Raw genomic sequence first — 56,584 nt, forward strand, 5'->3', positions numbered from 1 at the left:
GGCCACCAGGTCCATCACTTCGACATGTTTTGTCATGGGCGGGCCTCCTGCGACGGCTTCACTTCACCTCTCCCGCTTGCGGGGGAGGTCGACACGCTCGGCAGCAGCCGAGCGTGTCGGGTGGGGGAAATCTTTCGCCAACGTCGGCGCTCGCTGGTACGGACCGGATAGATTCCCGACATTTTAGACCGGGATGATTCCCGACAGGTTTCAGAATGCGCCGGAGGGAGGACCCTTCGATGCCATTTAGAGAGACCGGTCGGATGGAAGAGCGTATTCGGATGTTTTTGGAGTACGAGAGCGGGAACTGGAGCGTATCGGAGGTGTGCCGGCGCTACGGGATTTGCCGCGACACGTTTTACGAATGGCGCAAGCGGAAAGAGAGCGGCGATCCGGCCTGGTTTCAGGACCGCTCGCATGCGCCCTTGCAGTGTTGGCAGACCACGAACGGTGCGATTGCAGAGAAGGTGATCGCGGCGCGGCGGCGATTTCCGTATCTGGGGCCGCGCAAGCTGTTGGCGGTGCTTGATCGGGATGCCCCCGAGATCGCCTGGCCTGCCGCCTCGACGATCGGGGACATTCTCAAGCGCGCAGGCTTGGTCTCGCCGGTGAAGCGGCGCCGTCGCCCGCTCGACCAGCGGCGGCCCTGCACGCCGGTGACGAGCGCCAATGATGAGTGGAGTACGGACTTCAAGGGCTGGTTTCGCACCCGCGACCAGCGGCGGATCGATCCCTTGACGGTAGCAGACAGTCACAGCCGTTTTCTGATCGAACTCCGCATTGTCGCCCCCACTATTGAGGGCGTTCGCCCCTGTTTTGAACGGGCTTTCCGTGAGCATGGCCTGCCGCTTGCGATCCGCTGCGACAATGGTTCGCCGTTCGGCTCGCGTGGCCCGGGCGGTCTCACCCGGCTGTCGGCCTGGTGGATGAAGCTCGGCATCACACCGCACTTCATCCATCCCGCCTCGCCGCAGGAGAATGGCCGACACGAGCGCATGCACCGCACGCTGAAGGCACAGACCTCGGTCCCGCCAGCCAGCAACGCACCCGAGCAGCAGGCCCGCTTTGACATGTTCCGAAAGCATTACAACGAGGAACGTCCGCACGAAGCGCTGGACCAACGGCCGCCGGCAGAGTTCTACAGCCGCTCCCCGCGCACCATGCCGCCGCGCGCGGAAGATCCCTGGTACGACGCCGATCATCAGGTCCGTCGCGTCCGCGGCAACGGCGAGATCAAATGGAAAGGCGAGTTTGTATTCATCGGTGAAGCGCTGGTGGATGAACTTGTTGGCGTTGCTGAGCTCCAGACCGGTGACCACATCGTGCGCTTCTGCGATCTGGACATCGGCCTCATCGATCGCCGCGGCCTGTTCACCCGGTTCGCTCCGCTTCGTGAGCGGCTCCGCGACCCGGGTGAACAGGCCGCTCAACCCAAACTGTCGGGGATCATGCCGGTCCAAAGTGTCGACAATCATGCCGGTTGAACCGCTGAGGCACCCCCACCCCTGCCCTCCCCCGCAAGCGGGAGAGGGGGCGCACTTTCGTTGCCGCAACAACTCGATCCATCTCATCTCATCATCCCTCTCACAGCTTCGCCAGATAGGGCTCCAGCTCGGCCAGGCTTTTCAGCGTATTGGCGGGCGCGTAGAGATCGACGTGCGGCAATGCGGCCTTGATGCCGGCGGCTTCGGGCGCATAGCCCTGCCATGCCATCATCGGATTGAGCCAGACGATGCGGCGGCAGCGCTTTGCCAAAGCCGCCATCTCGCGGCCCAGTAAGGCGGCGTCGCCGGTCTCGTAGCCGTCGGACACGATTATCACGCAGGAGCGCGAATGCAGCACGCGCGCGGCGTGCCAGCGATTGAAAGTCTGCAAGGACTCGCCGATTTTGGTGCCGCCGCCGGCGCCCTGCGCCATGATCGACAGACGATCGAGCGCGCGGCCCGCATCCTTTTCCTTCATCGCGTCGGAGACGTAAGCAAGCCGGGTGTGGAACAGGAACGCTTCGGCTTGCCGAAACTCATCCAGCACGCCGTGGATAAATCGCAGGAATACGCCGGTGTACATGCTCATCGAGCCGGAGGCGTCGAGCAGCACCACCAGACGCAGCGGCTTCTCCTTGCGCTGCCGCTTGACCAGGCTGATCGGCACCCCGCCATGGCTGATATTGCCGTGGATGGTCCGGCGCAAATCGAGCCGGTAGCCGCTCCGCCGCGCCAGGTCGCGGCGGGTCAGCCGGGTGCGCATGGTCTTGGCCAGTTGCGCCGCCACCGCATGCGCCTGCTCGATCTGATCGGGGTCCGCCATCTTGCGGAAATCGATTTCCGCAAGATTGTCGGCGCGCGAGGCGCCTTCCATGCGACCCTCGCCGCCGCGCTGCTCCGGCGCTTCGTCGGCCGATGGAATCTGGTCGGTGGCGGCTTCGCGTCCGGCGCGCTCGGACCTGTTGTCCTGCAGGCTCTTCAGCGACGGACTGTTGGCCGCCTTCGCCGCGCCCGTGGTCAGGGATCGCGATCGCACCCGCTTGCCGAGCCAGAACGCGTCGAACAGCCCGTCGAATTTCTCCCAGTCGGATTTTCGCGCCGAGAACAAATGCTTGAACGCGGTGCGCAACAGCGCCGGTTTTTCGGCATAGCCCGCCGCCATCAACACCGCGGCGTCGCGGCCTTCATGCAGGCCGACTGTGAAGGCGTTGTCGCGCAAGGTCCTCAGGAACGCCGCAAGCTTGCCGGCGACGAGGCGGGAGACCTCGTCGATCTCGTCATATCCGGGATCGGGACCGCAGCAGCTCATGCGACCTTCCCCAGCAGGCGTTCGGTGACCTCGCGCGTCACCCGCGACTTGTCCTCGTGGGTCTTGAGCAGGCACATCAGGGTCTCGTGAACCGTCTCGGGGACCTCGAGCAGGTCGCGGACGTCGAGCCCGACCAATGCCGCCGCCCAGTCCAGCGTCTCCGCGACCCCGGGGACCTTGCGCAGCTCCTCTTTCCGGATGTTCTCGACCATGCGCGCGATCTGCAGCGACAGTGACGCGCCGGCGCCCGATATCCGCGCCATGATGATGCGGGCCTCGCGATCGACATCGGGATAATCGACATAGTGATAGAGACAGCGACGGCGCAGAGCGTCGGACAGTTCGCGGGTGCCGTTCGAGGTCAGGACCACATGCGGGATCGTGGTGGCCCGGATCGTGCCGAGTTCGGGGATCGAGACCTGGAAGTCGGACAAGAGTTCGAGCAGGAACGCTTCGAACTCGTCGTCGGCGCGGTCGATCTCGTCGATCAGCAGCACCGGCGGCTTGTCGCGGCGGATCGCGGCCAAGAGCGGCCGTTCCAGCAGGTATTTTTCCGAGAAGATCTGATCCTCGATGGTATCGGCCTGCGCGCCGTGATGGGCCTGGATCGCCAGCAGCTGGCGCTGGTAATTCCATTCATAGAGCGCGGCCGATTGATCGAGCCCCTCGTAACACTGCAGCCGGATCAGCTCGGTCGCGTGCACCGTCGCCAGCGCTTTTGCCACCTCGGTCTTGCCGACGCCCGCTTCGCCTTCCAGCAGCAGCGGGCGCCGGAGCAACTGCATCAGCGAGATCGCGGTCGCAAGTTCGCCGTCGGCGATATAACCGCAAGCCGCCAACGCCTGCGCGATCTCCTCGCGATTGTTCATTGGTACTGCCTACCCGTCATTGCGAGGAGCGAAGCGACGAAGCAATCCATTCTTTCTTTCCTTTGAGGCATGGATTGCTTCGCTGCGCTCGCAATGACGGCGGGGTGTGCAAAGCGCTCCTCACCATGAGGTGCGTCCTCTCCCCTCCCCCCGCGAAGCGGTGGGGAGGGGTCGGGGGTGGGGGGTCTATCGGCTGGGACCGATGCTTCGGCGCATGCCGCGCCACCCCCCACCCCCGACCCCTCCCCGCCACGCGCGATGCGCGTGGAGGGAGGGGAGAAAAGGACCTCGTCCATTTCGTCATTGCGAGCGAAGCAATCCAGCTTTGCTGCGACGAAGGAAGCTGGATTGCTTCGTCGCTTCGCTCCTCGCAATGACGCATCGCTACGCGAACACTCCCAAATTCTTCGCCGCACGCCAGTTGCGCCAGTAGTCGTGCGGCATTTGGATGTGGGTGCTCCCCAGGAACGAGAAGGCGTCGTTGACGGCGTTGGAGAACGCAGGCACGCCGCCGACATTCGGGCTCTCGCCGACGCCCTTGGCGCCGATCGGGTGGTGCGGCGACGGCGTCACCGTGAAGTCGGTCTCCCAGTGCGGCGTCTCGACGGCGGTGGGCATGAAGAAATCCATGAACGAACCGGTCACCACATTGCCGGCGTCGTCGTAGCGGATCTCCTGGCCCATCGCGATCGCGAACGCTTCGGTCAGGCCGCCATGGACCTGGCCCTCGATGATCATCGGGTTGATGCGGGTGCCGCAATCGTCGAGCGCGTAGAACCGCCTGATCCTGGAGACCCCGGTATCGACGTCGATGTCCATCACGCAGATATAGGCGCCGAACGGATAGGTCATGTTGGGCGGATCGTAATAGCTCACCGCCTCCAGCCCCGGCTCCATGCCCGGCGGCACCGAATTGTAGGCCGCCCAGCAGATGTCCTTCATCGACATGGATTTCTCCGGCAGGCCCTTGACGCGGAAACCGTCGATATCCCATTCGAGATCGCCTTCGTGCACTTCAAGCTTGTAGGCGGCGATCATCTGCGCCTTGGCCTTGATCTTGCGCGCGGCCATGGCGATCGCGGCGCCCGCCACCGGCGTCGAACGCGACCCGTAGGTGCCGAGCCCGTAGGGCGCGGTATCGGTATTGCCCTCCTCGACCATGATGTCGTCGGCGGGAATGCCGATCTCGGTGGCGATGATCTGCGCCCAGGTGGTCTCGTGACCCTGGCCGGTGCTTTTCGTGCCCACCCGGGCAATGCCGGCGCCGGTCGGATGCAGGCGGATTTCGCAGGAATCGAACATCGCGATGCCCAGGATGTCGCAATTCTTCGACGGCCCGGCGCCCACGATCTCGGTGAAGAAGGACACGCCGAGGCCCATGATCTCGCGGGTCTCGCCGCGCTTGAACGCTTCGCGCTGCGCCGCCTGCTCCTTGCGCAGGCCGGCATAGTCGACCGTCTCCATCATCTTGCGCATCGCGGTGTGGTAGTCACCGGAATCGTATTCCCAGCCGAGCGCCGAGTGATATGGGAATTGCTCCGGCCTGATAAAATTCTTCAGCCGCAACTCGGCCGGGTCCATGCCGAGTTTCTGGGCGAGGATGTCCATGCCGCGCTCGATGCAGTAGGCCGCCTCCGTCACCCGGAACGAGCAGCGATAGGCGACGCCGCCCGGCGCCTTGTTGGTGTAGATGCCGTCGACCGACAGATGTGCGACCGGGAAGTCATAGGAGCCGGTGACAATGTTGAAGAACCCGGCCGGCCATTTCGACGGATCGGCGCAGGCGTCGAACGCGCCATGATCGGCCAGCACATGGACGCGCAAGCCGGTGACCTTGCCCTCTTTGGTCGAGGCGATCTCGGTCGTCATGTGGTAGTCGCGCGCAAAGGACGTCGCGGTGAGGTTCTCGATGCGATCCTCGACCCATTTGACCGGCTTGCCGGTGACGATCGAAGCCACCGCGGCGCAGATATAACCGGGATAGGCGCCGACCTTGTTGCCAAAACCGCCGCCGACATCGGGCGAGATCACATGGATCTTGTGTTCCGGGATCTTGGCGATCAGCGCCACCACGGTGCGGATCACATGCGGCGCCTGGAAGGTACCCCAGATCGTCAACTCGCCCTTGATCTTGTCGAATGAACACACGCACTGGCAGGTTTCCAGCGGCGACGGATGGGTGCGGTGATAGGAGATTATCTCCTTGATCGTCACGTCCGCCTTCCTGAACGCGGCGTCGGTGAGATCCTTGTCGCCAACGGTCCACTCGAAGATGTGGTTGTGATGCTTGCGCGGGCCGTGCGCGCCCGTGGTCTTGCCGGCGAGATCCTCGCGCAGCACCGGGGCGTCGGCGTCCATCGCCTTGAACGGATCGATCACCACCGGCAGGGGCTCGTATTCGACCACGACCTTGTTGATGCCGTCATCGGCGGCGTAGCGGTCGGTGGCGACGACGAAGGCGACTTCCTGGTTCTGGAACAGCACCTTGCCGTCGGCCAGCACCATCTGCACGTCGCCGGCCAGGGTCGGCATCCAGGCGAGGTTGACGGTTTTCAGCGTCTCTGCGGTGATGACCGCGAGCACGCCCGGCACCTTCAGCGCCTCTTCCGAATTGATCGACTTGACGCGCGCATGGGCATGCGGCGAGCGGACGAAATCGCCGTGCAGCATGCCCGGCAGTTTCAGATCGTCGACATAATTGCCCTTGCCCTGGGTGAAGCGGGCGTCCTCGACGCGCTTGCGTTTGCAGCCCATGCCTTCGAGCTTGGCTTCGCGTTGTTCCCGCGTGGGAGTCATGTCGTTCATTCCGCGGCCTCCTTGAATTCGACGCCATTGATCTTGTCGGCAGCGTACTGGATCGCCCTGACGATGTTCTGGTAGCCGGTGCAGCGGCAGATATTGCCTGAGATGCCCATCCGGATTTCTTCCTCCGACGGCGAAGGATTCTCCTTCAATAGCCGTTGCGCGCGCAAAATCATGCCGGGGGTGCAGAAGCCGCATTGCAGCCCGTGCATCGTCCGGAAACCTTCCTGCAACGCCGACAGCGAACCGTCGGCGTTGGCGACGCCCTCGATGGTGGTGATCTCGGAACCCTCTGCCTGCACCGCGAACAAGGTGCAGCTTTTCACCGACATGCCGTCGAGGTCGACGGTGCAGGCGCCGCAATGGGTGGTCTCGCAGCCGATATGGGTGCCGGTGAGCGACAGGTTCTCGCGGATGAAATGCACCAGCAGCGTGCGCGGTTCGACGAGGCCTTCGACCTCGGCGCCGTTCACCTTCATGGTCACATGGGTCTTTGCCATTTTTATTCCTCCCTCAACAATCGATTCAAATGTCGGCCTTCATCCTGAGGAGCGGCCTCTTGGCCGCGTCTCGAAGGATGGCGCCGGGTGACGACAGCGCCAGCCGCCATCCTTCGAGACGCGCGCGCGAAGGGCGCGCGCTCCTCAGGATGAGGTCTGGAGCCGTTGCCGACATGCAATCGTCCTTTTAGCTGGCGCGCGCAGCGGCGCGGGTCAGCGCCCGCGTCACCATGATGCCGCCGACATGCTTGCGGTATTCCACCGGCCCGCGCGCGTCCGCGGCCGGCGACATGATTGCTACTGCCGCCGCCGCGGCCTTTTTCAGTGTGGCCTCGTCGAGGCTGGTGCCGATGACGGCCTTGGCCGCATCCGTGGCCAGCAGCGGCGTTTCATGCAGGTTGGTGAGGCCGATCGCGCAACCGGCGACCTTGCCGCCTGACATCGTCAGCACGACGGCGGCCGCGGCGGTGGCGTAGTCGCCGATCTTGCGTTTCAATTTTTCATAGGCGTAACCGTGACCGGCCGCCGGCGCGGGAATGGAAATCGAGGTCAGGATCTCGCCGGGCTCGAGGGCCGTGAAATAGGCGCCCTGATAGAATTCGGAAGCCGCGATATCACGCGCGCCTGATGTCCCTTCGAGCCGATAGCTCGCGCCCAGCGTCATCATCAGCGCCGGCATGTCGTTGCCGGGATCGCCATTGGCGACATTGCCGCCGATCGTGCCCATGTAGCGCACCTGCGGATCGGCGATCAAAAGCGCGGTCTCGCGCAGGATCGGCAGCGATTTCGCGATCTCGTCCGAGGCGAGCAAATCGTGCTGGGTGGTCATCGCGCCGATCACGATGCGATTGCCGTCGCGGCGGATGCCTTTCAACCCGTCGATCCCGTGCAGATCGACCAGATGCTCCGGGGTGGCGAGCCGCAGCTTCATCATCGGTACCAGGCTGTGGCCGCCGGCCAGCGGGCGGGCTTCGTCGCCCAGGGTCGAGAGCAATTTGACCGCATCGGCCACAGTCGCGGGCCGGTGATAGCTGAATGGACCGGGAATCATCGCTTTCCTCCATTCGTCCGCACTTTTTCGCAGCGCGTAGAACGCGCTCGGTGCGGACGTCGGCGGCAGGCTGTTCCCGGAATTTTTCGCAAGCAAGGCGGCGACAGCATGAGGATCACGGGTGAAGTAAATTCGCACGAGATGCGGCTTCGCCCGCACGAAATGCGTCAGCCTTTGCGACCTAATCGACACAGCCAACCTTCACCTCGCCCCGCTTGCGGGGAGAGGTCGAAATTCTCGCATCGCGAGAATTTCGGGTGAGGGGGACTCACCGCGGGTATTTTCTGCCTGAGAATTTTGCCGAAGCAGCCCCTCACCCGGCGCGGAGCCTGTGCCCGGACGGCGTGAAACGCCGATCCGGGTGCGCCGACCTTTCCCCGCGCAAGCGGGGCGAGGTGAAGAAACTTCGCGCTCCGTGGACCAGGGCACCCAGCCTCACGCGTGATGATTGCGCCGGGCGGCGAGACCGAGCCGGGCCTTGACCTCGGCGATCTTGGCGCGGCTCACGGGCACGCGGTGCGGCGACGGGCCGTCGAGTTCGATCACCGCGCCGTCGCCCTCCTTGCGGACGAAGCTGACATGGGGAATCGCCACGATGTGGCTGCGGTGCACCCGGACGAACAGTCCGGGATCGAGCTGGGCTTCGGCCTCCGAGATCGACCACGGGCACAGCCGCTCGCGGGTGCCGTCGTGGACCCTGGTATAATGGGCATCGGCCCGGACGCTCCGCACGTCAGCCGAGTCGATGAAATGGGTGCCGTCGGCACCCTCGACCGGCAGCCGGGGCGCCGGCGCCGGACGGGGCGGCTGGCCGAGGCCGCCGAGCGGCGCCGATATCGTCCGCTGAAATGACGCGGCGGCCGGCCCCGGTTCGGGAGCCGAAACCGGCGCGGCGGCGGCCTGCGTCACCAGATCGACTGTGATCGCGGGCCCGCTCGCCGCCCGCCGGCGTGGATCCGGCACCAGCGACAACAGGAAGCCGGCCGCGATCACGAAGCAGAGCACCGCCACCACCACCGAGAGGATTTGCTGCGACGCGGCGAGTCCTTCGGCGTGGTGATGTGTCGTCGCCGACAGCGGCACGAAATGCATGCCGTACATCGCGGTGTAGTGCATGCCGGACACCGCGATGCCGAATGCGATCGAGCTTGCGATCAGCCGGATGCCGTCCTGCCGGGCCAGGAACGCGCGCAAGCCGCCATAGGCCGCGACGATCGCAATCAGAATCGACAGCAAAACCATCGGCGTGTCGTGCTCGATGGCGAAATGGCCGGCGAGGCCGTGAATGCCGACATAATGCATGCTGGCGATGCCCGCCCCCAGCAGCACCGCCGAAGAGATCACGCGCCGCTGCGACGGTTCGCCGATGCTCAGGAAAAACAGGGAAACGCCGACCACCAGCGCGCAGATCAGGAACGACACGATGGTGGGAAGAATGAGATAGACGGTATCGGCCGGGATCGGCGCCGCCTGCATGCCGACGAAATGCATGGTCCAGATGCCGACGGCGAGGAACGCCGCGGCGCCGGACAGCAGCACGCGATGGCTCGCGTCCGGCGCGCCGCGGATGCGGGCCGCGAGGCCGAAACCGGTGTAACCACCCAGGATCGCGATCACCACCGAGAACGCGACGAGATAGGGATCGTGTCCTTCGAACATGATCGTCTCGGCCGCCCGTCTCCACGGGCGCGCCTCCTCCCGCCGCCGAGTGTACAGGCGCGTCGGCGGAAATGACAATCGAGCGAACCAATTCCTCTTCGCACGCTTGCGGGAAGAGGGTTGGGGAAGGTGGGATCTCTCTACTCAACCCAATTGTCGGTCGACATCTTAGACCGGCATGATCCCCGACAGTTCGGGCATGCGGAGGCACCCCCACCCCGGCCCTCCCCCGCAAGCGGGAGAGGGGGAAGGCCGTCGGTTGCTTCGCGTGCGGAGTCTTCTTACCTCTCCCGCTTGCGGGGGAGGTCGGCGCGCTCGAAGAGCGCGACGGGTGGGGGAATTCTCTCCGTCGGCGCCGGTGCTGCTGCCTTCGCCTAGACGATCCCGGCCGCGACCTGGCCGCGCAGCCGTTCCAGACTGAGCAGCGTGTTGGCACAGGCTTCCGCGACCTCGACGCCCTTGGTGGCGAAGTGCTTGCGGAAGAATTCGACATGCGCGGCGGTCTCGTGGAACTGCTGCGGCGTCAGCACCGCTGAAAATACCGGCACCTCGGTGCGCAACTGCACATCCATCAACGCCTTGATCACGGTCTCCGCGATATATTCGTCGTCGACCACAAGCCCCGCCGCGACGATCGCGGTGTAGCGCCTGGTCTTGGCCAGCAGTTGCACGTGCAGCGGAATCTCGAACGCACCCGGCACCTCGAACACGTCGATATGCGCGCGCGCAATATTGCGCGCCTCGATTTCGTCGAGGAATGCGCTGCGGCATTCCTCGATCACCTCGGGATGCCATGCGGATTGCACGAAAGCGACCCGCTGTGGTTTTGTGAAGCGAGGATGTGCGGGGGCCGGCGGACGATCGACAGTTCCGGGAGAGCCTTCCGCTGCGGAAGCGTCTTTTGCATCGGCGGAGTCCTGCAACATCTGATTCATGGCTTTCCTCTTTCAGGACCAGAATCAGGGCATACGGAACGACGCGCCGCTCGGAATGCGGCTGTCGCAACCGTTCTCTTTCATCCGGACTTTAACCGTCGGCTTCGGGATCGCACCGAATCTGCTGACCCTTGCTCGCGGAGGAGCAAGGCGCTCGCGGGCTTGGGTTTCGTCACCCTAACCGCCGGTGGGGAATTTCACCCCGCCCTGAGAACATCGGCCGCCCGGGATGGACGACCTCGGGGAATTATGACGAATGGCGGCCGCCCCAGCAAGCGCCTGGGCATGGCGAATCAGCATGTCCCCATGCCGCCGGGGCGGCTCGAGGCAAAGTCGCGAGTTCGGAAAATTAACGATTGGGGCAAGCCGGGTCGCGCGCGCGGCGCGCGAAACCGGCGCGCCGGACTCGCATCCGGCGAATCCGATTCCGGTTTGTTCTCGTATTAATAATTATGGCGCGCGAAGAGCTGTGGACGAGCCGTGTATGGGCGCGGTTTGCCTGTGGATGGACTCCTGGTGCGGTTGCGCGGATTCCGCAAATCACATCACTTGATCCCGGCAGGCCCCGGGCTAACGGGGATTGCAGTTGGCAGCGACGTGTCATGTCAGCGCGTATCGGCTCGCTGCGTGCGTATCACCATCGTATCTGAATTTTGCAAAGGCAAGGTCGAGACGGCATGTCCCTGCTCGAAGGCATTATCGATTCACGGAACAATCCGCTTGCGGTGGTCGAGGATATCGCCGCCGATAACAACTGGTCGTTCGAACGCTCCGGCGAAGACGAGGTGACGATCGTCTCCAAGGGCGACTGGACCGATTACCAGCTCTCCTTCACCTGGATGACCGAGATCGAGGCGCTGCATCTGGCCTGCGCCTTCGACATGAAAATTCCGACCGCGCGCCGGCCCGAGGTGCAGCGGCTGATCGCCGCGATCAACGAGCAATTGTGGGTCGGGCATTTCGACATCTGGACCCATACCGGCATGATCATGTACCGGCAGGCGCTGGTGCTGCCGGGCGGCCTCACCGCGTCGACCGCGCAGTGCGAAAGCATGCTGGTCGGCGCCATCCACGCCTGCGAACGTTATTACCCGGCGTTCCAGTTCGTGGTCTGGGCCGGCAAGAGCGCCGCCGAAGCCATGAGTGCGGCGATGTTCGACACCGAGGGCGAGGCGTAAGTCCTCACTCGATCGTCATGCGCGGGCTTGACCCGCGCATCCATCGATCTTCAGTTGCGCATCCATCGATCTTCAACAGAGTCCTGTGAAGGCAGAGTCTTTGCGAAGGCAATGGATTGCCGGCTCAAGCCCGGCAATGACAATTTCTCGTCGTCCCGGCGAACGCCGGGACCCATACCGCGTGATGCCGAAGTTCAAGTAAAATGCTTGTGGCCTATCCTGCCTTTCAATAGAAACGCTGGGGCTTATGGGTCCCTGCTCCCGTGCGCAATTGCGCACTAGGCAGGGACGACGAGAGTATTTTGCAGTGGCATCATCGAGCACCACGAACTGCCTACAAGACATCCAAGGCACCATCGTCCTCGCCGGCGCGGGGAAGATGGGCGGTGCGATGCTGACGGGCTGGCTGGCGCAGGGACTCGACGCCAGGCGTGTTGTCGTGATCGAGCCGCAGCCCGCGAGCGAGATCAGCGCGCTCACGGCAAGAGGTATCCGTCTCAATCCGTCGCCGAAGGAAATCGGCGACACCGCGACACTCGTGGTCGCGCTGAAGCCGCAGACATTTCGCGAAGCCGGCGCGACGCTGAAATCCTTCGCCGCACCAACAACGTTGATCGTCTCGATCATGGCGGGCGCGACCATCGCCTCGATCGAAGTGGTCTGCGGCGGCAGCGTGGTGCGCGCGATGCCCAACACGCCGGCGGCGATCGGCCGCGGCATCACCGTGGCGGTGGCGGCGAAAAACGTCAGCGCCGCGCAGCGCGCGATCGCGGATGCGCTGTTGCGCGCCACCGGGTCGGTCGAATGGGTCGATGACGAGAAGTTGATGGACGCGGTGACCGCCGTCTCCGGTTCCGGGCCGGCCTATATCTTTCTGCTGGCCGAGGAACTGGCGCACGCCGGCGTCGAAGCGGGTCTGCCTCCTGACCTCGCCACCAAACTGGCGCGCGAAACCGTCGCCGGTTCCGGCGAATTGCTGCATCGCTCGGAATTGGCCTCCGCGACGCTGCGCCAGAACGTGACCTCGCCCGGCGGCACCACGGCGGCAGCGCTCGAAGTGCTGATGGGGCCGGACGGCATGCAGTCCCTGCTGACGCGCGCGGTCGCCGCCGCGACCCGGCGGTCGAAAGAACTGGCGAAGTAGGTTTTAGGACCCTCGCTCCGCTCCTCATCCTGAGGAGCTTGCGAAGCAAGCGTCTCGAAGGATGGACGCAACGCAGGTGCTCGCAGCCATCCTTCGAGACGCCCGCCTGCGGCGGGCTCCTCAGGATGAGGGCAACGCGAGCGGCTTCGCATTAACCCGCCCGGAGGCGCCTGGCAAAGCTTTCGAGATTGACCAGCCCACGGGCGTGACGGCCCTCGCCGATCCGCCGCGTGTCATCGAAGGCCTCGACCTCGAAACGGATGACGCGGCGTTCGACCGCGATCACCCGCGCGGTGGTCCGCACCCGCGCGCCGACCGGCGTCGCCGCGAGGTGACGGATGTCGACCTCGGTGCCGACGGTGATCCAGCCCGGCTCCAGACAAGCGTTGATGGCATCGCCGGACGCCATCTCCATTTCCAGGATCATCATCGGCGTCGCATAGACCATCGGCATATGCGCGACGAAATGCCCGACGGTGCGCTCGGGCGGCACCACCAGCGTACGCTCCGCACTCATCCCGACCTTGATGACGTCGCGTGCATCCATGGGGGTCCTTCCGTCATTCCGGGGCGGGCGCGCAGCGACCGAACCCGGAATCTCGAGATTCCGGGCTCGCGCTTCGCGCGCCCCGGAATGACAACACCAATTTGACGATTGCGAAGCTACTTCTTCGCCGCGGCGGCGCGCTCCACGAAGGTCTTGCCGCCCTTCATCTTGTGAGCCAGCGGCGCCTCGTTGATCTGGATCACGACCGCATCGGCCTCGACGCCGAGGTTCTTCACCAGCGCCTGCGTGATATCGCGCATCATGCCGGCCTTCTGGTCATCGGTGCGGCCGGCGGCCATGCTGATGGTAATCTCTGGCATTGTGGTCTCTCCCTTTTCTTTTGCAGCTTGCTACAGACCCAGTCCTCATCCTGAGGAGCGGCCCGAAGGGCCGCGTCTCGAAGGATGGCTATTGTCTCCATGGTTCGAGACGGCGCAAGGGCGCCTCCGCACCATGAGGCCTAATTCCACTTCACTCCGTGTCTATCGAGAATCTTCCGTACTTCATCGACCAGCGAAGCCTCGGGCACTTTCGTTTGGGCCTCGCCCTGCTTCTGCAGATATTCTTCGCGGTCCTTTTCGAGTTTCGCCAGTTCGGCGCCGAGGATCAAATCCTTCAACAGAATCTGCGGGCCAGCGGGATCGTCCTTCTCGTCCGAGCCCTGAATGATCACGCAAGGCGAATGGCGCCGGTCGGCATATTTGAGCTGGTTGCCCATGTTCTTGGGATTGCCGAGATAAAGCTCGGCGCGGACACCGGCGTTGCGCAACGCCGCGACCATGTTCTGATAGTCGGCGACGCGGTCGCGGTCGAACACGGTGACGACGACGGGGCCGAAGGCGACGGCTTGCGGCTTATCCTTGTTCAAATGTTCGAGAGCCGCCTGCAGCCGCGACACGCCGATCGAAAACCCGGTGGCCGGCACCGGCTCGCCGCGAAAGCGCGACACAAGCCCGTCGTAACGCCCGCCGCCGCCGACCGAGCCGAAGCGGACCGGACGGCCCTTTTCGTCTTTGGTTTCGAGCGTGAGTTCGACCTCGTAGACCGGGCCAGTGTAATATTCGAGGCCGCGCACAACGGAAGGATCGACGATGATTCGATTTCCATAGCCCGCGGCATCCACCAGACGAGCAATCTCAACCAACTCGTCCAGGCCCTCGATGGCACGCGCGGAATCCTGAAATGTTGTACGGAGCCAATCCGATATCTTGAGAGCGATACCGTATTCGCTCTCCTTCCTGTCCGGATCGTCGACAAGCCTTTTCAATACGTCTTGACTGCCCGCGTATGCAAAAGTCGGAGATTGCACATTTGTCCGCGCATTCATGAAGGCTTCGATCTTCGAGATCTGAGATTCTTCTAGTCCTGCTCCTTTGGTAAAATCTCCGCTTTCATCTTTGCGGCCTTCACCAAGTAACTCGTCCACCCCGCGCTCACCCAACCGATCCAGTTTATCGATCGCCCGGAGCACCGTCAGCCGTCGTCCCGCATTCTCCTCACCGCCAAGCCCGATGCTCTCCATCACCCCATCGAGCACCTTGCGGTTGTTCACCTTCACCACATAGCTGCCGCGCGGGATGCCCAGCGCTTCCATCGTATCCGCCGCCATCATGCACATCTCGGCATCGGCTGCGGGCGAAGCTGAGCCCACCGTATCGGCGTCGAACTGCATGAACTGCCTGAAGCGTCCCGGGCCCGGCTTCTCGTTGCGATAGACGTAGCCGGCGCGGTAGCTGCGGTACGGCTTCGGCAGTGAATCGAAATTTTCCGCGACGTAGCGCGCCAGCGGCGCGGTCAGATCGTAGCGCAGGCTGATCCACTGCTCGTCATCGTCCTGGAAGGAGAACACGCCCTCGTTGGGCCGGTCCTGGTCGGGCAGGAATTTGCCGAGCGCGTCGGTGAATTCCATCGCCGGGGTTTCCACCGGCTCAAACCCGTAGCGCTCATAGACCTCGCGGATTTTCTCGACCATCGCCCGGGTCGCGGCGATCTCGGCCGGCCCGCGATCGGCCAGCCCGCGCGGCAGGCGGGCGCGGAGTTTTTGGGCTTTTTTGGATTTTTCGGCCATGGGGCGCGTTGGTACCAGCGCAGGCGCGACGCGGCAACCGTGCTTGCGGCTGGACATTCCCTGGATGCTGCGCAGCACGCCGCGCTTGCGGCGTGGTGCGCTGCTGATTCGGGGTCCATTGGCGGCCGGAGCGGTTTTGGGTCCCGGCTCTGCGGGGCAGCGCGAAGAGCGCTGCACCGCGTCCGGGACACGAGAATCATCCCTACGCGATCTTGCGCACCCAGCCCTCGGCGTCCGCGACGTCGCCGCGCTGGATGCCGACGAGCTTCGCCTTCAGCGCGGCGGTGATCGGGCCGCCATCGCCGTCGCCGATCACGATATCGCCATTGGCGCTCTTGATCCGGCCGATCGCCGAGACCACCGCGGCGGTGCCGCAGGCGAAGGCTTCGCGCAGCTTGCCGCTCGCGGCGTCGGCGCGCCATTGCTCGATGCTGTAGCGCGCTTCGCGGACCGTGCGGCCTTCGCCGCGGGCGAGCGTGATGATCGAATCCCGGGTGATGCCCGGCAGGATCGTGCCGCTCAGCGGCGGCGTGGTCAGGGAGCCGTCGTCGAAGACGAAGAAGACGTTCATGCCGCCGAGTTCCTCGATCCAGCGATGCTCGGCCGCATCGAGGAACACGACCTGATCGCAGCCGTGTTCGATCGCCTCGGCCTGGGCGAGCAGGCTGGCGGCGTAATTGCCGCCGCATTTGACCGCGCCGGTGCCGCCCTCGGCCGCGCGCGTATAGCGGTCGCTGAGCCACACGGTGACGGCCTTGGCGCCGCCCTTGAAGTAGGCGCCGACGGAGCTGGCGATCAGGACGAAGAGATATTCGTAGGACGGCCGGACGCCGAGAAAAGCCTCGGTCGCGAACATGAAGGGGCGCAGATAGAGACTGCCTTCGTCGCCGGGAATCCAGGCCGAATCGATCTTTACCAGCTCATCGACAGCCTGCAGGAACACCGATTCCGGCAGTTCCGGCATGGCCAGACGCGCGGCAGAGGCCCGAAAGCGGCGCGCATTCTGTTCGGGCCGGAACAAGGCGATGCTGCCGTCGGCACGCGTATAGGCCTTCAGGCCTTCGAAAATTTCCTGGCCGTAGTGCAGCACGGCGGCGGCGGGGTCGAGAGAGATCGGTTCCCGGGCGCGCACCTGGGCGTCGTGCCAGCCGCGATCCTTGGTCCAGCGGATGGTCACCATGTGATCGGTGAAGACGCGCCCGAAGCCGGGATCCTTGAGCAGGTCCGCCCGGGCGTCGGCGCCAACGGGTTTTGATGTCGGGCTGCAGGAAAAGGCGATCTTCTGGTGGGCGTTCATCGGGGCAGGTCCCTGACTGTCGTCGTTGCGGCTAAGTCCGTTAAGCGTAGGACATGCTTTTGTGGAAGGCGGAAGTCCAGTATGTTTGCCGAACTGCCGCTCGACAATCTCAAGGGTAGACAAATTCGCGGCCGTCGCCGCCTTCTGGGCTTCTCAGGCCGCCGTCACCGCAGGCGATACGACCTATTGTTTCGCTGCGGCTGATGGTTTTGTAACATTGAACCCAAGATACGTCAATATGGCTGACATAATTTTCTCACGACCTTCGCCGGATACCGATTCGCGGGCAGCCGAGGCGCGGTCCCACGCCCCCGGGATGGCCGATTTGCGCTGGGATATCATCGAACTTTTGTTTTTCGCCTACCGGGATTTCGTCGGCGATGCCGATCATGAGCTGGAGGTTTTCGGATTCGGGCGGGCACATCACCGGGTGCTGCATTTCGTCCACCGCTATCCTGGCCTGAAGGTGGCCGACCTGCTGGACGTGCTGCGCATCACCAAGCAGTCGCTGGGACGGGTTCTCAAGCAATTGCTCGATGAAGGGTATATCGTGCAGAAGACCGGCAATAACGACCGGCGTCAGCGCCTGCTTTTCGCTACCGCCAAGGGCGAGGCGCTGGTTGCAAAGCTGGCCGGATTGCAGACCGATCGGATCAGCCGCGCGCTGCGGGACATCGCCCCGCCCGGCGCGGATACGGTCCGCCAGTTCCTGCGCGCCATGATTGATCAGGACGATCCCGACAAGGTGCTGGAAACGATCCTCAGGCCCGGCAACGCAACGGCAAAGGCAAAGGAGTAAACGTGCCCCTGGCTGCACCCGCGCGAACGCCGCCGCAACCGGCCGACGACGCCCCGCATCTGCTGCTGGTCGACGACGACCGCCGCATCCGCGATCTCCTGTCGCGCTTTCTCTGTAGCGAAGGCTACCGCGTCACCACCGCGATGAGCGCCAGCGACGCCCGCGCCAAGCTGCTCGGCCTGCACTTCGATCTCTTGATTCTCGACGTCATGATGCCCGGCGAAACCGGGTTCGATCTCGCCCGCTTCATCCGCGCCTCATCGTCGGTTCCGATCATCATGCTGACGGCGCGCCATGAAGCGGAAAGCCGGATCGAAGGCCTGCAGATCGGCGCCGACGATTATGTCGCCAAGCCGTTCGAACCGCGCGAACTGGTGCTGCGCATCGGCAATATCCTCAAGCGCTCCGCGCCGCCGCCGGTGGAGACGCTGGAGCAGGTCGCGTTCGGGCCTTACGTCTATCATCTGGAGCGGGGCGAACTGCGTCAGGGCGAAGAGGTGATCCACCTCACCGACCGCGAGCGCGAGATGCTGCGGATTCTCGCGCTGACGCGGGGCGACACCGTGCCGCGCAGTGCGCTGACCGGCAACGGCACCGTCAACGAGCGCGCCGTGGACGTGCAGATCAACCGTCTCAGGCGCAAGATCGAGCGCGATCCCGCCAATCCGCTGTTCCTGCAGGCGGTACGCGGCATCGGCTATCGCCTGGTCGCCTCCCCGTGAGCCATTCCGAGTGAACCCTGTCCGATGAGCACGCTCGACACCGGCCTCACGCTGATCCGCACCGCGTCGCGGCGCGTCTCCGCGGCCAATGGCTGGATGGGCAATGCGTTCAAGAGCTGGATGCCGACGGGGCTCTATGCCCGCGCGCTGCTGATCATGATCGTGCCGATGGTGATCCTGCAGTCGGTGGTGGCGTTCGTGTTCATGGAGCGGCACTGGAACACGGTGACGCGGCATTTGTCCGCCGCGGTCGTGCAGGACGTCGCCGCCCTGATGGATGTCTACAGGGGTTATCCGCAGGACAAGGACCGCGCGCAGCTGCGCGGCATCGGACAGCGGATGGGGCTGGTGGTGGATTTCCTGCCCGTCGGCGACATGCCGCCGCCCGGGCCAAAGCCGTTTTTCTCGTTGCTCGACCAGACCCTGTCGGTGGAGCTTGGCCGGCAGATCGGCAAACCGTTCTGGATCGATACCGTGGGCCGCTCCAGCCTGGTGGAAATCCGCATCCAGCTCGACGACGCCGTGATGCGGGTGTTCGCCCAGCGCAGCGCGGCCTATGCGTCGAATTCGGAGATCTTCCTGTTCTGGATGGTCGGCACCTCCTCGATCCTGCTGATCGTTGCGGTGCTGTTCCTTCGCAACCAGATCAAGCCGATCCTGCGGCTCGCCGATGCCGCCGAAAGCTTCGGCAAGGGCCGCGAGGCGCCGAACTTCCGCCCCCGCGGCGCGCGCGAAGTGCGCCGCGCCGCCGGGGCCTTCCTCGAGATGAAATCGCGCATCGAGCGCTCGATCGAGCAGCGCACCGCGATGCTGGCGGGGGTGTCGCACGATCTGCGCACCATCCTGACCCGCTTCAAGCTGGAGCTGGCGCTGATCGGCGACAGTCCCGAGGTCGACGGCATGCGCCGGGATGTCGACGAGATGTCGGGCATGCTGGAGGATTATCTGGCTTTCGCGCGCGGCGACAGCGGCGAGCAGGCGCAGCCGACCGACATGGCGCTGGCGCTGGAGGAGCTGCGCAGCGACGCCGAACGCAACGGCCATGCAGCGACGGTGGCGTTCCACGGACTGCCTGTTGTGACGGTGAAGCCGGCTTCGTTCAAGCGCTGCCTTGCCAACCTCGTCTCCAACGCCGCGCGCCACGCCAATGCGATCTCGATCACCGGCCACCGCGATCACCGTTATCTGACCGTGACGATCGACGACGACGGGCCGGGGATTCCCCACTCGATGCGCGAGGAAGTGTTCAAGCCGTTCCTGCGGCTCGACGATGCCCGCAACCAGGACGAAGGCGGCACCGGGCTTGGGCTCGCGATTGCGCGTGACATCGCCCGCTCGCATGGCGGCGACATCATGCTCGGCGACAGCCCGATGGGCGGCCTTCGCGCCACGGTACGGATCCCGGTCTGACGGGGATCCGCAGCGCCAGAGAGATGGGACGGGCCGGGTCTAGTAACGCGTGCGCAGCGGCCGTTGTTCGGCACCGTACGGCACCCAGCGGCAGGCAAAGGAAAGGTAGCCGCCGTACTGCGGGTCGACGGCGAGGAACTTCACCACCTTGCCGTAACGCGCACAATGATCGACCGCAAGCTGGCGGGCATCCGCCTGCTGGGCCACCGAATAGGCAATAATGCCGCCGGTATCGTTGCCCTTGAACGCTGGCACGGTATCGGCCCGCGCCGGCGCGCACGCCAGTATCCCGCACACGGCGACCAAGCTCGCCGCCCCAATCATTCGCATCGCAGACTCCATTTGGCTCGGGCGCACCATAATGCGCATCCGCCGGCATTAAAAGAACGCTCACGGTCCGGCGCGGAGTTATCGGCAAGGTGTTGCCGCGCTGCACTTGACCTCGTGCGGGCTTCGCGGCACCGTCTGGCCTCGGATCATCAGGCGGATTCCCATGCGCGACCTCTTCACCTCCTCGAAAAGACTCGGTCTTGGCGCCGCGCTCGGCGTGGTGTTGGGGCTGTTTGCCTTTGGTCAGGCGGCCGAGGCCGCCAATCCGCTGGAGCTGAATTTCGGACTGTTCGGCCCCCAATATGACGGGCGGGTCAAGCCGTGCGAGGCCGCCCTCGGCACCATTACCTCCCAGTTCCAGGAAAAAGAGAGCACCTTCTGGAATTCCGCGCTGCAGATCACCGCCTATGGCCGGATCACCGAAACCGCGTTCCGGCCCTGGCAGTCCGACAACATTCCGCGCCGCTATTGCAGCGCCGACGTCATGATGAGCGACGGCAAGCAGCGCACCGTGCACTACTCGATCATCGAGGATGGCGGCTTTGCCGGCATCGGCCAGGGCGTCGAATGGTGCGTGACCGGGCTCGATCGCAACTGGGCCTACAATCCGAACTGCCGGTCCGCCCGGCCCTGATTTCCAGGCTCTTTTCCCGACCTTGAACTTGACGAATTTGGGCTCCGAAGCCTTTTTCTTCTGTTTTTGTTCTTGAAATGTTCCCGCCGCCTGCTAGGCTTCCTGGCAATTATGGAGGGGACGTCGGCATGTTTCATTTTCGATCGGTTTGGATTGCGCGGTTTTTGATCTCGCTGGGCCTGTTCGCCGCCGCGGCGCTAACCGGCATCGCTGGAACGGCGTCGGCGCAGGATCGCCGGCAGAATGCGCCCGGCGATTTCGACTATTATGTGCTGTCGCTGTCGTGGTCGCCTTCCTTTTGCGAGGAGGCGTCGGAGCGCGGCAATGGCCGACGTTCGCAGGCCCAGTGCGGCGAGCGGCCGTTTTCCTTTGTGGTCCACGGCCTGTGGCCGCAATATGAGCACGGCTTTCCCGAATATTGCCAGCGGCCGCCGCCGCGGCTCGATCGCAATATCATGTCCTCGATGCTCGACCTGATGCCGGCGCCGGGACTGATCTTCAACGAATGGGACAAGCACGGCACCTGTTCGGGCATGGGCCCGCGGGCCTATTTCGAGACCATCCGGAAAGCGCGCGCCGCGGTGAAAATTCCGCCGGAATACCTCGAATTGTCGGAGCCGAAGACCGTCCCGCCGGCCGAGATCGAGGACGCCTTCATTAAGGCCAATCCCGGCCTGAGCGCTTCCGCGATCGCGGTGACCTGCGACCGGACGCGGCTCAGCGAAGTGCGGATCTGCATGAGCAAGGATCTCCAGTTCCAGCCCTGCGACGAGATCGACCGCCGCGCCTGCCGCCGCGACCAAGTGGTGATGCCGCCGATGCGGGGTGGCTGATTTCCCTCCATCGTCATGCCCGGCCCTGTGCCGGGCATCCACGTTTTCCTTCACCTTGTTCGCTAAAGGCGTGGATGGCCGGGACAAGCCCCGCCATGACGGCTAGAAGACGCAACATGTCTTCTCCAAACGGCCATAAGCTTTCCTGATGAACTACCGTCACGCCTTTCACGCCGGCGGCTTTGCCGACGTCATCAAGCACATCGTGCTGGTGCGAATCCTCAGTCATCTGCAGGACAAGCCGGCGGCGTTCCGCGTCATCGACACCCATGCCGGCGCCGGGGTCTACGATCTCGCCGGCGATGAAGCCCGCCGCGGCGGCGAATGGCTCACCGGGATCGCACGGGTGATGCAGGCGCGATTTTCGGAAACCACGTTACCGCTGCTTGCACCCTATCTCGACATCGTCAGGGCCTTCAATTCCCCACGCGAATTAAACGCCTATCCCGGATCGCCGCTGATCGCGCGCGCGCTGTTGCGGCCACAGGATCGCCTCACCGCGTGCGAAATCGAGCCGAAGGCGCGCAAGCGCCTGATCGACGCGCTGCGCCGCGACACCCAGGCCCGCGTGGTCGACCTCGACGGCTGGATGGCGTTGCCGGCTTTCGTGCCGCCGAACGAGCGCCGCGGCCTGGTTCTGATCGACCCGCCCTTCGAGGCGAAGGACGAGTTCGAACGAATGGCCGCTGGTTTTGAGGAAGCTTTCACGAAATGGCCGACCGGCAGCTATTTGCTCTGGTATCCGGTGAAAAGCCGCCGTGCCACCGACAGCCTGGCCCGCCACGTCGCCGAACTGGTGGGCGCCGGCGCGCCCCCCGGAAAATGCCTGCGTCTGGAATTCAGCGTCGCGCCGCAGGCCGCCGGCGAGGCCCTCGCCTCGGCGGGTCTGCTGATCGTCAATCCACCGTGGACGCTGATGGGCGAACTCCGGGCCATCCTGCCCGAACTGGAAAAGCCGCTCGGCCAGGGCGGCGCTGGCCGGTTCAGGCTGGAGACGCCCAAACCTTGACTGCGCAAAGTCACGACTGCGCGAACTTCAGCCGCCCAAACCCTGGCGACCCGAGTTGCCGCGAAAAGTCTGATTTGAGCGGTAGGCAATTTGCAAAGAACCGTATTATGCTCACCTCCATTAAGACCGGCTTTACGTTCCGCTTCCGCGAATGGTTGCGGCGGAGTGACAAGGCCCTCAAATATTTTAAATGGCGGATCGATATTGCGTGATCCGCTCCGATGGCCGAGTTATCCGGCGACGAATTTCCGGTCGGGCCGATACGCTGAAAGCGCGTAGCGGCGGTTCAGTACGGGCAGGAGTTTTCCCGATGGCCATGACTGGGACGGTCAAGTTCTTCAACGGCGAACGAGGCTATGGCTTCATCAAGCCTGATGACGGCGGCCGCGATGTGTTCGTACACATCACCGCGGTGGAGCGGGCGGGTTTGAAGGATCTGATCGAAGGACAACGCATCACATTCGAGGTCGAGCCGGACAAGAAGGGCAAGGGCCCCAAGGCGGTCAATCTCGTGATTTCATCTTAAATGCGCGCATCTTAAAAAATTAAATGCGCGCGTCCTAAAAAAATCCCGGCCGCGAAGCGGCCGGGAGGTTGCGATAGGACGTTTTCTTATTGCTATCAGAAGTGATAGTTCACGCCGGCGCGCAGCGTTCCGAACCGATAACCGTTCGGCACGCCGGTGATAGTGAAGTTGCTGTCGGCGAGATCGACGTAAAGAAATTCGATCTTGGCGCTCCAGTTCGGGGCGAAACCGAATTCGGCGCCAAAGCCCGCGGTCCAGCCCGCATCGGTATGGGTTTCCGACAGGCCGAAGGTCTCGCCGCGCAATTCGCCGAATGCCAGACCGGCGGTGCCATAGAACAGGATGTTGTTGATGGCATAGCCGGCGCGGCCGCGCACCGTGCCGAACCACGGGTTGGAGAATTTCCACGGCGCAAAGGTATCGTCGGCGCCGGTCGCCTGGATGTCGCCTTCAACGCCGAACACCCAAGGGCCCTGTTGCCAGTTGTAGCCGGCCTGGACACCGCCCTCGAAACCCGATGGCTTGGTCACATTGTTGTCGACCGAACCCCAGGCGTAGCCGAGGTTGCCGCCGAGATAGGGGCCGGCCCAGCTATAGGCGTTGAGCGGCTGATTGACGGTATAGGGCGCGTGCGATCCGTAGGGAAGATCGGCGGCCTGCGCCGACACCGCCCAGACCAAGGCGATCAACGCCACTGCCCGCCAAATGAACCTGCTCATCTTGTCTATTCTCCCGACGCGACTGCCGCTTTCACACATCCCGTGCATGGGAAATGCGAAACGTATGGTTACGGAATTGCACTCTTTTCCGATAAGATTTATCGAGACTTTCAAGTTAAAGGGTTGTTAAGGCCTGCCGCGCGCCGTTTCGCATTCTTAAGAAAGCGTTACCGGAACCGGCCCTGCCGGCGCCGCACGCTGGCGATGCACGAAGCCAGCGCTTAGTTTAGGCCCATGGATCAGGATTCGACCGATAGCCCGAAGGCACCGACCATGCGCCGCGGTTCGGAACCGGCGGCCCCTGGTCCGGAGATGCCGCCGGATCCGGCGCTGGAAGATATCGACCCCGCGACGGCCGCCGCCGAGGAGGAAGACGACGCACTGCTGCCGGAAGCCGCCGAGGAACCCGGTGAGGCGCTGCCGGAAGGCCGGCTGGCGGTCGGCCATGCCGCGATCGAACTCGCGGTGCGCCATGCCCCGACCTCGCCCGGCGTCTATCGCATGCTCAACGCCGCGAACGACGTGCTGTATGTCGGCAAGGCGAAAAATGTCCGCAAGCGGCTTTCCTCCTATGCGCGGGTCAACGCGCCGCAGCCGGCCCGCATCCTGCGCATGATCGCGGCCACCGTGACGGTCGAGATCATATCCACCTCGACCGAAACCGAGGCGCTGCTGCTCGAGGCCAACCTGATCAAGCAGCTGCGCCCGCGCTTCAACGTGCAGCTGCGCGACGACAAGTCGTTCCCCTATATCCTGATCACGGGCGATCACTGGGCGCCGCAGATCCTCAAGCATCGCGGCGCGCAGACGCGGCCCGGCCGGTATTTCGGCCCGTTCGCCTCGGCGGGCGCGGTCAATCGCACCATCACCGCGCTGCAGCGCGCCTTTCTGGTGCGTTCCTGCACCGATGCATTCTTTGAAAGCCGCACCCGGCCCTGCCTGCTCTATCAAATCCGGCGCTGTTCGGGACCGTGCACCAGCGAGATTGATTTTCCCGGCTATACCGAGCTGGTGCGCGAGGCGACGGATTTCCTCTCCGGCCGCAGCCGGTTGGTGAAGCAGGAGCTTGCCGGCGAAATGGAAAAGGCCGCCGCCGAACTGGAGTTTGAAACGGCAGCGCTTTACCGCGACCGTCTCGCGGCGCTGTCCGCGATCCAGTCGCAGCAGGGCATCAACCCGCGCACCGTGGAAGAAGCCGACGTGTTCGCCATCCATCAGGAGGGCGGATATTCCTGTGTCGAGGTGTTCTTCTTCCGCACCGGCCAGAACTGGGGCAACCGCGCCTATTTTCCGCGTGCGGAGAAATCCTTTACTCCGGAAGAGGTGCTGGCCTCGTTCCTCGCCCAGTTCTACGACGACAAACCACCCCCGAAACTCATCCTGCTGTCGCACGGAATCGAGGAGAGCGAGCTTTTGGCTGATGCGCTCTCCATCAAGGCCGGTTTCAAGGTGGAAGTCTCCACGCCCCGCCGCGGCGAGAAGAAGGAACTGATCGCGCACGCGCTGACCAATGCGCGCGAGGCGCTCGGCCGAAAGCTCGCCGATACCGCGACCCAGGGCCGGCTGCTGCAGGGACTGGTCACCGCGCTGGGGCTGCCGCATGCGCCGAAGCGGATCGAGGTCTACGACAACAGCCACATCCAGGGCACCAACGCGGTCGGCGCCATGATCGTGGCAGGGCCCGACGGTTTTATCAAAAACCAGTATCGCAAGTTCAACATCAGGTCCGAGGGCCTGACGCCGGGCGACGATTACGCGATGATGCGCGAGGTGCTGCAGCGGCGCTTCAAGCGGCTGTTGACGCCGCCGGCCGAAGGCGATGCCGCCAAGGCCAAAGCCGACGATGATTCGTTTCCGCAATGGCCCGACCTCGTCATCATCGATGGCGGCCGCGGCCAGCTCAACGCGGTCAGGGAGATTTTCGACGGGATGGGGCTGACCCAGGTGTCGCTGCTGGCGGTCGCCAAGGGGCCGGACCGCGACGCCGGCCGCGAAACCCTGTTCATGCCGGACCGCGAGGCCCTCAAGCTGGAGCCGCGCGATCCGGTGCTGTATTTCATCCAGCGGTTGCGCGACGAGGCGCATCGCTTCGTGATCGGCTCGCACCGCAAGCTGCGCAAAAAGGACATCCGCGAGGCTGGGTTGCAGGAAATTCCCGGGATCGGCCCGTCACGCAAACGTGCTTTGCTGCATCATTTCGGAACGTTGAAGGAGATCGAAAGGGCCTCGATCGCCGATCTCGGCAAGGTTCCCGGCGTCAGCGCCGAAAGCGCCCGCAAGATTTTCGAGTTTTTCCACGCGCAGCCGGGCTAGAAGTGGGTTTCGAGTCAAATTGGCGTCGTCGGCAACGGATCATGTGCGTCCCACGGTTGACCTTCATGCTTGGGCGGTATTGGTAAGGCGGATGAACATCGCAACGACAAGAGGGGCAGCGAAGAGTTCGTTGTCCCTCCCGAATATCCTGACCTACGCGCGAATCGCCGCCATCCCGGTGGTGGTCGGCTGCGTTTTTGCGGAATCCATCATGGATGGACCGCTGTGGCTGCGCTGGGTGGCGCTGGCCGTCTTCATCGCGGCCGGCGTTACGGATTATCTCGATGGCTACTATGCACGAATCTGGGACCAGCATTCGGCCTTCGGCCGCATGCTCGACCCGATCGCCGACAAGCTATTGGTCGCATCCTGCCTGCTGATGCTGGCCGCCGACAACAGTATTCACGGCTGGACGCTATGGGCCGCCATCGTGATCCTGTGCCGCGAAATCCTGGTATCGGGCCTGCGCGAATACCTCGCCGCATTGCGGGTCAGCGTGCCCGTGACCAAGCTGGCGAAGTGGAAGACGACCGTGCAGCTTGTCGCGATCGGCTTCCTAATTGCCGGTGAGGCGGGCGAGCAGATATTGCCCTCGACGACCCTGATCGGGATCGTGCTGTTGTGGTTGTCGGCGATCTTCACGATCTACACTGGCTGGGATTATTTCCGCGCCGGCATTCATCACCTCATCAAGGAGGATGAGGCATGAAGGTCAAGTATTTCGCCTGGGTGCGCGAACGGGTGGGCAAATCAGAGGAGACCGTCGAACCGCCGGCGGCCGTCCGGACCGTCGACGATCTGATGGGATGGCTTTCGGGGCGCGGCGAGGCTTACGCCCACGCCTTCGAGACCCCTCGGGTGATCCGCGCCGCGATCGACCACGCCCATGTCAAATCCGATACGGTGATCGCCGGCGCCCGCGAGATTGCCTTTTTCCCGCCGATGACCGGCGGTTAAGCCGTTGGACAGGCGCGTGATCCGATGACCGCCAATGTGACCATCCGGATTCAGCAAGCCGACTTCGACATTGCGCAGGAAATATCGGCGCTTACCAACGGACGCACCGATATCGGCGCGGTCGTGAGTTTCAGCGGCATTTGCCGGGGCAGCGAGGGCGGCGAGCCGCTCGCGGCGCTGACGCTCGAGCACTATCCCGAAATGGCGGAGGCCGAAATTGCGCGGCACGCCGAGACCGCGATGTCGCGCTGGCCGCTGACAGGGCTGACCGTCATCCATCGCGTCGGCCGCATCACGCCCGGCGAAAATATCGTACTGGTGCTGACGGCGTCGCAGCATCGGCAGGCGGCGTTCCAGGCGGCGGAGTTCCTGATGGATTATCTGAAGGCCAACGCGCCGTTCTGGAAGCGCGAGGAAAGCGCTGCGGGGACCAGTTGGGTCGACGCCCGGCAGCACGACGACGCCGCCGCTGCGCGCTGGACCAAATCCTGATGGCGAAGCGCGCCAGGCCGGCGGCCAAACGCGGCCGCTCCGCATCGAGATTGCCGAAGGTTCCATCGGGCGAATTGCGGACGCTGCTCGATTTCGTCCGCTACGCCGTGAGCCGCTTCGTCGAGGCAAAGCTGGTGTTCGCGCACGGCACCACCGACCCTGTGGCCGAGGCCGCATTCCTGGTTTGCGAAACCCTGCATCTTCATCCCGACCAGTTCGAAACGTTCGCGACCGCGCAGGTCACGGCGCGGGAGGCCAAGGCCATCCTGGAGGTAATTGCGCGCCGCGTCGCCACGCGAAAACCTGCCGCCTACCTAGTCAACAAGATCTACCTGCGCGGCCTGCCCTTCCATGTCGACGAGCGCGTGATCGTGCCGCGCTCCTTCATCGGCGAGTTGCTGGACTCTCACTTTAGCGGCGACAGCGACGAGGAAGGCGCTTCGCTGCTCGGCGATCCCGCATCGGTGGAAAATGTGCTCGACCTTTGCACCGGCTCGGGGTGCCTTGCGATTCTCGCGAGCCGGAGTTTTCCGAATGCGCGTATCGATGCGGTGGACATTTCCAGCGGCGCGCTCGAAGTCGCCGCCCGCAACGTTGCCGAGTATGGCCTCGAAGACAGGGTGAAATTGTATCGGGGCGACCTGTTCGGGCCGATCGGCGGCGAGCGTTACGATCTGATTATTTCCAATCCGCCCTATGTCGACGCGGAAGGGATGGCGGCATTGCCGCGCGAATGCCGGGCCGAGCCGAAGCTCGCCTTCGATGGAGGCGCCGATGGGCTCGACGTCGTCCGTCGCATCCTGGACGAGGCCGCCGGCCACCTGACGCCGCAGGGCGGGCTGTTATGCGAGATCGGCCGTGGCCGCGAATGGCTCGAAGCCGCATTTCCGCAATTGCCGCTGCTGTGGCTCGATACCGAAGATTCCGAGGGCGAGGTATTCTGGATCGGCGTAGCAGATTTGTGAGTTCCCCGCCGCAAGGCCGACGGTCATATGTCCGGTACCGGAAATAGCCGTATCGTCCGGCAAAAACCGTGATAACAACGGCCGATAGCAACCGAACTGGAAGTCCTCTGGGACGATGTGATCGATGGCCGGCCCGACCGTTCCGCAGGAGTTTCTGAAGGCCGAGAATGTCGGCCTGCGGATGCTGCTCGAGCAGGCGAGTATCGATGCCCTGGCGTTGCTGGCACAGGCCGGTATCGACGCCGAGCAACGCGAGACCGCCGACCGGCTGCAAAAGCTCATCCTGGAAGAGCTGCACCACCGCATCAAAAACACGCTGGCGACCGTCAGCGCCATCGCCTCGCAGAGCCTGCGCGCCGCAACCAGCATCGAGCACGGCCAGCATGCGATCGAGAGCCGGCTATTGGCGCTGGGCCGTGCCCACGATCTGTTGCTGCAGGCGCGCTGGTCAAGCGCCGACCTTGCCCACATCGTCCAGGGTGCGACCGAGCCCTATGACGGTGAGGGCGAAGGCAAGTTTTCGATTGGAGGCCCCAACCTCAAGATTGTGTCGGGCGCGGTGATCGCATTGGCGATGACGCTCAACGAACTCTGCACCAACGCCACCAAATTCGGCGCGCTGTCGGTACCCCCCGGACGTATCGAGATCGCCTGGACCATCGATCAAGGAAACCAGCGGCTGCGTCTGACCTGGACCGAAAACGGCGGTCCGGCAGTCCACACGCCGGCCCGGCAAAGTTTCGGGACCCGGCTGATCGAGACACTCGGCAAGCAGTTGCACGGCAAGGTCGAGATGAGCTATGCGCCCACAGGTTTCTTCTACGTCCTCGACGTCCCCTTAAGCTCCCTGAAGCCACCCGATTGAGCTGAAATAAACGTGGCGGAGTTGTCGGTTTCCGTCGCCCGGCGAAGCTGATACTCTGCGCGGCAGCTGCCCTACCCCAAAACTTGAAGAGGCCCCCATGCTCGACAAGAGCCCACGCCCCGCCGCCGTCAACGTGCCCAACGACCTCGCCGCGCACTGGATGCCGTTCACCGCCAACCGGGCCTTCAAAAAAGCGCCGAGGCTTCTCGCCGGCGCCAAGGACATGCATTATTTTACCGTCGACGGCCGCAAGATCATCGACGCCGCCTCGGGCATGTGGTGCACCAACGCCGGCCATGGCCGCAGCCAGATCGCCGCGGCAATCGCCAAGCAGGCCGAGACCCTGGATTATGCGCCGCCGTTCCAGTTCGGCATTCCGCAGGCCTTTGAGCTCGCCAGCCGCATCGCCGATCTCGCGCCCGCCGGGCTCGATCACGTTTTCTTCTGCAATTCCGGATCGGAGGCCGCCGACACCGCGCTCAAGATCGCGCTGGCCTATCACCAGATCCAGGGCCAGGGCAGCCGCACCCGGCTGATCGGCCGCGAGCGTGGCTATCACGGCGTCGGCTTCGGCGGTACCTCGGTGGGCGGCATCGTCGGCAACCGCAAGATGTTCGGAACGCTGCTGGCCGGGGTCGATCATCTTCCCGCGACCTATGACCGCGAGAAGCAGGCCTTCACCAAGGGCGAGCCGGAATACGGCGCGCATTTCGCCGATGAGCTCGAGCGACTGGTCAACCTGCACGGCGCCTCCACCATCGCCGCCGTGATCGTCGAGCCGATGGCGGGATCGACCGGCGTATTGCCGGCGCCGAAGGGATACCTCAAGCGGCTGCGCGAGATCACCCAGAAGCACGGCATCCTGCTGATCTTCGACGAGGTCATCACCGGTTACGGCCGGCTCGGCTTCGCCTTCGCCGCGGAACGTTACGGCGTGGTGCCGGACCTGCTCACCTTCGCCAAGGGCATCACCAACGGCGCGGCCCCAATGGGCGGCGTTTTGGTGCGCGATACCATCCACGACGCCTTCATGAGCGGCCCGGAGCACGTCGTGGAGCTGACACATGGCTATACCTATTCGGCGCATCCGCTGGCCTGTGCCGCAGCGCTCGCCACGCTCGATATCTATCGCGACGAAAAGCTGTTCGAGCGCGCCAACAAGCTGGAGTCGAAATTCGCCGACGCGGTGATGTCGCTGAGGGGCGAGCCGAACGTGGTGGACATCCGCACCGTGGGTCTGACGGCGGGCATCGATCTCGCGCCGCGCCCGGACCTGCCGGGCAAGCGCGGCTTCGACGGGCTGAACAGCGCGTTCCACGACAACGACCTGATGCTGCGCGTCGCCGGCGATACGCTGGCGTTGACGCCGCCGCTGATCATCAGCGAAGACCAGATCGGCGAGATCGTCGAGAAGCTCGCCAAGGTGATCCGCGCGGTGGCGTAGCGGCCCGCCTCTCAACCTCGCCCCGCTTGCGGGGAGAGGTCGAAATTCGCGTTAGCGAATTTCGGGTGAGGAGGACCATCCGCGAGTCGCGCTCGCTGCAAAGAGCCCCTCACCCCAACCCTCTAAGAGCGAGCTTCGCTCGTCTCGACCCCGCGAGAGCGGGGCGAGGGAGCGCACCGGCGCTTCAGCCGCACGGAACATTCGAAACGCATCCACGTTCAACCCCGGCAAGGACAAAAATTGTCCCTGCCGGCGGAGGGATGACGGACATGCTGGCGCCATCGAGCGGCCTGCTGCGCACCGGGCTGGCTCTCAAACTGAACCAGATCAAGTTGGCGACGCGGTCGTATTTGCGCGATCGGACCAACCAGGCGACGGGGACCGTCACATCCTATGCCGTTGCCGCTGGTTTGTTTGCGGCGGCGGGAATCTTTTTGCTGGCCGCCTTTTTGGTCGGCACCGCAGCGCTGTTTCGCTGGATTGAAATCAATTATGGGATGTTTCAGGCGTTTGGTGTCGTCGGTGCCTTGCTGCTGGTGATCGCCGCCATCTGCGCCGGATTGGCCGCAAGCAGGCTCAAGCGCCCGCCGCCGCATTTTCCGACCCTCGCGAGCCGTCTGCGCGTCGCCATCAAGGCCAGCCCGATCAAGCCAGATCAGATCGAGGCCGCGAGGGATACCGCCGCGGCCATCCTGAAGGCTCCGTCGGCCCCAGTGTCGCGCCCGCGCCGGCGGCTGAAATCAGGAACTCGGCCAACACCAGATAACAAGCGGTTGTCCGCCGGCTTGATCTTGATCGCGACGTTATTGGGCTGGGCGGCCGCGAGGCGACGGCAGCAGACCCGACGAACGGAAGCCTGATGCCCGGCCGCGGGTCCGAGCCCAGCGACAATCTGCTCCTGATTGCGGCCACAACGATATTGATCCTGACGAATCAACATTAATGCTAGTGTTGCAGCTGCTTGGAGCCGCGCACCGGACTGTCAACCGCTTCCAAGCCCAGGGACATGAGGGCCTTCCGCGTAACATGATCCGCATTTCCACGATTTTCATCGCCATCTGCATGGTGCTGGTCGCAGCGTCCCTCGGCCTGATCCTGTATTCCGTCGCCGGCATCAGCGGAATGGAATCAGCGATCGTCGCGCTTACGGCCCTGACCTTTCTGATCCTCTACAACGCCGTATCGATGCGGCTGCGCGACCGCACCGACGTCGGTGGCCAGATCGCGGATTTGTCGCGCGGCACCGCCGATCTCGCGCGCCAGGTCGCTGAATTCGGGCGCCGGCTGGCGGCCGTCGAGGGCAAGGTGGTCTCGGCAAATTCCGCGGGCGCGGACCGCATTCAGGCCGTGGTCGGCGAGATCGGCGAACTGGGCGTGCTGGTCAAGCAGCTCGCGGTCTCCGTCGCGAGCCATGACGAAATGCTGGCCTCGAATGTGCCGACTGCGGCGCCCGCACGCAAGCCGGACAATGAACAGCAAAATGCGACACCGTTATCCGCCGAGGATACCGGCGTTCCCACCGCCTCGGCTGCGCCGGTCGCACTCGCCGAACAGACCGCGCCCTCCCGCAGCCTGGCGCAAATCCTTACCGCGGTAAAAAACGCGGTGGAGGAAAACCGGATCGATATCTTTCTGCAGCCGATGGTGACATTGCCGCAGCGCAAGGTGCGATTCTACGAAGCGGTGACGCGGTTACGCGACGACAAGGATCAGATGCTCGCCGCCGACGATTTCATCTCGGTTGCGGAAGCAGCGGGGCTGATCGGGCGAATCGATCACATGGTGATGTTGAAGTGCGTGCAGGTGCTGCGCCGCCTGATGGTGCGCAACAAGGACGTCGGGGTATTCTGCAACGTCGCCGCGGCGACCTTGGGCAACGCCGCCACCTTTGCGCAATGCCTCGATTTCCTCGAAGCCAATCGCGCGCTGGCGTCCTCATTCGTGCTCGAATTCAAGCAGGCGACGTTCCGCAATCTGAGCCCTGCCGAGAGTGAAAATCTCGCAGCCCTGGCGCAGCGCGGCTACCGTTTCTCGATCGATCATGTCACCGACTTGCGGATCGAGCCGCGCGAACTGGCGGACCGCGGCGTCCGCTTCATCAAGGTGCCGGCCGCGCTGTTGCTCGATCAAAGGCAGACTTCGGCGTCCGACATTCACCCCTCCGACCTGTCGGATCTGCTCGGCCGCTTCGGCATCGACCTGATCGCTGAACGGATCGAGGGCGAGCGCGCGGTGGTCGACCTGCTCGATTACGACGTGCGGTTCGGGCAGGGTTTCCTGTTTGCCCCACCCCGGCCGTTGCGGCCTGAGGGGGCATCTGCTACCGGCGGGACCTCTCCGAGCAAGGCGCAGGAATCCAATGGCTCTGGCAAAACGGCTTCGATCGATAGTCCGGCAATCGATCCCCCGCGCGCGACAGGCAATGCCGCGCTGGCGCGGCGCGCCGCAGGGCCGGACTGACCGGCACTCGATGCCATGACGGCACTCCGATTTGTCGAGAAGTTGCGGGACATCATAGGCAGCGTGGATGTCGTGCTCAGCGACATCTGGGGCGTGGTTCACAACGGTCTCGTCGCCTTTCCCGAAGCCTGCGAGGCCCTTCACAGCTTTCGCGCTCAGGGCGGCGCCGTGATCCTCATCACCAACGCGCCGCGGCCCGCCGACTCGGTGCAGCGGCAATTGCGCAAGCTTGACGTCGCCGATGAGACCTATGACGCCATCGTGAGCTCAGGCGACCTGACCCGGCATTTCGTCGCCGACCATCCGGGGCGGAAAATGTTCCGGATCGGCCCGGAGCGCGACAATTCGATCTATCGCGGGCTGGATGCCGAGCAGGCGCCGCTGGAGCAGGCCGATTACATCGTCTGCACCGGCCTGTTCGATGACGAAACCGAATCGGCCGAAGATTATCGCGCAATGATGCTGCAGGCGCGCGAGCGCAACCTGACGCTGGTCTGCGCCAATCCCGACATCGTGGTCGAACGCGGCGACCGCCTGATCTATTGCGCCGGCGCCGTCGCCGAACTCTATCGCGAACTCGGCGGCGAAGTGATCTTTTACGGCAAGCCGCACCGGCCTATTTATGAGCGCGCCATGGAACTCGCCGGCCAGTGCCACGGCCATGCGATTGCGCTGAACCGCGTTCTCGCAATCGGGGATTCCGTGCGGACCGATCTGGCGGGCGCTCACGGCTTCGGAATCGATTGCCTGTTCGTGACCCGCGGCATCCACGCCGAGGATTTTGAGGGCATCGACCAGCTCGACCCGGCCTCGGTCAAGGAATTGTTCGGCCATCCGCCGCGCGCGCTGATTCGGGAGCTGAGGTGGTAGGGGTGCGGAGCAGCCAGGTCATAACAACTTCATCGTCATGGCCGGGCTTGTCCCGGCCATCCACGCACTAACACTCCCTGCAGCAAAGACGTGGATGCCCGGCACGAGGCCGGGCATGACGAATTTTATGCTGATGGCCTGGTAACCTGAGCGCCTTACGCGCTCGCCATGTCCGGAAATACCGCCTCGATCTTGGTCTTCAGCGTGGCGGCATTGAACGGCTTGACGATATAGTTGTTCACGCCGGCCTTCTTGGCCGCGATCACGTTCTCGGTCTTGGATTCCGCGGTGATCATGATGAACGGCGTGGTGGCGAGATTGGGGTCGGCCCGCACCTCCCGGAGCAGGTCGTAGCCGGTCATTGGCTCCATGTTCCAGTCGGAGATCACCAGGCCGTATTTTTTGATGCGCATCTTGTTGAGCGCCGCCGACCCGTCGCTGGCATCGTCGATATGTTCGAACCCAAGCTGCTTGAGAAGATTCCGGATGATGCGGATCATGGTGTTGTAGTCATCCACCACCAGAACCGACATCGACAAATCAACCGCCATCTTGAATCCCCCGCAACGCCACCGAACGCCACACAACCGTCAACGAGACTACGCGGCCGAAACGCCGCGCAGTCCGCGCCCTCAGGACTAGCATCAGCCCTTAAACAGCGCGTTAACCGACTGCAGCCGAATGAATATATCGCGTCCCGGCGGGGCGCCGGTTCGGCCCGCTTGACTTCATCGGGGCGGCCAAGTCACGGTCCGCTCCCACCCGGTCCCTGTCGAGAATCCGTAGAAATGACGCCTGGCTTTACCGTTATCCGCGATACCACCCCCGCGGCCGCGATCCCCACGGGCACGGTGGTCGCGATGGGCAATTTCGACGGCGTCCATCTCGGTCACCGCGCCGTGATCGCTGCGGCGCTGCAGATGGGGCGAGCGCATGGCAAGCCGGCGCTGGCGGTGACGTTCGAGCCGCACCCGCGCAGCTATTTCAGCCCGAACACCCCGCAGTTTCGGCTCACCGACGAGGCCGGGAAGCTGCGGCTGTTGGCCGGAACCGGGCTCGCGGGCGCTGTCGTGATGACCTTCGACAAGGCCCGGGCCGGCACCACGGCGCAGGACTTCATTCATCATGATTTGATTGAGCGGCTCGGGGTCAGCGGGATCGCGGTCGGTTATGACTTCCACTTCGGCAAGGGCCGGGTCGGCTCGCCGAGCCTTCTGGTCAGCGAGGCGCCTCGGCTCGGCATCGAGGTCGACGTGCAGCCCCATGTCGATATCGCGGAGCGGCCGGTCTCCTCCAGCACGATTCGGATGGCGCTGGCAGAGGGACAGATCGAAGAGGCCACCGCGATGCTCGGCGGCCCATGGTTCGTGGCAGGCCTGGTGATCCATGGCGAGAAGCGCGGCCGCGATCTCGGCTATCCCACCGCCAATATCCGCCTCGACAAGAATTGCGGGCTCAAGCACGGCATCTACGCAGTGCGGGTCGGCCGCGGGGCCGAGCGCTTCGACGGCGTCGCCAGCTTCGGCCGTCGCCCCACCTTCGACAACGGCGCGCCGCTGCTGGAAGTCTTCCTGTTCGATTTCAACGGCGATCTATATGGAGAAGCGCTGGATGTCGCCTTCATCGCCTTCATCCGCGACGAATTGAAGTTCGACGGCGTGGCAGCGCTGGTGCGCCAGATGGACGACGACAGCGCCCGCGCCCGCGCGGCGCTGGCGGCGGCGCCCGAGGCCTTTCCGCAGCTTGGGATGATCGGACCGCCCCCCACGGCGTGAACCCGATTCGCGTTCGCCAGCCGGGTTCGACGACTTCGGCGGACCCGGGACGCCGCCGGCAGATGTGCCGGGGCTTTGCGATCCAGCGGCTGGCTGCTATGGAAAGCCGCATGTTTGCGCGGCGCACCATAACCATTAGCGGCCCGGCTTCCGCCTGAGTTTCGGCTCAGCGCAAGACCGGGATCCCCGCTTATTCCTCCGCGAACTTATCGCGTATCTCGCGCCCTTTGAGCCAAACCAGAGCCTTCATGTCCGAAAAATCCCAAAAATCCGACGCCCCAGACTATTCCAAAACCCTGTTCCTGCCGCAGACGGAATTCCCGATGCGCGCCGGCCTGCCGCAGCGCGAGCCGGAAATCCTCAAGCGCTGGAACGAGATCGGGCTCTACGCGAGCCTGCGCCGGGCTGCCCGCGGCCGGACCAAATTCGTGCTGCATGACGGGCCGCCCTACGCCAACGGCAGCATCCATATCGGGCATGCGCTGAACAAGATCCTCAAGGACGTGGTGACCAAGAGCCAGCAGATGCTCGGTTTCGATTCCAACTACGTGCCGGGCTGGGACTGCCACGGCCTGCCGATCGAATGGAAGATCGAGGAAGAGAATTACCGCTCCAAGGGCAAGGCGAAGCCGGATTTCAGGGACTCGGCGGCGATGGTGTCGTTCCGCAGGGAATGCCGCGCCTATGCCGGGCACTGGCTTAACGTACAGCGCGAGGAATTCAAGCGGCTCGGCATCATCGGCGACTGGGACCATCCCTACGCCACCATGGACTATTTCGCCGAAGCGCAGATCGCGCGCGAGCAGATGAAATTCGCCGCCAACGGCACGCTCTACCGCGGCTCCAAGCCTGTGATGTGGAGCGTGGTGGAAAAAACCGCGCTGGCGGAAGCCGAGGTGGAATACGAGGACTACACGTCGGATATGGTGTGGGTGAAGTTTCGTATCGACGCGTATGGCGGCGCGCCCGCAACGACGCGTGATGTGGTTGGTGCATCCATCGTGATCTGGACCACGACACCCTGGACCTTGCCCGGCAATCGCGCCATCAGCTATTCGCCGAAAATCACCTACGGTCTCTACGGGGTCACGGAAGCGCCCGACCAGAACTGGGCCAGGAAGGGTGACAAGCTCGTTCTGGCCGACAAGCTCGCCGCTGAGGTGATGAAGACCGCAAAGGTCGAAGCGTTCATCAGGAAGCAGGATGTCGATCCCTGTCACATCGGCCATGCCTCGCATCCGCTGAAGGGCAAGGGATACGATTTTCAGGTGCCGCTGCTGGCCGGCGATCATGTCACCGACGACACCGGCACCGGCTTCGTCCACACCGCGCCCGGCCACGGCCGCGAGGACTTCGACGTCTGGATGTCGAATGCGCGCGAACTGGAAGCGCGCGGCATCAACACCACCATTCCCTATACCGTCGACGAGAACGGCGCCTTCACCGATCAGGCCCCTGGCTTCACCGGCAAGCGGGTCATCAACGACAAGGGCGAAAAGGGCGATGCCAACGACGCCGTGATCAAGGCCCTGATCGAGGCCGGCATGCTGCTGGCGCGCGGACGGCTGAAGCATCAATATCCGCATTCCTGGCGCTCGAAAAAGCCGGTGATCTTCCGCAACACGCCGCAATGGTTCATCGCGATGGATAAGGACATCGCGGGCTCCCCTTCACCTCTCCCCAGTGGGGAGAGGTCGGCCGCACAGCGGCCGGGTGAGGGGTTACCGTCTCCAGAAGATAGCAAGTCCCCTCACCCGACCCCTTCGGGGTCGACCTCTCCCCGACGGGGAGAGGTGAAGGAAGGCGACACCCTGCGTGCCCGCGCGCTGCATGCGATCTCGGTGACGCAATGGGTGCCGGCGTCGGGCCAGAACCGCATCAACGGCATGATCGACGCCAAGCCCGACTGGGTACTCTCGCGGCAGCGCGCCTGGGGCGTGCCGATCGCGGTGTTCGTGCGCGAAAAGGCCGACGGCTCCGCCGAAATACTCAAGGACGAAGCCGTCAACCAGCGCATCGCGGACGCCTTCGAGCAGGAAGGCTCCGACGCCTGGTACATGGACGGCGCGCGCGAGCGCTTCCTCGGCCCGCTGGCCAACGAGGAATGGAAGAAGGTCGACGACATCTGCGACGTCTGGTTCGATTCCGGCTCGACCCACGCCTTCGTGCTGGAGGACCCCGTGCACTTCCCGGGTCTCGCCGGCATCCGGCGCAAGGTCGACGGCGGCGACGATACCGTGATGTATCTCGAAGGCTCCGACCAGCACCGCGGCTGGTTCCAGTCGTCGCTGTTGGAAAGCTGCGGCACCCGCGGCCGCGCGCCGTTCGACGTCGTGCTGACCCACGGCTTCACGCTCGACGAGAACGGCCGCAAGATGTCGAAATCGATCGGCAACACCGTCGAGCCGCAGAAGGTCATCGCGCAATCCGGCGCCGACATCCTGCGGCTGTGGGTGTGTGCCACCGATTACGCCGACGACCAGCGCATCGGCCCGGAGATTCTCAAAAATACCATCGAGACCTACCGCAAGCTGCGCAACTCGATGCGCTGGATGCTCGGCACGCTGCATCACTTCAAGCCTGATGACGCGGTCGCTCCCGCCGAGATGCCCGAACTGGAGCGGCTGATGCTGCATCAGCTCGCCGGCCAGGCTGCGATCGTGCGCAGGGCTTATGCCGAGTTCGATTACAAGACCGTGGTCGCCAGCCTTTCGGCGTTCATGAATACCGAACTGTCGGCGTTCTATTTCGATATCCGCAAGGACACGCTGTATTGCGACCCGCCGTCGTCGCTGGCGCGCAAGGCCGCACTCACCACCATCGACATGATTTGCGATGCGATCCTGCGATGGTTCGCGCCGGTGCTGAGCTTTACCTGCGAAGAAGCCTGGCAGCTCTATCGTCCGGACACCGAACCGTCGGTGCATCTGACGCTGTTTCCGGAGGGGCTCGAGGCCTTCCGCGACGATGCGCTGGCGGCAAAATGGGAAATCATCCGCACCGTCCGCCGCGTCGTCACCGGCGCGCTGGAAGTCGAGCGCGCCGCCAAGAGGATCGGATCGTCGCTGGAGGCCTCGCCGCTGGTCTATGTCTCGGACAAGAAGATTTTCGACACGCTGATCGATGTCGATCTGGCCGAGGTCTGCATCACCTCGAACGCGATGGTGACCAATGACGAGGCGCCGTCAGGGGCATTCCGCTTGAACGACGTGCCGGGCGTCGCCGTCGTGGTCGAGAAGGCCGTCGGCATCAAATGCGCGCGGTCGTGGAAAATCCTGCCGACCGTCGGCGAGGACCCCGAATACCCCGACGTCTCGCCACGCGACGCCAGGGCGCTGCGCGAATGGAAGGCGCTGGGAGTAGTGGTCTAGCGTCGTCCCTGCGTCCATCAGATCGTCGTCCCTGCGAAAGCAGGGACCCAACCACCGGCCTCAGCGATAGATACGGGAAGATGACCACGAGTCTTTCAAGCAATATCCGACACGGCGCCGCGATGAGCGCAACTGCGCTCACGCTGGAGGTCCTCGCTTTCGCGCGGACGGCGTTGTGGTTGGTATCGGCTGCCACGCCATGACCCCTCACCTCCGCCGCGGCATCATCGCAGCCATTGTCGTGCTGGCGCTGGACCAGGCCTCGAAGCTCTGGCTGCTGTTCGTGTTCGACATCGGCCGTCGCGGCGCGGTGCGGCTGACCCCGTTCTTCGACCTAGTGCTGGCATGGAATGTCGGGATCAGCTTCGGCTGGTTTCAGAACGACGGCCACCTCGCCCAGTTCGCCCTGATGGCGGTCAAGGCGGTGGCGGTGATTGTGCTGGCGATCTGGATGGCGCGGTCGCGTACCCAGATTGCCACCATCGCGCTCGGCCTGATCATCGGCGGCGCCATCGGCAACGCCATCGACCGCTTCGCCTATGGCGCGGTGGTCGATTTCGCCCTGTTCCACCTCCAGATCGGCGGAAATACCTTCAATTGGTACGTGTTTAACCTTGCCGACGTGGCGATTGTTGCCGGAGTAGCAGCCCTGCTGTATGACTCCTTCCTGGGGGTGCCCGCCGCAAAAGCGCCCTGATCCCAGCTGATACGGACCCCCGAAGCAGTTCCGGGAGTGCTTGCAGGCGCGCAGCAGCGCCTTAAATCGGCGGCCGGTTTGCTGAGAATTGGAACAGGAAGAGCGCCATGCGCGAGACCGAAGCCAGCGATTGGATTGTGCGGAACTCCCCGGCTGCGCTGAGGCGCGCCCTCCGCCTGTCCGTCGTCGCCCTAGGGATCGGTCTCGTGATGGCAGCAGGGGCCGCGCGCGCCCAGGACGCCGATGAGGATGACAAGACCTTCGAGGAAAAGGTCATCGAAGGCATCATGGCCGGTATCGGCGGCACCAACATGGATAACCGGGGGATCGACTATCGCGAGCGGTCGCCGCTGGTCGTCCCTCCCAAGCTCGATCTGCCACCGCCGGTTGCCGCGTCGGGTGAGGTGAAGGACCCGAACTGGCCGAAGGATCCGGATGAAGCGCGCCGCAAGGCCGCGATCGCGCGCCGCAAGAAAGATAACAAGGATCCCGTCGAGGCCGCCCGCGTCCTAACTCCGAGCGAACTGAATGCCGGCAGGACGGCCGCTCCGGTCCGCACCAATAACGACCCGGTGCAGCCGGGCGATTCGGTCAACAATCCCGTTCTCAGCCCGTCCCAGCTCGGATTTGACGGCAAGCTCAGCACTATTTTCGGTGGCAACAAGACCGAGGTAGCGCCGTTCAAGGGGGAGCCGACGCGGGAATCCCTGACCCAGCCTCCGGCCGGATACCAGACGCCGTCGCCGAATTTCGCCTACGGCACCGGGCCGAAGGAATCGCTGAACAAGGAATACAACCCGGCCGCCGGCAAGTATGGCGACTAGTTGCGTTCCGCACTCGGCTTCGTGACGCCATCCGGCGACAGCGCGGTGTACCATGCCGCGGCTTTATCCCGAACGCTTCCGTTCGGGCCTTCAAACAGGTCATGATGCCCGCACACCGCTTCGCCGTTTCTGTGTTCGCTGCGCTGCTCTTGGCGTTCTCTTTCTCCGCAAGCGGCCTCGCCCAGACCACGGTGACATCGGAGCCGCCCGCGACGTTTACCCTCGGCAATGGCCTGCAGGTGGTGGTGATCCCGGATCACCGCACTCCGGTAGTCACGCAGATGATCTGGTACAAGGTCGGCTCCGCCGACGAGACGCCCGGCAAGTCGGGCCTCGCGCATTTTCTCGAACACCTGATGTTCAAGGGCACCAGCAAGCATCCGGCCGGCGAATTTTCGCAGACCGTGCTTCGGATCGGCGGCAACGAGAACGCCTTCACGTCCACCGATTACACCGGCTATTTCCAGCGCGTGCCGCGCGACCAATTGCCCAAGATGATGGAGTTCGAGGCCGATCGCATGACCGGCCTGATCCTGAAGGATGAAAACGTGCTGCCGGAGCGCGACGTCGTGCTCGAAGAATACAACATGCGGGTCGCCAACAACCCGGAGGCGCGGCTGGCCGAGCAGATCATGGCGGCGCTGTACCTCAATCATCCCTACGGCCGGCCGGTGATCGGCTGGCACCACGAAATCGAAAAGCTCAACCGCGAAGATGCGCTGGCGTTCTACCGGCGTTTTTATGCCCCGAACAACGCCATTCTGGTGATCGCCGGCGACGTCGATGCGAGGGATGTCCGCCCGATGGCGGAGCAGACGTTCGGCCAGGTGGCGGCGCAGCCCGGCATTCCCGCGCGGCGCCTTCGTCCGCAGGAGCCGGAGCCGGTCGCGGCGCGCACCGTGACGCTGGCCGATCCGCATGTCGAGCAACCCAGCGTGCGGCGCTATTATCTGGTGCCGTCCGCGACCACCGCCGCCGCCGGCGAAAGTCCGGCGCTCGACGTGCTCGCGCAGCTGATGGGCGGCGGCAGCAATTCCTATCTTTATCGCGCGCTGGTGGTCGACCGCCCGCTCGCTGTCAGCGCCAGCGCCGGCTACCAGGGCACTTCGCTGGATGCGACGCAGTTCATGATCTCGGCCTCGCCGAAACCCGGCGTCGAGTTCTCAGAAATCGAGCAGGTGATCGACAGGGTGATATCGGATGTCGGACAAAACGCCGTTTCGGCCGAGGATCTCGAGCGCGTCAAGACCCAGCTGATCGCGGAAGCCATCTACGCTCAGGACAATCAGGCGACGCTGGCGCGCTGGTATGGCGGCGCGCTCACCACCGGCCTGAACATCGAGGACATCCGAAGCTGGCCGGATCGCATTCGCGCCGTTACCGCCGAACAGGTTCGCCAGGCCGCGCAAAAATGGCTCGACAAGAAACGGTCGGTGACCGGCTATCTGATCAAGGACACCGCGGCGAAACGCGAGGAGAAGCGTTCGTGACCAAATCCCGAACCTGCGTGCTGCGCTTCGCCTTCATTGTCGCGACCTGCCTCGCGATGACGCCGCTGGCCTCAACGGCTTCGCACGCCGCCGCCAAGATCCAGCGCCTGGTTTCGCCCGGAGGCATCGAAGCCTGGTTCGTGCAGGACGCTACCGTGCCGCTGATTGCGATGGAGTATGCCTTCGGCGGCGGCGCGACCCAGGACCCGGCCGACAAGCCCGGCGTCGGCAATATGGTTGCCGATCTGATCGATGAAGGCTCGGGCGATCTGGATTCCAAGACCTTCCACGAACGTCTCGAACGCCGTGCCATCGAACTGAGTTTCGCTTCGACCCGCGACCATTTCCGCGGCTCGCTGCGCATGCTGAAAGATAACAAGGACGAGGCCTTCGACCTGTTGCGGATGGCGCTGACGTCGCCGCATTTCGACAGCAGCGATGTCGAACGGATTCGTGCGCAGATCATTTCCGGCCTGCGGCGCGACACTTCCAGTCCGTCGGCGCTCGCCAGCCGCAAGTTCCTGGAAATCGCCTTTGGCGACCACCCCTACGGCCGAACGGCCAGCGGCACCCTGGAGAGTGTTCCCCGAATCAACGTCGCCGACATGAAGGACTATGTCCGCCGCGTGCTGGCCAAGGATACGCTCAGGGTTGCCGTGGTCGGCGATGTCGACCCGGCCACGCTCGGCAAATTGCTCGACCAAACCTTCGGCGGATTGCCGGCCAAAGCCAGCCTGACGCCGGTCGCCGACGTCGAAGCCGCCCAGCCGCCGCAGCGCGCGTTCATTCCGCTCGATGTGCCGCAGACCGTGGTGACCTTCGGCGGCCCCGGCCTCAAGCGCGACGATCCGAATTTCATGGCCGGCTATGTCGTCAACCACATTCTCGGCGGCGGAACGCTGTCGTCGCGGCTTTACAGCGAAGTCCGCGAGAAGCGCGGTTTGGCTTATTCGGTCTACGAATCGCTGTTGTGGATGGATCACTCCGCGCTGTTCGTCGGAAATACCGGAACCCGCGCCGACCGCGCCGGCGAGACCGTCGAGGCCATCAACAAGGAAGTCCGCCGCATGGCCGAGGACGGCCCCACCCAGCAGGAACTGGATGAAGCCAAGTCCTATCTCAAGGGCTCGCAAATGCTGGCGCTCGATACCTCCTCGAAGCTGGCATCGGCGCTGCTGCAATATCAGCTCGATAAACTTCCGATCGACTACATCGAGAAGCGCAACGCCCTCGTCGATGCCGTCACGCTGGACGACGCCAGGAAGGCCGCCCGGCGGTTGTGGGGGCATGGCCTCCTCACCGTCATCGTCGGCCGCGCCCCGCAGGCCGCCGCCCAGCCCGCGGCAGCGACCGCGGCTGCGCCCGTGCCTGCGCCTGCGCCCGCGGCAGCGCCTGCGCCTGCGCCTGCGGCGAACTAAACTTTCGGAGAGGCCAAGCGTCGTTCTGAGCCTGCTTGGCTGGAAGCGTTCATCGTTACTCCCTCAGCGAACGAGATCTGTTCTCTCCCCCTTGTGGGGGAGAGCTAGAGAGGGGGGTATCACGAACTCCGGCGTTTGCGGCTTACCCCCTCCCTGGCACAAGGGGGAAGGGAACGAGCGAAAGCGGACCGCAAACAAAACCGCTATCCTCCGCGAGCCTGATTCCCGCTGTGGGAAATATTCAGCCTCCGGTGACGCATGCTGCGGATTTCCCGCGACCTCATGATCGACGAGAATGATATCGAGATCAGTTTCGTTCGCGCCTCCGGTCCGGGCGGGCAGAACGTCAACAAGCTCTCGACCGCCGCGCAATTGCGGTTCGATACACGGCGGATAACGCTGGCGGCGGACGCCGAGGCGCGGCTCAGCCGGCTGGCGGGCCAGCGCATGACCAAGGACGGCGTGATCGTGATCCATGCGCAGCGTTTCCGCACCCAGGAACGCAACCGCGCCGACGCAATCGACCGCCTGCTCGAACTCTTGCGCGAAGCCATGATACGCCCGACGCCGCGGCGGCCGACCAAGCCGACGCTGGGCTCGAAAAAGCGCCGGCTGGAAGGCAAAAAGCGCCGCAGCGACGTCAAGGCCAAGCGCGGCTCGGGCGGATTCGACGACTGAGTCGTGTTTTGCGCACGGCCGCGTCGGCCGCACGCCCGCCTTTCCATCATAAAACAGCCCGCTACTACCACCGCCGGTTCGCGACGACCTAAGCTCGGTCGGCGCCAACGGTAATATGCATGAGAAAACCACGTGTGATACTCGCCATGGGGCTGGGATTTTGCAGCGCGATATCGAATGTCGGCCTCGCCTCGGCCCAAATGCCCTTGCCGGAGGCCAAGTCGCCCGACGGGGCCGCGCTTTTCAAACAGCAATGCGCCACATGCCACAGCACGAATCTCTCGGACGCTCCCCGGCAAGGGCCGACGCTGGTCCGGATCGTCGGTCGGCAGGCCGGCAAGGTCGAAGGCTTTCACTACTCGCCCGGTCTGGCGCAGGGTGGTTTCAGCTGGGACGAGAGCCGGCTCGATGCCTGGCTGACTGATCCGCAGGCCGTCATTCCCGGCGCCATCATGACCTATCGCCAGACCAGGGCCGAAACGCGCGCCGCCATCATCACCTATCTCAAGGGACTGAACTGAAATGGCAAAGCCGGTTCACTCCATGATCCGCGTTCTCGATGAAGCGAGGTCGCTCGACTTCTACGCCCGCGCATTCGACTTGCAGATTGCCGAGCGCCTTGTGTTTCCGGAATTCGCGCTGGTCTACCTGCGCCACGCGTCGTCGCCGTTCGAACTCGAACTGACCGTGAACTTCGACCGCAAGGAGCCTTACGTTCCCGGCGACGGATATGGCCATCTCGCCGTGGTAGTCGACAATCTCGATGCCGAGCATGCCCGCTTCGAGCGCGAGAAATTGTCGCCCGGGCCGCTGCGCGATTTCAAGCATGACGGCGCAACGCTCGCGCGTTTTTTCTTCGTCTCTGATCCGGACGGCTACAAGGTCGAGGTCATTCAGAAAGGCGGCCGCTTCGGTTAGTGCACCCAACAAAAACATTCAATGGAGGACGCCCATGAGAGAAGTTGATCGTCGAGGCAAATACAGCCGCCGCGTTTTTCTGCAGGGCGCCGCGACCGCGGTTCCGGTCGTGGCCGTCGCGGCGAGTGCCGGGATCGGCATCGAGGACGCGTGGGCCGCGGACGCGACCACGCTGACGCCTCCGACACTGAAGACACTAGTGAAGGTTGCGCGCGACATCTATCCGCACGACTTCGTGGCCGACAGCTACTACATCGCGGCGATCAAGCCGTGGGACGGAAAGGCGGCCAAGGACCCCGCGACCAAGGCGCTCCTTGAAGATGGCGTTCGGCGTCTCGACCAGGACGCGCAGGATCGGCACAAGGTGGCTTACATTCAGGTGCCGTGGGAGGCCGACCGGGTCGTCCTGCTGCAGGGAATCGAGCAGACCGATTTCTTCAAGAAGGTTCGCTCCGATCTTGTTGTCTCGCTCTACAACCAGGAAGAGCTGTGGCCGAAATTCGGCTACGAGGGCTCGTCCGCCGAGCATGGCGGATACATCAACCGCGGCTTCAACGACATCGATTGGCTGCCGAAAGTCTGAAGGCTTCGAGCAACATCCGGTTGGGAGGACTCATCATGGCGAAATTCGATCTGAACGACGATGGCCTGGTCGTGATTGTCGGTTCCGGCGCCGGCGGGGGGACGTTGGGTAACGAACTGGCCCAGAAAGGCGTCAAGGTCGTGATCCTTGAGGCCGGCCCGCGCACCGAACTGCAGGACTTCATCAACAACGAGTGGGAGAGCTTCACGCAGCTGGCGTGGACGGATATGCGAACCACATCGGGCAACTGGCGCGTTGCCAAAGATTTCCCCAACCTGCCGGCATGGATCGTCAAATCGGTCGGCGGATCGACGGTCCACTGGGCGGGCGCGTCGTTGCGGTTCGACGAGCATGAATTCAGGATCCGAAGCACGTATGGCAGCGTGCCCAGCGCGAATCTGCTGGACTGGCCGATCACGCTTGCCGATATGGAGCCGTGGTACGCCAAGGCCGAAAACAAGATGGGCGTGACCCGCACCAACAACATTCCGGGATTGCCGGGCAACAACAACTTCAAGGTGATGGAAGCCGGCGCGAAGAAGCTCGGCTACAAGGAAGTCCACACCGGACGGATGGCGATCAACAGCGAACCACGCGACGGCCGCGGCTCATGCCAGCAGATCGGATTTTGTTTCCAGGGCTGCAAGTCCGGCGCGAAGTGGTCGACGCTGTACGCGGAAATCCCGAAGGGCGAAGCGACCGGCAACCTCGAAGTCCGTCCCGGCAGCATGGCGCTCCAGGTCGAGCACGATGCGTCCGGCAAGGTCACGGGCGTCCTCTATGCCGACGAAGCGGGAAACATGCATCGCCAGAAGGCGCGCATTGTTGCCGTCGCGGGCAACTCGATCGAAAGCCCCCGGCTGTTGCTCAACAGTGCGTCCAGCGCATTCCCCGACGGCCTCGCCAACAGCTCCGGCCAGGTCGGGCGCAACTACATGCGTCACATGACCGGCAGTGTCTACGCGGTGTTCGACAAATCGGTACACATGTATCGCGGCACCACCATGGCCGGCATCATTCGCGACGAGGCGCGGCACGATCCGTCACGCGGCTTCATGGGCGGCTACGAAATGGAAACGCTGTCGCTCGGTTTGCCGTTCATGGCGGCTTTCCTCAATCCGGGCGCATGGGGGCGTTCGTTCACGTCGGCGATGGAAGGCTATCCGCGCATGGCGGGGATGTGGCTGGTCGGCGAGGACATGCCGCAGGAAACCAACCGCGTGACCCTTGATCCCAAGGCCAAGGACAAATTCGGCTTGCCGGTGGCGAGCGTTCATTACGACGATCATCCCAACGACCTCGCCATGCGCAATCACGCCTACAAGCAGGGATCGGCGGTATACGAGGCCGTCGGCGCCACCGTGACCTATCCGACCACGCCCTATCCCAGCACCCACAACATGGGCACCAACCGGATGAGCGCCAAGCCACGGGACGGCGTGGTGAACAAATTTGGCCAGACCCACGATATCAAAAACCTGTTCGTTTCCGACGGCAGCCAGTTCACCAGCGGCGCGGCCTGCAATCCGACACTCACAATCGTGGCGCTTGCCGTCAGGCAGGCGGATCATATCGCCGGCGCCATGCAGCGAAAGGAAATCTAGCGCACTTCGGCCGGGACGAATCACTGATCGCGAATTGGTTCTGGTACTCCATGGTTCGAGACGCGTTCGAGACCTCATCCTGAGGAGCGGCCACTTGGCCGCGTCTCGAAGGATGGCCGCGAGTCCAGCCGTTGCATCCATCCTTCGAGACGCTTGCTTCGCAAGCTCCTCAGGATGAGGTCCGAATCCTTCAGAGGCTCTGAGGAGCGCGCTCTTGCGCGCGTCTCGAAGGATGAAGCAGGAAGGGATGTGCGGCCTATTCGGCGGCGACCAGCCGCGGCGCCGTGCCGTCGAGAAAGTCAGGCATGACCGCTGCGGCTTTCGATCGATAGATCAGGCATGAGCAGCGCAATAGCGATGCAAAATTATGCACTTCGCCGCAATGATCGAGAACTTCGCTGTGAAGACGTGTCAGGAATTTCGCGAGACTCATGTCTTCCTTGCCCGCGATTTCTTCAAGCGTATCCCAGAACGCCATCTCCAGCCGGATCGACGTGCAATGGCCGTCGATGCGAAGAGATCTGGTCTGCGATTCGTAGTCGCGTTGAGGCTGGTGAGCGAACAGCTGACACATGGGCTTCCTCCCGATCTTCTTTATATCTTTTCTAAACGATATACCCGGTCGGTGCCCGTCTCAATGTTCCCGTCATAAACCCGCACACGACGCACCATTGGGAGAACGAACTTGCTCGATCTTGCCCGATCCCGCGGGCATGACGGTTTTACCTCTTGGTCCCCGACCTCGCTGTAAACAACGGGGAGAGCTGACGAAAGCCCTTGGGTTCCCTTCCCGCTTGCCGGTAAAAGCCCTTAAATTGCCTGCCGATTCCGCGAGTCGCCCGACCCATGCCCGTCCGCCAACTCCCCGAACAGGTCGTCAACCGCATCGCCGCCGGCGAGGTGGTCGAGCGGCCCGCGAGCGTGGTCAAGGAACTGACGGAGAACGCCATCGATGCCGGCGCCAGCCGGATCGACATTTTCACCGATGGCGGCGGCCGGCGGCGGATCGGCATCACCGACGATGGCGACGGCATGACCCATGGCGATCTGGCGCTGGCAGTCGATCGCCATGCCACTTCCAAGCTCGACGACGAGGACCTGTTGCGGATTCGCACGCTGGGGTTTCGCGGCGAGGCGCTGCCCTCGATCGGCGCGGTGGCAAAGCTCGGCATCACCACGCGCCACGCGAGCGAGCCGCATGCCTGGTCGCTGTCGGTCGAAGGCGGCGTGAAATCCGACATCATGCCGGCAGCGCTCTCGCAAGGTACGCGCGTCGAGGTCAGCGATCTCTTTTACGCGACGCCGGCACGGCTGAAATTTCTCAAGACCGACCGCACCGAAGCCGAAGCGATCCGCGAGGTAGTGCGCCGGCTGGCAATGGCGCGGCCCGATATCGCGTTCACGCTGGCCGGCGAAGAACGCGCGCCGGTCACCTGGGCCGCGGCGCTGCCAGGTGCGAGCGGCCGGTTGACACGGCTCGGCGACATCCTGGGGGCGGATTTTCGCGGCAGCGCCATCGAGGTGCGCAGCGAGCGCGAGGGCGTGGTGGTCGAAGGGTTTGCCGCGGCACCCTCGCTGACCCGCGCCAATGCGCTCGGGCAATATCTGTTCGTCAACGGCCGGCCGGTGCGCGACAAGCTGATCATCGGCGCGGTGCGCGCGGCCTATTCCGACTATCTGCCGCGCGACCGCCATCCGGTCGTGGCGCTGTTCGTGACGCTCGATTCCCGTGAGGTCGATGCCAATGTGCATCCCGCCAAAACCGAGGTCCGGTTTCGCAATGCCGGCCTGGTCCGCGCGCTGATCGTGCACGCGCTGAAGGATGGACTTGCCCGCGAGGGCAAGCGCACCGCGGCCAACAGCGACGGCGCGGCGATATCCTCGTTCCGGCCGTCGTTTGCGCCGCGCGCCAACTGGGACTGGCGGCGTTCGCCGGCCTATCCGGTCGGACCGCAATCCGGCTTCGAGGGCGCGGCGGCGACGGCCTTTGCCGAACCCGGACAGGCCGCGTTCGATGTCGGGACGCCCACCGCGGATGTGCGTTTTCAGGAAGCCCCCACTGCCGACCTGCTCGACCGCCCGCTGGGCGCGGCGCGGACGCAGATTCACGAGACCTATATCGTGTCGCAGACTCGCGACGGCCTTGTGGTGGTGGACCAGCACGCCGCGCATGAGCGCATTGTCTATGAAAAGCTCAAGGCCTCATTGGCGCGCAACGGCGTGCAGCGGCAGATCCTGCTGATTCCGGAAATCGTCGAACTGGACGAGGCAACGGTGGAGCGGCTGCTCGAACGCGCCGAGGAACTGGCCTCGTTCGGGCTCGCGATCGAATCCTTCGGCCCCGGCGCGGTCGCGGTTCGCGAGACGCCGTCGCTGCTCGGAAAGACCAATGCCGCCTCGCTGCTCCGCGATCTCGCCGAGCACATGGCGGAATGGGACGAGGCGCTGCCGCTGGAGCGCCGCCTGATGCATGTCGCCGCCACCATGGCCTGCCACGGCTCGGTACGCGCCGGCCGTATCCTCAAGCCGGAAGAAATGAACGCACTGCTGCGCGAGATGGAAGACACGCCGAATTCCGGCCAGTGCAACCACGGCCGGCCGACCTATGTCGAACTGAAGCTGAGCGATATCGAGAAGCTGTTCGGGAGAAGGTGATGCGCGATGCGCTTCCAAGCAGCAGGCTGTCATCGTCCGCCACCCGGTCCGGCCTTCGGCCGGCCGGATGACAGGCTCCGGCGGACGATCCAGTACACCGCGCCATCTGTGATGATCGTTACCGCCTCTGGAATACTGGATGCCCCGCCTTCGCGGGGCATGACGACTTATGGTTGGTCGACCGTCCGCAAAATCACAAACTCCGTATCGTCATAAGCCCGCCGCTCCAGTTCCGTAAAACCATCGGGCGCGACAAACGCCGCGGCCTTGGCCTCCTCGACCACCAGCAGCGCGCCCGGCGTCAGCCAGCCGCCGTCGCGCAGCGAGGCCAGCGCCTTCTCGGCAAGCTTCATGCGGTAGGGCGGATCGAGAAACACCAGCGAAAACGGCTCCATCGGATGAACAGGGCCGAGATGGGTGGCGTCGCGGCGGTACACTTTTGTCACGCCGCCGAGACCCAGCGCCTCGACATTGTTGCGCAACAGCGCCCGCGCCTCGGTGCCGTTGTCGACGAACAGCGCAAAAGCTGCCCCCCGGGAAACCGCCTCGATGCCGAGCGCGCCGGTGCCGGCGAACAGGTCGAGCACGCGGGCGCCTTCGATCGGATCGTCATAGGCATGGATCAGGATGTTGAACAGCGACTCGCGCAACCGGTCCGCCGTCGGGCGGATGTCGCGCGAGGCCGGCGACGCCAGGTTGCGGCCCTTCAATCGTCCACCGACGACCCGCATTAGAATTTCTCGTCATGGCCGGGCTTGTCCCGGCCATCCACGTCTTTCCTGCCCGGACGATCAAAAGACGTGGATGCCCGGTACAAGGCCGGGCATGACGACTCGCTGGCTGTTGACGATATCATGTCGACTATCGAACCCTACTCGTCCCGCGGCTTCAGGTCGCGCTTGCCGTGGTAGCCGCGCTGCGGGCGGCGCGGCGGGCCGTAGCCTGCGGCTTCGGCCTCGTTGCGCGCGCGGGCTTCCTCGCTGCCGGTGCGCTGCACCAGCACGCGGCGGCCCTTGCGGTCGGCGATCAGGCCGCTCTTACCGGCGGGCTTGAACGGCTTCTTGCCGCCCGGCGCCCCGGCCGCTGCATCCGCCGATTCGCCCTGGGGTTCCCCCGGCATCGGCCGATTGAAATCCGCCCCCGCCAGCGCGGCGATTTTTTCGCCGAGCTGCTCGCGCAGCACCCTTGTCTTGACCTCCTCGACCTGGCCTTCGCCGAGTTCGCCCAGTTGAAACGGTCCGTAGGACACCCGGATCAGCCGGTTCACTTCGAGGCCGAGATGCGCCATCACGTTGCGCACCTCGCGGTTCTTGCCCTCGCGGATCGCGAACACCAGCCAGACATTGGCGCCCTGGTCGCGCTCCAGCGTGGCATCGATCGAACCATATTTGACTCCGTCGACTTCGACGCCCTTCTTCAGTTCGTCGAGCTGCGCCTGGGTGACTTCGCCGTGGGCGCGGACGCGGTAGCGCCGCAGCCAGCCGGTGTCGGGCAATTCGAGCGCGCGCGCCAGCCCGCCGTCATTGGTCAAGAGCAGCAGGCCTTCGGTGTTGAAATCGAGCCGGCCGATCGAGATCAGCCGCGGCAGACCCTCCGGCAAATTGTCGAACACCGTCGGCCGTCCTTCCGGGTCGGCGTGGGTGGTCATCAACCCGCGCGGCTTGTGAAACATGAACAGCCGGGTGCGCTCGCGCGGCGGCAACGGCTTGCCGTCGACCGTGATGACATCGTTGACGGTGACATCGAGCGCCGGCGAATTGATGACGCGGCCGTTGACGGTGACGCGGCCCTGCACGATCCATTCCTCGGCATCGCGGCGCGAGGCAAGCCCTGCCCGCGACACCACCTTGGCGATGCGCTCGCCGGATTTCTTTTCGCGCGGCGGACGCGCGGCACGTTTCTCGAAATCAGGCGTGCGCTCGCGATAGGCGCCGCGGCCGCCGAAAGCGGGACGTTTTGCAAAGACCTTGCTGTCGTCCTCATTGTCGCGGCGCGGCCGATCGGCATTGCGATCGAACGATCGATGGTCGCTGCGCGGATGTTCCTGCCAGGAGCTACCGCCTTCGCCAGGGCCGCTGTCGCGATCCCGCCGCGGGCGCTCGAATTTCGGACGGTCCTCGCGGGGGCGGTCGAACTTCGGCCGCTCGCGAAACGGGCCATCACCTTGGGGACGGTCGCCGTGGGGACGATCCTCGCGTGGACGCGAAAACCGAGGACGCTCGCCGCCGCGATCTTCACGCGGCTTGTCGTAACGGGGTTTATCAAAGCGCGGCTTGTCGAAATTTCTGGCGCCATCACGCGGCGGACGGGAATTGCGGCCGGCGTGATCAGGCGAACTCGCGTCGCGCTTCTGCCACGGTTTCGACTCGCCGCGATCCGCGCCTCGATCAGGGCGGCTACCGAAATCCTTGCGCGGACCGCGATCGGGCGCGCCGCGGGAGAATTTCTTGTCGCCACCGAACTTTCTCTCGGGCCGATCTCCGCGGGGCCGATCGCCGTCGCGCGGCGGTCGCGCGCTGTACGGACGGTCTCCTCGGGGCCGATCGCCATCCTTGCGAAAACCTTCGCCGCGCGGCGTGTAGGGCCGCTTTTCGCCGCCGCCTTCACGCGGCGCATAGGGCTTCTTGTCGCCGAATTTCCTGTCGGAAAATCGCGCCGCCGGGCGGGTATCGTCGCGATCGCCACGCGGCGTAAAGTTAGGACGGTCGCTGCGCGGGGTGTACGGGCGCTTTTCACCGCCACGGTCGTCGCTGCGGCCTTCGCGCTTGCCGGCGTACGGTTTGCCCGAGCCCGAATAGGGCTTCTTGCCATAGGATCTTGCGCCATCGGACTTGCCGGCATAAGGGCGCTTCTCGCCCTCGCTCTTGCCCGCAAAACCGCGCTTGGCGAATTTCTTGTCGGGTCCCCGGGCAGCGCCGGAGCGGCCCTTGCCGCCGGAAGGGCGATCACGCCGGCCGCGGGAATCGTTGTTTTTATCGTTGTCGCGGGGCATGAATGGTTTCTCGTCTACAGATGAAATGGCGATCAGGCAGAGGTAGATGGGCTGTCATAGCGGCAACGCGCGCGCACTTGGCTCAAGGCGCATTCTCACGCAAAATCGGTATCTACTTTTGCTGAAGTTGCATCCAGTAGCAGGTTTTTTCCGATGATACGAGGCATGACCGTCCCTTCTTTCATGGATTTGGCGCTCAAAACGGCGGAAAATGCCGGAAAAGCCGGCGAAGTTCCGATCGGGTGCGTCATCGTCAGGAATTACGAGGTCATCGCCACGGCCGGCAACCGCACCCTGACCGACCGCGATCCAACCGCGCATGCCGAAATATTGGCGATCCGGCAAGCCGCCGAGGCGATCGGCACCGAAAGGCTGGTCGAATGCGACCTCTACGTCACGCTGGAGCCGTGCACGATGTGCGCCGCCGCGATCTCGTTTGCGCGGATCAGGCGACTGTATTTCGGCGCGGCCGATCCGAAGGGCGGCGCGGTAGAGTCCGGGGTCCGGTTTTTCACCTCGCCGACCTGCCACCACGTGCCGGACGTCTATTCAGCGGTCGGCGAGCGTGAGGCCGCGACGCTGCTGCGGGATTTTTTCAAGGTGAGAAGGTGAGTGATCTTCACCTCTCCCGCTTGCGGGGGAGGTCGACGCGCTCGATAGAGCGCGGCGGGTGGGGGAAGTCTATCCCCACGACCGATGCCGCGGATGCACCCCCACCCCGGCCCTCCCCCGCAAGCGGGAGAGGGAGCGCACTTCGTGTGCGGCGAACACCGGCGTTCACCCCGCCGCAAAAAACTCCTTCAGCGCCTTCGCGGTCGCATCCGGATTTTCCTCCGTGAGAAAATGGCCGGAATCGACCGGCGCCCCCGCAACATTGGTCGCCCATGTCTTCCAGGTGTCGAGCGGCGTCGCCGCGGCGCTGGCAATGCCGGCATCGCCCCACAAGGCCAGCATCGGGATCGTGATTTGTTTGCCGGCGTCGTGATCTTTCTTGTCGATCTCGAAATCGGCATAGGCGCCGGCGCGATAGTCCTCGCACATCGCGTGCACGCGAGAGGGATCGCGGAACGCGGCGAGGTAATGCTCCAGCGCGCGCGGATCGATGGCGTCGAGATTTTTGCTTTTCGTCTGGCTCGCCATCTTGAAGCGCAGGAAGAAATCCGGATTGCCTGATATCAGCGTTTCCGGCAACGGATGCGGCTGCGCCAGAAAGGTCCAGTGATAGATCTTCAGCGCGTAGAGCCGGTTCATCCGCTCCCAGTAATTATAGGTCGGCAGAATATCCAGCACCGCCAGCCGTGACAGCCGGCCGGGATGATCGAGCGCCAGGCGATAGGCGACGCGGCCGCCGCGATCGTGCCCGGCGAGCGCAAAGTGTACATGACCGAGTTGCTCCATCGCCTCGACCATGGTCTGCGCCATCGCCCGCTTGGTATAGGGCGTGTGATCCTTGTCGCTCTCCGGCATATCGGACCAGCCGTAGCCTGGCAGGTCGGCGATGATCAGCGTGAAGGTGTCGGCCAGCTGCGGCGCGACGCGGTGCCACATCACATGCGTCTCGGAAAAGCCATGCAGCAGCAACAGCGGTGGCCCCTTGCCACCGACGCGGGCGAAGATGCGCCCGGACGTGGTGTTGATCCATTTGGAGGCGTAGCCTGGATAGAGGTCGGCGAGATCGGGCATGTTCGCACTCCTTGGCGCCAACCGGGCGTCATCCCGAGGAGCCAGGGACGACGATAGCTGGCGCTTTAAACTTTGTTCGCCGTTGCCGCTGGCTCGGCTCGGCTATATGCCATCCCACAAGCCCAACCATCAAGAACCCGAACGAGGAAATGCCATGTCGATCGATTTCGAAGTCCCGGCCGAGGCCAAGGCGATCCGCGAAAAAGTCCGCAGATGGGTGCAGGAGGAATGCATTCCCGCGGAGAAGGAACTGGACAGCAAGCCGCTCGACGAAGTGCTCGGCAAACTGCGGACCAAGGCGCGCGCGCAAGGCTTGTGGTGTCCCTTCGTTCCCAAGGAATATGGCGGCATGGGTCTCGGTCCGCTCGCCAATGCGCTGGTGCAGATGGAACTCGGCGAAAGTTCGCTCGGCGCGCTGTCGATGAATACGCAAGGCCCCGACGATGCCTCGATGCTGACGATCCTCACCCACGGCACCGAGTATCAGAAGGAAAAATTCCTGAAGCCGCTGCTCAACGGCGACAAGCGCATTTGTTTCTCGATGACCGAAAAGGCTTCGGGCGCCGACGCCACGGGGATGCAGACCCGCGCCGAGAAGGACGGCAATGCCAATTATATCCTCAACGGCGAGAAGTGGTTTTCATCCTCCGCCAGCGTTGCCGACATGGCGCTGGTGATGGCCAAGACCGATCCGCACGCGCCGCGCCACAAGCAGTTTTCGACCTTCATCGTGGAACTGCCGAACCCCGGCTACAGGATCAAGCGCAACGTCGCCAACATGGCGATCGAGGGTCCGCACGCCGACGTGCTCCATGGCGGCCATTCCGAAATCGAGATCAGGGATCTCAAAGTGCCGGCGGAAAATCTGCTCGGCGGCGAAGGCAACGGTTTTAACATGGGCCAGCACCGCCTCGCCTATGGCCGGCTGCGCCACGGCATGCACAACATCGCGAAAGCCCAGCGCGCGCTCGACATGGCGACCAAGCGTGTCACGGAGCGTTCGACCTTCGGCGTGCTGCTCGCCGACCGCCAGGCGGTGCAGTTCATGCTCGCCGATTGCGCCAGCGAACTCTACATGGCGCGACTGATGCTGCTGCACATCGCCTACAAGGCGGAAAAGGGCATGGACCTGACCCAGGAAAACTCGATCGCGAAAGTGTTCCTGGCGCACATGGTGCACAAGGTGATCGATACCGCGATCCAGCTGCACGGTGCGCTCGGCTACAGCCAGGATACGGTGTTGGCAAAATGGTATACCCAGGTCCGCTCACAGCGGCTGGTCGACGGCCCCGACGAAGTGCACAAATGGAAAGTCGGCCGCAACGTCATCAAGGCGTTCCGCGAGCACGGCACCACGGCCTCGGCCGCGGGCGGCGATTTGATTTAAGGAAGCGACGCGCACGCAGCGTGAAGAAAAATGTGTCATTGCCGGGCTTGACCCGGCAATCCACGTCTTGAGTCAGGCGAAGAAAGACGTGGATGCCCGGCACAAGGCCGGGCATGACGGCCCTATCAATCGTTTTCGCGTTCCATTTCCACCGCCTGCCAGCCGATGTCGCGCCTACAAAATCCTTCCGACCATCTGATGCGGTCGACCGCCTCATAAGCCCGGTGCTGCGCCTCGGCGACGGTCTTGCCTGACGCGCAGACATTGAGCACGCGTCCGCCATTGGCGAGGACCTTCCCGTCTTTCAAAACCGTGCCG

The 56,584-nt window shown here is 64.0% G+C and carries 54 protein-coding genes and 1 riboswitch (2 of these 55 only partly in view); of the genes, 34 read left to right on the top strand and 20 right to left on the bottom strand.

Going from position 1 to position 56,584, the window contains the following annotated elements; all coding sequences use genetic code 11:
- On the bottom strand, window positions 1-36 hold the start of the coding sequence (locus tag B5527_RS32365; RefSeq protein WP_079605119.1) for an XdhC family protein. Its footprint begins 801 nt before the window's first position; only the first 36 of its 837 coding nucleotides appear in the window; it begins with the start codon at window positions 34-36; the stop codon falls past the left edge of the window.
- 227 nt (window positions 37-263) lie between these two features.
- Here B5527_RS32365 and B5527_RS32370 point away from each other — a divergent pair, with 227 nt between their 5' ends.
- Window positions 264-1,484, top strand: coding sequence for an integrase core domain-containing protein (locus tag B5527_RS32370; RefSeq protein ID WP_245332352.1), 1,221 nt, complete (start codon window positions 264-266; stop codon window positions 1,482-1,484).
- A gap of 100 nt (window positions 1,485-1,584) precedes the next feature.
- On the opposite strand, the gene B5527_RS32375 is transcribed toward B5527_RS32370, so the two are convergent.
- The 7 genes from B5527_RS32375 to B5527_RS32410 all read right to left on the bottom strand — a co-directional run bounded on the left by B5527_RS32375 (window position 1,585) and on the right by B5527_RS32410 (window position 10,609).
- Window positions 1,585-2,793, bottom strand: coding sequence for a vWA domain-containing protein (locus B5527_RS32375; protein WP_079605120.1), 1,209 nt, complete (start codon window positions 2,791-2,793; stop codon window positions 1,585-1,587).
- Entirely contained in the window at window positions 2,790-3,662 is an 873-nt protein-coding gene (locus tag B5527_RS32380) for an AAA family ATPase (protein WP_079605121.1), read from the bottom strand. The genes B5527_RS32375 and B5527_RS32380 overlap by 4 nt, the downstream gene beginning before the upstream one ends.
- 384 nt (window positions 3,663-4,046) lie before the next feature.
- On the bottom strand, window positions 4,047-6,467 hold the full coding sequence (locus B5527_RS32390) for an aerobic carbon-monoxide dehydrogenase large subunit (RefSeq protein ID WP_079605123.1): 2,421 nt from the start codon (window positions 6,465-6,467) through the stop codon (window positions 4,047-4,049).
- Window positions 6,464-6,964, bottom strand: coding sequence for a (2Fe-2S)-binding protein (locus B5527_RS32395; protein WP_079605124.1), 501 nt, complete (start codon window positions 6,962-6,964; stop codon window positions 6,464-6,466). Before B5527_RS32395 ends, B5527_RS32390 begins: the two co-directional genes overlap by 4 nt.
- Window positions 6,965-7,151: 187 nt before the next feature.
- Window positions 7,152-8,015, bottom strand: coding sequence for an FAD binding domain-containing protein (locus B5527_RS32400; protein ID WP_079607680.1), 864 nt, complete (start codon window positions 8,013-8,015; stop codon window positions 7,152-7,154).
- A gap of 435 nt (window positions 8,016-8,450) precedes the next feature.
- Entirely contained in the window at window positions 8,451-9,674 is a 1,224-nt protein-coding gene (locus B5527_RS32405) for an MHYT domain-containing protein (RefSeq protein WP_079607681.1), read from the bottom strand.
- 374 nt (window positions 9,675-10,048) lie between these two features.
- Window positions 10,049-10,609 (bottom strand): 6,7-dimethyl-8-ribityllumazine synthase, encoded by a 561-nt coding sequence (locus B5527_RS32410; protein ID WP_079605125.1) that lies wholly within the window; start codon window positions 10,607-10,609, stop codon window positions 10,049-10,051.
- Between the two features lie 68 nt (window positions 10,610-10,677).
- Window positions 10,678-10,828, bottom strand: a riboswitch (FMN riboswitch).
- A 458-nt stretch (window positions 10,829-11,286) separates the two neighbouring features.
- On the opposite strand from B5527_RS32410, the gene B5527_RS32420 reads away from it, so the two are divergent.
- Together B5527_RS32420 and proC are read left to right on the top strand one after the other, a co-directional pair.
- Window positions 11,287-11,787, top strand: coding sequence for a YbjN domain-containing protein (locus B5527_RS32420; RefSeq protein WP_079605127.1), 501 nt, complete (start codon window positions 11,287-11,289; stop codon window positions 11,785-11,787).
- 307 nt (window positions 11,788-12,094) lie between these two features.
- Window positions 12,095-12,931, top strand: a complete 837-nt coding sequence (gene proC, locus B5527_RS32425; RefSeq protein ID WP_276329287.1) for a pyrroline-5-carboxylate reductase — start codon at window positions 12,095-12,097, stop codon at window positions 12,929-12,931.
- Window positions 12,932-13,082: 151 nt separating this feature from the next.
- Here proC and B5527_RS32430 read toward each other — a convergent pair whose 3' ends face one another.
- The 4 genes from B5527_RS32430 to B5527_RS32445 form a co-directional block, all read right to left on the bottom strand.
- Complete coding sequence (locus tag B5527_RS32430) at window positions 13,083-13,478, bottom strand: thioesterase family protein (RefSeq protein ID WP_079605129.1); 396 nt, start codon at window positions 13,476-13,478, stop codon at window positions 13,083-13,085.
- A gap of 116 nt (window positions 13,479-13,594) precedes the next feature.
- Complete coding sequence (locus B5527_RS32435) at window positions 13,595-13,798, bottom strand: tautomerase family protein (RefSeq protein ID WP_079605130.1); 204 nt, start codon at window positions 13,796-13,798, stop codon at window positions 13,595-13,597.
- A gap of 140 nt (window positions 13,799-13,938) precedes the next feature.
- Window positions 13,939-15,546, bottom strand: coding sequence for a histidine--tRNA ligase (gene hisS, locus B5527_RS32440; RefSeq protein ID WP_079605131.1), 1,608 nt, complete (start codon window positions 15,544-15,546; stop codon window positions 13,939-13,941).
- Between the two features lie 202 nt (window positions 15,547-15,748).
- Window positions 15,749-16,843: a branched-chain amino acid aminotransferase gene (locus B5527_RS32445; RefSeq protein ID WP_079605132.1), complete on the bottom strand. Its 1,095-nt coding sequence runs from the start codon at window positions 16,841-16,843 to the stop codon at window positions 15,749-15,751.
- A gap of 238 nt (window positions 16,844-17,081) precedes the next feature.
- Here B5527_RS32445 and B5527_RS32450 point away from each other — a divergent pair, with 238 nt between their 5' ends.
- The 3 genes from B5527_RS32450 to B5527_RS32460 are packed head-to-tail and all read left to right on the top strand — an operon-like array spanning window position 17,082 to window position 19,774.
- Window positions 17,082-17,642, top strand: a complete 561-nt coding sequence (locus tag B5527_RS32450; protein ID WP_079605133.1) for a MarR family winged helix-turn-helix transcriptional regulator — start codon at window positions 17,082-17,084, stop codon at window positions 17,640-17,642.
- Between the two features lie 2 nt (window positions 17,643-17,644).
- The gene (locus B5527_RS32455) at window positions 17,645-18,364 is read left to right on the top strand and encodes a response regulator (RefSeq protein WP_079605134.1); all 720 of its coding nucleotides are present in this window, start codon (window positions 17,645-17,647) and stop codon (window positions 18,362-18,364) included.
- A 24-nt stretch (window positions 18,365-18,388) separates the two neighbouring features.
- Window positions 18,389-19,774 (top strand): ATP-binding protein, encoded by a 1,386-nt coding sequence (locus tag B5527_RS32460; protein WP_079605135.1) that lies wholly within the window; start codon window positions 18,389-18,391, stop codon window positions 19,772-19,774.
- A gap of 39 nt (window positions 19,775-19,813) precedes the next feature.
- Here the strand turns inward: B5527_RS32460 and B5527_RS32465 are convergent, their stop codons facing one another.
- Window positions 19,814-20,104 carry a hypothetical protein gene (locus B5527_RS32465; RefSeq protein WP_079607682.1) on the bottom strand — a complete coding sequence of 97 codons (291 nt, stop codon included), beginning with the start codon at window positions 20,102-20,104 and terminating at the stop codon, window positions 19,814-19,816.
- Between the two features lie 163 nt (window positions 20,105-20,267).
- On the opposite strand from B5527_RS32465, the gene B5527_RS32470 reads away from it, so the two are divergent.
- The 4 genes from B5527_RS32470 to B5527_RS32485 all read left to right on the top strand — a co-directional run bounded on the left by B5527_RS32470 (window position 20,268) and on the right by B5527_RS32485 (window position 23,106).
- Window positions 20,268-20,738 carry a hypothetical protein gene (locus B5527_RS32470; RefSeq protein ID WP_079605136.1) on the top strand — a complete coding sequence of 157 codons (471 nt, stop codon included), beginning with the start codon at window positions 20,268-20,270 and terminating at the stop codon, window positions 20,736-20,738.
- A 128-nt stretch (window positions 20,739-20,866) separates the two neighbouring features.
- Window positions 20,867-21,571: a ribonuclease T2 family protein gene (locus tag B5527_RS32475; RefSeq protein ID WP_079605137.1), complete on the top strand. Its 705-nt coding sequence runs from the start codon at window positions 20,867-20,869 to the stop codon at window positions 21,569-21,571.
- 148 nt (window positions 21,572-21,719) lie between these two features.
- Entirely contained in the window at window positions 21,720-22,580 is an 861-nt protein-coding gene (locus B5527_RS32480; RefSeq protein WP_079605138.1) for a 23S rRNA (adenine(2030)-N(6))-methyltransferase RlmJ, read from the top strand.
- Between the two features lie 310 nt (window positions 22,581-22,890).
- Window positions 22,891-23,106: a cold-shock protein gene (locus tag B5527_RS32485; protein WP_029583338.1), complete on the top strand. Its 216-nt coding sequence runs from the start codon at window positions 22,891-22,893 to the stop codon at window positions 23,104-23,106.
- 95 nt (window positions 23,107-23,201) lie between these two features.
- Here the strand turns inward: B5527_RS32485 and B5527_RS32490 are convergent, their stop codons facing one another.
- Window positions 23,202-23,825, bottom strand: coding sequence for an outer membrane protein (locus B5527_RS32490; protein ID WP_079605139.1), 624 nt, complete (start codon window positions 23,823-23,825; stop codon window positions 23,202-23,204).
- Window positions 23,826-24,059: 234 nt separating this feature from the next.
- On the opposite strand from B5527_RS32490, the gene uvrC reads away from it, so the two are divergent.
- The 10 genes from uvrC (at window position 24,060) to B5527_RS32540 (ending at window position 34,191) form a co-directional block, all read left to right on the top strand.
- A complete protein-coding gene (uvrC, locus tag B5527_RS32495) occupies window positions 24,060-26,138 on the top strand; it encodes an excinuclease ABC subunit UvrC (RefSeq protein WP_079605140.1) in 2,079 nt (692 codons plus the stop codon).
- Between the two features lie 91 nt (window positions 26,139-26,229).
- Complete coding sequence (pgsA, locus tag B5527_RS32500) at window positions 26,230-26,847, top strand: CDP-diacylglycerol--glycerol-3-phosphate 3-phosphatidyltransferase (RefSeq protein WP_079605141.1); 618 nt, start codon at window positions 26,230-26,232, stop codon at window positions 26,845-26,847.
- Window positions 26,844-27,095, top strand: coding sequence for a molybdopterin converting factor subunit 1 (moaD, locus tag B5527_RS32505; protein ID WP_079605142.1), 252 nt, complete (start codon window positions 26,844-26,846; stop codon window positions 27,093-27,095). Before pgsA ends, moaD begins: the two co-directional genes overlap by 4 nt.
- A 24-nt stretch (window positions 27,096-27,119) precedes the next feature.
- The gene (locus B5527_RS32510; protein WP_079605143.1) at window positions 27,120-27,587 is read left to right on the top strand and encodes a molybdenum cofactor biosynthesis protein MoaE; all 468 of its coding nucleotides are present in this window, start codon (window positions 27,120-27,122) and stop codon (window positions 27,585-27,587) included.
- Window positions 27,587-28,552: a 50S ribosomal protein L3 N(5)-glutamine methyltransferase gene (gene prmB, locus B5527_RS32515; RefSeq protein ID WP_079605144.1), complete on the top strand. Its 966-nt coding sequence runs from the start codon at window positions 27,587-27,589 to the stop codon at window positions 28,550-28,552. Before B5527_RS32510 ends, prmB begins: the two co-directional genes overlap by 1 nt.
- 124 nt (window positions 28,553-28,676) lie before the next feature.
- On the top strand, window positions 28,677-29,417 hold the full coding sequence (locus tag B5527_RS32520) for a sensor histidine kinase (RefSeq protein ID WP_079605145.1): 741 nt from the start codon (window positions 28,677-28,679) through the stop codon (window positions 29,415-29,417).
- Window positions 29,418-29,514: 97 nt separating this feature from the next.
- Entirely contained in the window at window positions 29,515-30,861 is a 1,347-nt protein-coding gene (locus B5527_RS32525) for an aspartate aminotransferase family protein (protein WP_079605146.1), read from the top strand.
- A gap of 269 nt (window positions 30,862-31,130) precedes the next feature.
- A complete protein-coding gene (locus B5527_RS32530) occupies window positions 31,131-31,721 on the top strand; it encodes a phage holin family protein (RefSeq protein WP_079607683.1) in 591 nt (196 codons plus the stop codon).
- 166 nt (window positions 31,722-31,887) lie between these two features.
- Complete coding sequence (locus B5527_RS32535; RefSeq protein ID WP_079607684.1) at window positions 31,888-33,321, top strand: EAL domain-containing protein; 1,434 nt, start codon at window positions 31,888-31,890, stop codon at window positions 33,319-33,321.
- A 15-nt stretch (window positions 33,322-33,336) separates the two neighbouring features.
- Window positions 33,337-34,191, top strand: a complete 855-nt coding sequence (locus B5527_RS32540; RefSeq protein WP_079605147.1) for a TIGR01459 family HAD-type hydrolase — start codon at window positions 33,337-33,339, stop codon at window positions 34,189-34,191.
- A gap of 155 nt (window positions 34,192-34,346) precedes the next feature.
- Here B5527_RS32540 and B5527_RS32545 read toward each other — a convergent pair whose 3' ends face one another.
- A complete protein-coding gene (locus B5527_RS32545) occupies window positions 34,347-34,742 on the bottom strand; it encodes a response regulator (RefSeq protein WP_079605148.1) in 396 nt (131 codons plus the stop codon).
- 237 nt (window positions 34,743-34,979) lie between these two features.
- Between B5527_RS32545 and B5527_RS32550 the strand changes: the two genes are divergently transcribed.
- The 11 genes from B5527_RS32550 to B5527_RS32600 all read left to right on the top strand — a co-directional run bounded on the left by B5527_RS32550 (window position 34,980) and on the right by B5527_RS32600 (window position 47,549).
- Window positions 34,980-35,966: a bifunctional riboflavin kinase/FAD synthetase gene (locus B5527_RS32550; protein ID WP_079605149.1), complete on the top strand. Its 987-nt coding sequence runs from the start codon at window positions 34,980-34,982 to the stop codon at window positions 35,964-35,966.
- Between the two features lie 248 nt (window positions 35,967-36,214).
- The gene (gene ileS, locus B5527_RS32555) at window positions 36,215-39,337 is read left to right on the top strand and encodes an isoleucine--tRNA ligase (RefSeq protein ID WP_079605150.1); all 3,123 of its coding nucleotides are present in this window, start codon (window positions 36,215-36,217) and stop codon (window positions 39,335-39,337) included.
- Window positions 39,338-39,536: 199 nt separating this feature from the next.
- Window positions 39,537-40,034, top strand: coding sequence for a signal peptidase II (gene lspA, locus B5527_RS32560; protein ID WP_079605151.1), 498 nt, complete (start codon window positions 39,537-39,539; stop codon window positions 40,032-40,034).
- 107 nt (window positions 40,035-40,141) lie between these two features.
- On the top strand, window positions 40,142-40,858 hold the full coding sequence (locus B5527_RS32565) for a hypothetical protein (protein ID WP_079605152.1): 717 nt from the start codon (window positions 40,142-40,144) through the stop codon (window positions 40,856-40,858).
- Window positions 40,859-40,959: 101 nt separating this feature from the next.
- On the top strand, window positions 40,960-42,348 hold the full coding sequence (locus B5527_RS32570; RefSeq protein WP_425305040.1) for a M16 family metallopeptidase: 1,389 nt from the start codon (window positions 40,960-40,962) through the stop codon (window positions 42,346-42,348).
- Between the two features lie 56 nt (window positions 42,349-42,404).
- The gene (locus B5527_RS32575) at window positions 42,405-43,766 is read left to right on the top strand and encodes a M16 family metallopeptidase (RefSeq protein ID WP_079607686.1); all 1,362 of its coding nucleotides are present in this window, start codon (window positions 42,405-42,407) and stop codon (window positions 43,764-43,766) included.
- 258 nt (window positions 43,767-44,024) lie between these two features.
- Window positions 44,025-44,444, top strand: a complete 420-nt coding sequence (gene arfB, locus B5527_RS32580; RefSeq protein WP_079605153.1) for an alternative ribosome rescue aminoacyl-tRNA hydrolase ArfB — start codon at window positions 44,025-44,027, stop codon at window positions 44,442-44,444.
- Between the two features lie 200 nt (window positions 44,445-44,644).
- Complete coding sequence (locus B5527_RS32585) at window positions 44,645-44,965, top strand: c-type cytochrome (RefSeq protein WP_079607687.1); 321 nt, start codon at window positions 44,645-44,647, stop codon at window positions 44,963-44,965.
- A gap of 1 nt (window position 44,966) precedes the next feature.
- The gene (locus B5527_RS32590; protein ID WP_079605154.1) at window positions 44,967-45,362 is read left to right on the top strand and encodes a VOC family protein; all 396 of its coding nucleotides are present in this window, start codon (window positions 44,967-44,969) and stop codon (window positions 45,360-45,362) included.
- 34 nt (window positions 45,363-45,396) lie between these two features.
- Window positions 45,397-45,945, top strand: coding sequence for a Twin-arginine translocation pathway signal (locus B5527_RS32595; RefSeq protein ID WP_079605155.1), 549 nt, complete (start codon window positions 45,397-45,399; stop codon window positions 45,943-45,945).
- A 35-nt stretch (window positions 45,946-45,980) separates the two neighbouring features.
- Window positions 45,981-47,549: a GMC family oxidoreductase gene (locus B5527_RS32600; protein WP_079607688.1), complete on the top strand. Its 1,569-nt coding sequence runs from the start codon at window positions 45,981-45,983 to the stop codon at window positions 47,547-47,549.
- 256 nt (window positions 47,550-47,805) lie between these two features.
- On the opposite strand, the gene B5527_RS32605 is transcribed toward B5527_RS32600, so the two are convergent.
- Entirely contained in the window at window positions 47,806-48,123 is a 318-nt protein-coding gene (locus tag B5527_RS32605; protein ID WP_079605156.1) for a ribbon-helix-helix domain-containing protein, read from the bottom strand.
- A gap of 272 nt (window positions 48,124-48,395) precedes the next feature.
- Between B5527_RS32605 and mutL the strand changes: the two genes are divergently transcribed.
- Entirely contained in the window at window positions 48,396-50,204 is a 1,809-nt protein-coding gene (gene mutL / locus B5527_RS32610; RefSeq protein WP_079605157.1) for a DNA mismatch repair endonuclease MutL, read from the top strand.
- A gap of 167 nt (window positions 50,205-50,371) precedes the next feature.
- Here the strand turns inward: mutL and rsmD are convergent, their stop codons facing one another.
- Both rsmD and B5527_RS32620 read right to left on the bottom strand, forming a co-directional pair.
- On the bottom strand, window positions 50,372-50,935 hold the full coding sequence (rsmD, locus tag B5527_RS32615) for a 16S rRNA (guanine(966)-N(2))-methyltransferase RsmD (RefSeq protein WP_079605158.1): 564 nt from the start codon (window positions 50,933-50,935) through the stop codon (window positions 50,372-50,374).
- 140 nt (window positions 50,936-51,075) lie between these two features.
- Complete coding sequence (locus B5527_RS32620) at window positions 51,076-53,196, bottom strand: pseudouridine synthase (RefSeq protein ID WP_079605159.1); 2,121 nt, start codon at window positions 53,194-53,196, stop codon at window positions 51,076-51,078.
- A 165-nt stretch (window positions 53,197-53,361) separates the two neighbouring features.
- Between B5527_RS32620 and B5527_RS32625 the strand changes: the two genes are divergently transcribed.
- Window positions 53,362-53,808: a nucleoside deaminase gene (locus B5527_RS32625; RefSeq protein WP_245332354.1), complete on the top strand. Its 447-nt coding sequence runs from the start codon at window positions 53,362-53,364 to the stop codon at window positions 53,806-53,808.
- A 165-nt stretch (window positions 53,809-53,973) separates the two neighbouring features.
- Here B5527_RS32625 and B5527_RS32630 read toward each other — a convergent pair whose 3' ends face one another.
- On the bottom strand, window positions 53,974-54,879 hold the full coding sequence (locus B5527_RS32630; protein ID WP_079605161.1) for an alpha/beta fold hydrolase: 906 nt from the start codon (window positions 54,877-54,879) through the stop codon (window positions 53,974-53,976).
- A 154-nt stretch (window positions 54,880-55,033) separates the two neighbouring features.
- On the opposite strand from B5527_RS32630, the gene B5527_RS32635 reads away from it, so the two are divergent.
- Window positions 55,034-56,266 (top strand): acyl-CoA dehydrogenase family protein, encoded by a 1,233-nt coding sequence (locus B5527_RS32635; RefSeq protein ID WP_079605162.1) that lies wholly within the window; start codon window positions 55,034-55,036, stop codon window positions 56,264-56,266.
- A 125-nt stretch (window positions 56,267-56,391) separates the two neighbouring features.
- On the opposite strand, the gene purD is transcribed toward B5527_RS32635, so the two are convergent.
- A protein-coding gene (gene purD / locus B5527_RS32640) for a phosphoribosylamine--glycine ligase (protein ID WP_079605163.1) crosses the window boundary here: on the bottom strand, window positions 56,392-56,584 show its final stretch. The gene runs 1,091 nt beyond the window's last position; only the last 193 of its 1,284 coding nucleotides appear in the window; its start codon lies beyond the right edge, outside the window; the stop codon is at window positions 56,392-56,394.

Source organism: Bradyrhizobium erythrophlei, assembly GCF_900129425.1.
GTDB classification, from domain to species: domain Bacteria; phylum Pseudomonadota; class Alphaproteobacteria; order Rhizobiales; family Xanthobacteraceae; genus Bradyrhizobium; species Bradyrhizobium erythrophlei_C.

Coding starts and splice junctions, on each gene's coding strand:
- B5527_RS32370 (WP_245332352.1), top strand. CDS start 264: ATGGAAGAGCGTATTCGGATGTTTTTGGAGTACGAGAGCGGGAACTGG.
- B5527_RS32375 (WP_079605120.1), bottom strand. CDS start 2,793: ATGAGCTGCTGCGGTCCCGATCCCGGATATGACGAGATCGACGAGGTC.
- B5527_RS32380 (WP_079605121.1), bottom strand. CDS start 3,662: ATGAACAATCGCGAGGAGATCGCGCAGGCGTTGGCGGCTTGCGGTTAT.
- B5527_RS32390 (WP_079605123.1), bottom strand. CDS start 6,467: ATGAACGACATGACTCCCACGCGGGAACAACGCGAAGCCAAGCTCGAA.
- B5527_RS32395 (WP_079605124.1), bottom strand. CDS start 6,964: ATGGCAAAGACCCATGTGACCATGAAGGTGAACGGCGCCGAGGTCGAA.
- B5527_RS32400 (WP_079607680.1), bottom strand. CDS start 8,015: ATGATTCCCGGTCCATTCAGCTATCACCGGCCCGCGACTGTGGCCGAT.
- B5527_RS32405 (WP_079607681.1), bottom strand. CDS start 9,674: ATGTTCGAAGGACACGATCCCTATCTCGTCGCGTTCTCGGTGGTGATC.
- B5527_RS32410 (WP_079605125.1), bottom strand. CDS start 10,609: ATGAATCAGATGTTGCAGGACTCCGCCGATGCAAAAGACGCTTCCGCA.
- B5527_RS32420 (WP_079605127.1), top strand. CDS start 11,287: ATGTCCCTGCTCGAAGGCATTATCGATTCACGGAACAATCCGCTTGCG.
- B5527_RS32430 (WP_079605129.1), bottom strand. CDS start 13,478: ATGGATGCACGCGACGTCATCAAGGTCGGGATGAGTGCGGAGCGTACG.
- B5527_RS32435 (WP_079605130.1), bottom strand. CDS start 13,798: ATGCCAGAGATTACCATCAGCATGGCCGCCGGCCGCACCGATGACCAG.
- hisS (WP_079605131.1), bottom strand. CDS start 15,546: ATGGCCGAAAAATCCAAAAAAGCCCAAAAACTCCGCGCCCGCCTGCCG.
- B5527_RS32445 (WP_079605132.1), bottom strand. CDS start 16,843: ATGAACGCCCACCAGAAGATCGCCTTTTCCTGCAGCCCGACATCAAAA.
- B5527_RS32450 (WP_079605133.1), top strand. CDS start 17,082: ATGGCTGACATAATTTTCTCACGACCTTCGCCGGATACCGATTCGCGG.
- B5527_RS32460 (WP_079605135.1), top strand. CDS start 18,389: ATGAGCACGCTCGACACCGGCCTCACGCTGATCCGCACCGCGTCGCGG.
- B5527_RS32465 (WP_079607682.1), bottom strand. CDS start 20,104: ATGCGAATGATTGGGGCGGCGAGCTTGGTCGCCGTGTGCGGGATACTG.
- B5527_RS32470 (WP_079605136.1), top strand. CDS start 20,268: ATGCGCGACCTCTTCACCTCCTCGAAAAGACTCGGTCTTGGCGCCGCG.
- B5527_RS32475 (WP_079605137.1), top strand. CDS start 20,867: ATGTTTCATTTTCGATCGGTTTGGATTGCGCGGTTTTTGATCTCGCTG.
- B5527_RS32480 (WP_079605138.1), top strand. CDS start 21,720: ATGAACTACCGTCACGCCTTTCACGCCGGCGGCTTTGCCGACGTCATC.
- B5527_RS32485 (WP_029583338.1), top strand. CDS start 22,891: ATGGCCATGACTGGGACGGTCAAGTTCTTCAACGGCGAACGAGGCTAT.
- B5527_RS32490 (WP_079605139.1), bottom strand. CDS start 23,825: ATGAGCAGGTTCATTTGGCGGGCAGTGGCGTTGATCGCCTTGGTCTGG.
- uvrC (WP_079605140.1), top strand. CDS start 24,060: ATGGATCAGGATTCGACCGATAGCCCGAAGGCACCGACCATGCGCCGC.
- pgsA (WP_079605141.1), top strand. CDS start 26,230: ATGAACATCGCAACGACAAGAGGGGCAGCGAAGAGTTCGTTGTCCCTC.
- moaD (WP_079605142.1), top strand. CDS start 26,844: ATGAAGGTCAAGTATTTCGCCTGGGTGCGCGAACGGGTGGGCAAATCA.
- B5527_RS32510 (WP_079605143.1), top strand. CDS start 27,120: ATGACCGCCAATGTGACCATCCGGATTCAGCAAGCCGACTTCGACATT.
- prmB (WP_079605144.1), top strand. CDS start 27,587: ATGGCGAAGCGCGCCAGGCCGGCGGCCAAACGCGGCCGCTCCGCATCG.
- B5527_RS32520 (WP_079605145.1), top strand. CDS start 28,677: ATGGCCGGCCCGACCGTTCCGCAGGAGTTTCTGAAGGCCGAGAATGTC.
- B5527_RS32525 (WP_079605146.1), top strand. CDS start 29,515: ATGCTCGACAAGAGCCCACGCCCCGCCGCCGTCAACGTGCCCAACGAC.
- B5527_RS32530 (WP_079607683.1), top strand. CDS start 31,131: ATGCTGGCGCCATCGAGCGGCCTGCTGCGCACCGGGCTGGCTCTCAAA.
- B5527_RS32535 (WP_079607684.1), top strand. CDS start 31,888: ATGATCCGCATTTCCACGATTTTCATCGCCATCTGCATGGTGCTGGTC.
- B5527_RS32540 (WP_079605147.1), top strand. CDS start 33,337: ATGACGGCACTCCGATTTGTCGAGAAGTTGCGGGACATCATAGGCAGC.
- B5527_RS32545 (WP_079605148.1), bottom strand. CDS start 34,742: ATGGCGGTTGATTTGTCGATGTCGGTTCTGGTGGTGGATGACTACAAC.
- B5527_RS32550 (WP_079605149.1), top strand. CDS start 34,980: ATGACGCCTGGCTTTACCGTTATCCGCGATACCACCCCCGCGGCCGCG.
- ileS (WP_079605150.1), top strand. CDS start 36,215: ATGTCCGAAAAATCCCAAAAATCCGACGCCCCAGACTATTCCAAAACC.
- lspA (WP_079605151.1), top strand. CDS start 39,537: ATGACCCCTCACCTCCGCCGCGGCATCATCGCAGCCATTGTCGTGCTG.
- B5527_RS32565 (WP_079605152.1), top strand. CDS start 40,142: ATGCGCGAGACCGAAGCCAGCGATTGGATTGTGCGGAACTCCCCGGCT.
- B5527_RS32570 (WP_425305040.1), top strand. CDS start 40,960: ATGATGCCCGCACACCGCTTCGCCGTTTCTGTGTTCGCTGCGCTGCTC.
- B5527_RS32575 (WP_079607686.1), top strand. CDS start 42,405: ATGACGCCGCTGGCCTCAACGGCTTCGCACGCCGCCGCCAAGATCCAG.
- arfB (WP_079605153.1), top strand. CDS start 44,025: ATGCTGCGGATTTCCCGCGACCTCATGATCGACGAGAATGATATCGAG.
- B5527_RS32585 (WP_079607687.1), top strand. CDS start 44,645: ATGCCCTTGCCGGAGGCCAAGTCGCCCGACGGGGCCGCGCTTTTCAAA.
- B5527_RS32590 (WP_079605154.1), top strand. CDS start 44,967: ATGGCAAAGCCGGTTCACTCCATGATCCGCGTTCTCGATGAAGCGAGG.
- B5527_RS32595 (WP_079605155.1), top strand. CDS start 45,397: ATGAGAGAAGTTGATCGTCGAGGCAAATACAGCCGCCGCGTTTTTCTG.
- B5527_RS32600 (WP_079607688.1), top strand. CDS start 45,981: ATGGCGAAATTCGATCTGAACGACGATGGCCTGGTCGTGATTGTCGGT.
- B5527_RS32605 (WP_079605156.1), bottom strand. CDS start 48,123: ATGTGTCAGCTGTTCGCTCACCAGCCTCAACGCGACTACGAATCGCAG.
- mutL (WP_079605157.1), top strand. CDS start 48,396: ATGCCCGTCCGCCAACTCCCCGAACAGGTCGTCAACCGCATCGCCGCC.
- rsmD (WP_079605158.1), bottom strand. CDS start 50,935: ATGCGGGTCGTCGGTGGACGATTGAAGGGCCGCAACCTGGCGTCGCCG.
- B5527_RS32620 (WP_079605159.1), bottom strand. CDS start 53,196: ATGCCCCGCGACAACGATAAAAACAACGATTCCCGCGGCCGGCGTGAT.
- B5527_RS32625 (WP_245332354.1), top strand. CDS start 53,362: ATGACCGTCCCTTCTTTCATGGATTTGGCGCTCAAAACGGCGGAAAAT.
- B5527_RS32630 (WP_079605161.1), bottom strand. CDS start 54,879: ATGCCCGATCTCGCCGACCTCTATCCAGGCTACGCCTCCAAATGGATC.
- B5527_RS32635 (WP_079605162.1), top strand. CDS start 55,034: ATGTCGATCGATTTCGAAGTCCCGGCCGAGGCCAAGGCGATCCGCGAA.